56 protein-coding genes (1 of these 56 running past the window's edge) are annotated in these 56,379 nt (G+C 63.0%); 22 read left to right on the top strand and 34 right to left on the bottom strand.

Annotated features, from left to right (window positions below):
• Positions 1-55 carry the start of a YdbL family probable chaperone protein gene (locus IFO71_RS03600; protein ID WP_225444336.1) on the bottom strand. It extends 542 nt beyond the left edge of the window, so the window shows 55 of its 597 coding nt (coding positions 1-55); the start codon lies at positions 53-55; its stop codon lies beyond the left edge, outside the window.
• A gap of 145 nt (positions 56-200) precedes the next feature.
• Here IFO71_RS03600 and IFO71_RS03595 point away from each other — a divergent pair, with 145 nt between their 5' ends.
• Positions 201-365, top strand: a complete 165-nt coding sequence (locus IFO71_RS03595) for a hypothetical protein (RefSeq protein ID WP_192028157.1) — start codon at positions 201-203, stop codon at positions 363-365.
• A gap of 112 nt (positions 366-477) precedes the next feature.
• Here the strand turns inward: IFO71_RS03595 and IFO71_RS03590 are convergent, their stop codons facing one another.
• A complete protein-coding gene (locus tag IFO71_RS03590) occupies positions 478-2,520 on the bottom strand; it encodes an intermembrane phospholipid transport YdbH family protein (RefSeq protein ID WP_192028156.1) in 2,043 nt (680 codons plus the stop codon).
• Positions 2,521-2,781: 261 nt separating this feature from the next.
• Between IFO71_RS03590 and IFO71_RS03585 the strand changes: the two genes are divergently transcribed.
• Positions 2,782-3,471: a response regulator gene (locus tag IFO71_RS03585; protein WP_332309303.1), complete on the top strand. Its 690-nt coding sequence runs from the start codon at positions 2,782-2,784 to the stop codon at positions 3,469-3,471.
• 1 nt (position 3,472) lies between these two features.
• Here IFO71_RS03585 and recO read toward each other — a convergent pair whose 3' ends face one another.
• The 11 genes from recO to rpoE all read right to left on the bottom strand — a co-directional run bounded on the left by recO (position 3,473) and on the right by rpoE (position 13,103).
• Positions 3,473-4,177 carry a DNA repair protein RecO gene (gene recO / locus IFO71_RS03580; RefSeq protein WP_192028154.1) on the bottom strand — a complete coding sequence of 235 codons (705 nt, stop codon included), beginning with the start codon at positions 4,175-4,177 and terminating at the stop codon, positions 3,473-3,475.
• Between the two features lie 67 nt (positions 4,178-4,244).
• On the bottom strand, positions 4,245-5,186 hold the full coding sequence (gene era, locus IFO71_RS03575) for a GTPase Era (protein ID WP_332309302.1): 942 nt from the start codon (positions 5,184-5,186) through the stop codon (positions 4,245-4,247).
• Entirely contained in the window at positions 5,183-5,842 is a 660-nt protein-coding gene (gene rnc, locus IFO71_RS03570; RefSeq protein ID WP_192028153.1) for a ribonuclease III, read from the bottom strand. Before rnc ends, era begins: the two co-directional genes overlap by 4 nt.
• Before the next feature lie 16 nt (positions 5,843-5,858).
• A complete protein-coding gene (locus IFO71_RS03565; RefSeq protein ID WP_192028152.1) occupies positions 5,859-6,227 on the bottom strand; it encodes a DUF4845 domain-containing protein in 369 nt (122 codons plus the stop codon).
• A 39-nt stretch (positions 6,228-6,266) separates the two neighbouring features.
• Positions 6,267-7,118 (bottom strand): signal peptidase I, encoded by an 852-nt coding sequence (gene lepB / locus IFO71_RS03560; protein ID WP_192028151.1) that lies wholly within the window; start codon positions 7,116-7,118, stop codon positions 6,267-6,269.
• Between the two features lie 60 nt (positions 7,119-7,178).
• A complete protein-coding gene (gene lepA, locus IFO71_RS03555) occupies positions 7,179-8,969 on the bottom strand; it encodes a translation elongation factor 4 (RefSeq protein WP_192028150.1) in 1,791 nt (596 codons plus the stop codon).
• Positions 8,970-9,120: 151 nt separating this feature from the next.
• Positions 9,121-10,527 (bottom strand): DegQ family serine endoprotease, encoded by a 1,407-nt coding sequence (locus tag IFO71_RS03550; RefSeq protein ID WP_332309301.1) that lies wholly within the window; start codon positions 10,525-10,527, stop codon positions 9,121-9,123.
• A 39-nt stretch (positions 10,528-10,566) separates the two neighbouring features.
• Positions 10,567-11,016, bottom strand: a complete 450-nt coding sequence (locus IFO71_RS03545) for a SoxR reducing system RseC family protein (protein ID WP_192028149.1) — start codon at positions 11,014-11,016, stop codon at positions 10,567-10,569.
• Positions 11,006-11,887 carry a MucB/RseB C-terminal domain-containing protein gene (locus IFO71_RS03540; RefSeq protein WP_192028148.1) on the bottom strand — a complete coding sequence of 294 codons (882 nt, stop codon included), beginning with the start codon at positions 11,885-11,887 and terminating at the stop codon, positions 11,006-11,008. The genes IFO71_RS03545 and IFO71_RS03540 overlap by 11 nt, the downstream gene beginning before the upstream one ends.
• A gap of 8 nt (positions 11,888-11,895) precedes the next feature.
• Positions 11,896-12,513, bottom strand: a complete 618-nt coding sequence (locus IFO71_RS03535) for a sigma-E factor negative regulatory protein (RefSeq protein ID WP_192028147.1) — start codon at positions 12,511-12,513, stop codon at positions 11,896-11,898.
• Positions 12,510-13,103, bottom strand: coding sequence for an RNA polymerase sigma factor RpoE (gene rpoE, locus IFO71_RS03530; protein ID WP_192028146.1), 594 nt, complete (start codon positions 13,101-13,103; stop codon positions 12,510-12,512). Before rpoE ends, IFO71_RS03535 begins: the two co-directional genes overlap by 4 nt.
• 165 nt (positions 13,104-13,268) lie before the next feature.
• Here rpoE and IFO71_RS03525 point away from each other — a divergent pair, with 165 nt between their 5' ends.
• The 3 genes from IFO71_RS03525 (at position 13,269) to IFO71_RS03515 (ending at position 17,992) form a co-directional block, all read left to right on the top strand.
• A complete protein-coding gene (locus IFO71_RS03525; protein ID WP_192028145.1) occupies positions 13,269-15,320 on the top strand; it encodes a 3-hydroxyacyl-CoA dehydrogenase NAD-binding domain-containing protein in 2,052 nt (683 codons plus the stop codon).
• A gap of 305 nt (positions 15,321-15,625) precedes the next feature.
• The gene (proB, locus tag IFO71_RS03520; RefSeq protein ID WP_192028144.1) at positions 15,626-16,732 is read left to right on the top strand and encodes a glutamate 5-kinase; all 1,107 of its coding nucleotides are present in this window, start codon (positions 15,626-15,628) and stop codon (positions 16,730-16,732) included.
• A gap of 15 nt (positions 16,733-16,747) precedes the next feature.
• Complete coding sequence (locus IFO71_RS03515) at positions 16,748-17,992, top strand: glutamate-5-semialdehyde dehydrogenase (RefSeq protein WP_192028143.1); 1,245 nt, start codon at positions 16,748-16,750, stop codon at positions 17,990-17,992.
• A gap of 101 nt (positions 17,993-18,093) precedes the next feature.
• Here IFO71_RS03515 and IFO71_RS03510 read toward each other — a convergent pair whose 3' ends face one another.
• Positions 18,094-18,573, bottom strand: a complete 480-nt coding sequence (locus IFO71_RS03510; RefSeq protein ID WP_192028142.1) for a glutathione peroxidase — start codon at positions 18,571-18,573, stop codon at positions 18,094-18,096.
• Positions 18,574-18,727: 154 nt separating this feature from the next.
• On the opposite strand from IFO71_RS03510, the gene IFO71_RS03505 reads away from it, so the two are divergent.
• From IFO71_RS03505 to IFO71_RS03480, 6 genes are all read left to right on the top strand, one after another.
• Positions 18,728-19,981 (top strand): polyhydroxyalkanoate depolymerase, encoded by a 1,254-nt coding sequence (locus IFO71_RS03505; RefSeq protein WP_192028141.1) that lies wholly within the window; start codon positions 18,728-18,730, stop codon positions 19,979-19,981.
• 33 nt (positions 19,982-20,014) lie between these two features.
• Positions 20,015-20,647: a methyltransferase domain-containing protein gene (locus tag IFO71_RS03500; RefSeq protein WP_192028140.1), complete on the top strand. Its 633-nt coding sequence runs from the start codon at positions 20,015-20,017 to the stop codon at positions 20,645-20,647.
• Positions 20,644-21,651: a serine/threonine protein kinase gene (locus IFO71_RS03495; RefSeq protein ID WP_192028139.1), complete on the top strand. Its 1,008-nt coding sequence runs from the start codon at positions 20,644-20,646 to the stop codon at positions 21,649-21,651. The genes IFO71_RS03500 and IFO71_RS03495 overlap by 4 nt, the downstream gene beginning before the upstream one ends.
• 458 nt (positions 21,652-22,109) lie before the next feature.
• On the top strand, positions 22,110-23,153 hold the full coding sequence (locus IFO71_RS03490; protein ID WP_225444334.1) for a peptidylprolyl isomerase: 1,044 nt from the start codon (positions 22,110-22,112) through the stop codon (positions 23,151-23,153).
• A 52-nt stretch (positions 23,154-23,205) separates the two neighbouring features.
• The gene (locus IFO71_RS03485) at positions 23,206-23,706 is read left to right on the top strand and encodes a hypothetical protein (RefSeq protein ID WP_192028138.1); all 501 of its coding nucleotides are present in this window, start codon (positions 23,206-23,208) and stop codon (positions 23,704-23,706) included.
• A gap of 17 nt (positions 23,707-23,723) precedes the next feature.
• Complete coding sequence (locus IFO71_RS03480; RefSeq protein ID WP_192028173.1) at positions 23,724-24,296, top strand: Maf family protein; 573 nt, start codon at positions 23,724-23,726, stop codon at positions 24,294-24,296.
• A 442-nt stretch (positions 24,297-24,738) separates the two neighbouring features.
• Here IFO71_RS03480 and IFO71_RS03475 read toward each other — a convergent pair whose 3' ends face one another.
• Positions 24,739-26,550 (bottom strand): ArnT family glycosyltransferase, encoded by a 1,812-nt coding sequence (locus tag IFO71_RS03475; protein WP_192028137.1) that lies wholly within the window; start codon positions 26,548-26,550, stop codon positions 24,739-24,741.
• 115 nt (positions 26,551-26,665) lie between these two features.
• Here IFO71_RS03475 and IFO71_RS03470 point away from each other — a divergent pair, with 115 nt between their 5' ends.
• From IFO71_RS03470 to IFO71_RS03460, 3 genes are read left to right on the top strand one after another with little or no spacing between them, the layout of a single operon-like run.
• Positions 26,666-27,592 carry an AAA family ATPase gene (locus tag IFO71_RS03470; RefSeq protein WP_192028136.1) on the top strand — a complete coding sequence of 309 codons (927 nt, stop codon included), beginning with the start codon at positions 26,666-26,668 and terminating at the stop codon, positions 27,590-27,592.
• Entirely contained in the window at positions 27,589-28,578 is a 990-nt protein-coding gene (locus tag IFO71_RS22445) for a DUF58 domain-containing protein (protein WP_192028135.1), read from the top strand. The genes IFO71_RS03470 and IFO71_RS22445 overlap by 4 nt, the downstream gene beginning before the upstream one ends.
• Positions 28,575-30,578 (top strand): transglutaminase TgpA family protein, encoded by a 2,004-nt coding sequence (locus tag IFO71_RS03460; protein WP_192028134.1) that lies wholly within the window; start codon positions 28,575-28,577, stop codon positions 30,576-30,578. The genes IFO71_RS22445 and IFO71_RS03460 overlap by 4 nt, the downstream gene beginning before the upstream one ends.
• A gap of 28 nt (positions 30,579-30,606) precedes the next feature.
• On the opposite strand, the gene folE2 is transcribed toward IFO71_RS03460, so the two are convergent.
• The 6 genes from folE2 to efp all read right to left on the bottom strand — a co-directional run bounded on the left by folE2 (position 30,607) and on the right by efp (position 35,938).
• A complete protein-coding gene (gene folE2 / locus IFO71_RS03455; RefSeq protein ID WP_192028172.1) occupies positions 30,607-31,554 on the bottom strand; it encodes a GTP cyclohydrolase FolE2 in 948 nt (315 codons plus the stop codon).
• Between the two features lie 176 nt (positions 31,555-31,730).
• Entirely contained in the window at positions 31,731-32,543 is an 813-nt protein-coding gene (locus IFO71_RS03450; protein ID WP_192028133.1) for a hypothetical protein, read from the bottom strand.
• Between the two features lie 5 nt (positions 32,544-32,548).
• A complete protein-coding gene (gene gph / locus IFO71_RS03445; RefSeq protein WP_192028132.1) occupies positions 32,549-33,238 on the bottom strand; it encodes a phosphoglycolate phosphatase in 690 nt (229 codons plus the stop codon).
• 14 nt (positions 33,239-33,252) lie between these two features.
• Positions 33,253-34,008, bottom strand: a complete 756-nt coding sequence (ubiG, locus tag IFO71_RS03440) for a bifunctional 2-polyprenyl-6-hydroxyphenol methylase/3-demethylubiquinol 3-O-methyltransferase UbiG (protein ID WP_192028131.1) — start codon at positions 34,006-34,008, stop codon at positions 33,253-33,255.
• Positions 33,960-35,315 carry a TRZ/ATZ family hydrolase gene (locus IFO71_RS03435; protein WP_192028130.1) on the bottom strand — a complete coding sequence of 452 codons (1,356 nt, stop codon included), beginning with the start codon at positions 35,313-35,315 and terminating at the stop codon, positions 33,960-33,962. The genes ubiG and IFO71_RS03435 overlap by 49 nt, the downstream gene beginning before the upstream one ends.
• Positions 35,316-35,371: 56 nt before the next feature.
• Positions 35,372-35,938 (bottom strand): elongation factor P, encoded by a 567-nt coding sequence (gene efp / locus IFO71_RS03430; protein ID WP_192028129.1) that lies wholly within the window; start codon positions 35,936-35,938, stop codon positions 35,372-35,374.
• A 99-nt stretch (positions 35,939-36,037) separates the two neighbouring features.
• Between efp and epmB the strand changes: the two genes are divergently transcribed.
• The 6 genes from epmB (at position 36,038) to IFO71_RS03405 (ending at position 42,583) form a co-directional block, all read left to right on the top strand.
• Positions 36,038-37,039, top strand: a complete 1,002-nt coding sequence (epmB, locus tag IFO71_RS03425) for an EF-P beta-lysylation protein EpmB (protein ID WP_192028128.1) — start codon at positions 36,038-36,040, stop codon at positions 37,037-37,039.
• Between the two features lie 192 nt (positions 37,040-37,231).
• Complete coding sequence (locus tag IFO71_RS03420) at positions 37,232-39,307, top strand: EAL domain-containing response regulator (protein WP_192028127.1); 2,076 nt, start codon at positions 37,232-37,234, stop codon at positions 39,305-39,307.
• A gap of 46 nt (positions 39,308-39,353) precedes the next feature.
• A complete protein-coding gene (gene cysZ, locus IFO71_RS21730) occupies positions 39,354-40,061 on the top strand; it encodes a sulfate transporter CysZ (protein WP_225444333.1) in 708 nt (235 codons plus the stop codon).
• Positions 40,058-40,999 (top strand): tRNA glutamyl-Q(34) synthetase GluQRS, encoded by a 942-nt coding sequence (gene gluQRS / locus IFO71_RS03415; protein WP_332309298.1) that lies wholly within the window; start codon positions 40,058-40,060, stop codon positions 40,997-40,999. Before cysZ ends, gluQRS begins: the two co-directional genes overlap by 4 nt.
• 129 nt (positions 41,000-41,128) lie before the next feature.
• Positions 41,129-41,872: an acetoacetyl-CoA reductase gene (gene phbB, locus IFO71_RS03410; protein WP_192028125.1), complete on the top strand. Its 744-nt coding sequence runs from the start codon at positions 41,129-41,131 to the stop codon at positions 41,870-41,872.
• Between the two features lie 141 nt (positions 41,873-42,013).
• Positions 42,014-42,583 (top strand): Smr/MutS family protein, encoded by a 570-nt coding sequence (locus IFO71_RS03405; RefSeq protein WP_192028124.1) that lies wholly within the window; start codon positions 42,014-42,016, stop codon positions 42,581-42,583.
• A 35-nt stretch (positions 42,584-42,618) separates the two neighbouring features.
• Here the strand turns inward: IFO71_RS03405 and IFO71_RS03400 are convergent, their stop codons facing one another.
• The 8 genes from IFO71_RS03400 to pyrG form a co-directional block, all read right to left on the bottom strand.
• On the bottom strand, positions 42,619-42,840 hold the full coding sequence (locus IFO71_RS03400; protein ID WP_192028123.1) for a hypothetical protein: 222 nt from the start codon (positions 42,838-42,840) through the stop codon (positions 42,619-42,621).
• A gap of 80 nt (positions 42,841-42,920) precedes the next feature.
• The gene (gene truD / locus IFO71_RS03395) at positions 42,921-43,952 is read right to left on the bottom strand and encodes a tRNA pseudouridine(13) synthase TruD (protein ID WP_192028122.1); all 1,032 of its coding nucleotides are present in this window, start codon (positions 43,950-43,952) and stop codon (positions 42,921-42,923) included.
• Between the two features lie 3 nt (positions 43,953-43,955).
• Positions 43,956-44,432 carry a 2-C-methyl-D-erythritol 2,4-cyclodiphosphate synthase gene (ispF, locus tag IFO71_RS03390; RefSeq protein WP_192028121.1) on the bottom strand — a complete coding sequence of 159 codons (477 nt, stop codon included), beginning with the start codon at positions 44,430-44,432 and terminating at the stop codon, positions 43,956-43,958.
• Positions 44,433-44,457: 25 nt separating this feature from the next.
• A complete protein-coding gene (ispD, locus tag IFO71_RS03385) occupies positions 44,458-45,156 on the bottom strand; it encodes a 2-C-methyl-D-erythritol 4-phosphate cytidylyltransferase (protein WP_225444332.1) in 699 nt (232 codons plus the stop codon).
• Complete coding sequence (gene ftsB, locus IFO71_RS03380) at positions 45,153-45,470, bottom strand: cell division protein FtsB (protein ID WP_192028170.1); 318 nt, start codon at positions 45,468-45,470, stop codon at positions 45,153-45,155. Before ftsB ends, ispD begins: the two co-directional genes overlap by 4 nt.
• Positions 45,471-45,485: 15 nt before the next feature.
• Positions 45,486-46,766 carry a phosphopyruvate hydratase gene (gene eno, locus IFO71_RS03375; protein WP_192028120.1) on the bottom strand — a complete coding sequence of 427 codons (1,281 nt, stop codon included), beginning with the start codon at positions 46,764-46,766 and terminating at the stop codon, positions 45,486-45,488.
• A gap of 94 nt (positions 46,767-46,860) precedes the next feature.
• Complete coding sequence (gene kdsA / locus IFO71_RS03370; protein WP_192028119.1) at positions 46,861-47,691, bottom strand: 3-deoxy-8-phosphooctulonate synthase; 831 nt, start codon at positions 47,689-47,691, stop codon at positions 46,861-46,863.
• Positions 47,692-47,779: 88 nt separating this feature from the next.
• Positions 47,780-49,435: a CTP synthase gene (pyrG, locus tag IFO71_RS03365; protein WP_192028118.1), complete on the bottom strand. Its 1,656-nt coding sequence runs from the start codon at positions 49,433-49,435 to the stop codon at positions 47,780-47,782.
• 165 nt (positions 49,436-49,600) lie between these two features.
• Here pyrG and parE point away from each other — a divergent pair, with 165 nt between their 5' ends.
• On the top strand, positions 49,601-51,490 hold the full coding sequence (parE, locus tag IFO71_RS03360; protein ID WP_192028117.1) for a DNA topoisomerase IV subunit B: 1,890 nt from the start codon (positions 49,601-49,603) through the stop codon (positions 51,488-51,490).
• 159 nt (positions 51,491-51,649) lie between these two features.
• Here parE and hutG read toward each other — a convergent pair whose 3' ends face one another.
• The 5 genes from hutG to flgA form a co-directional block, all read right to left on the bottom strand.
• Positions 51,650-52,432 (bottom strand): N-formylglutamate deformylase, encoded by a 783-nt coding sequence (gene hutG / locus IFO71_RS03355; protein WP_192028116.1) that lies wholly within the window; start codon positions 52,430-52,432, stop codon positions 51,650-51,652.
• A 27-nt stretch (positions 52,433-52,459) separates the two neighbouring features.
• Positions 52,460-53,713 carry an NAD(P)/FAD-dependent oxidoreductase gene (locus IFO71_RS03350; protein WP_192028115.1) on the bottom strand — a complete coding sequence of 418 codons (1,254 nt, stop codon included), beginning with the start codon at positions 53,711-53,713 and terminating at the stop codon, positions 52,460-52,462.
• Positions 53,714-53,831: 118 nt separating this feature from the next.
• A complete protein-coding gene (locus tag IFO71_RS03345) occupies positions 53,832-54,167 on the bottom strand; it encodes a flagellar protein FlgN (protein WP_192028114.1) in 336 nt (111 codons plus the stop codon).
• 16 nt (positions 54,168-54,183) lie between these two features.
• Positions 54,184-54,474, bottom strand: coding sequence for a flagellar biosynthesis anti-sigma factor FlgM (gene flgM, locus IFO71_RS03340; protein ID WP_192028113.1), 291 nt, complete (start codon positions 54,472-54,474; stop codon positions 54,184-54,186).
• Positions 54,475-54,593: 119 nt separating this feature from the next.
• Positions 54,594-55,241: a flagellar basal body P-ring formation chaperone FlgA gene (gene flgA, locus IFO71_RS03335; protein WP_192028112.1), complete on the bottom strand. Its 648-nt coding sequence runs from the start codon at positions 55,239-55,241 to the stop codon at positions 54,594-54,596.
• 95 nt (positions 55,242-55,336) lie between these two features.
• On the opposite strand from flgA, the gene IFO71_RS03330 reads away from it, so the two are divergent.
• Entirely contained in the window at positions 55,337-56,284 is a 948-nt protein-coding gene (locus tag IFO71_RS03330) for a chemotaxis protein CheV (protein ID WP_192028111.1), read from the top strand.
• Positions 56,285-56,379 lie beyond the last annotated feature (95 nt).

The following is a 56,379-nucleotide window of genomic DNA, read 5'->3' as shown; positions in this document are numbered from 1 at the left end:
CCGACACGACCACCAGCAGGCCCAGCACTCCCACAACCAATAGTTTGCGCAACATCCTGATCTCCCTGATTGGCCGACTGACCCTCAGCTGCGAGACTATCAGACGCGCAGCCACCTGAACGAGTGATTATTTGACTGGCCAATTGATGTTTCGATTGGCCGGCTGAATAATGCAGCCCATCGGCTTGGAGGGTAACGTCATGGCCCGCAAGCAGCAGCAGAAGCGCGCATTACGGGTGCTGTATCGCGATTGTGCGGGCATCGACATCGGTGCCAGCGTTCATTGGGTGGCGATTGATCCGGCGCTCGATGCCCAGCCGACCCGGTCGTTTGGGGTCAACACGATCAGATGGCGGATTGGCTAGTCGAGCGTGGCGTGCGTCAGGCCGCAGGGCGTTCTGACGGCTGCTAGGACTTGAAGCCGAACAGGATGTTCAAACTTGAAGTTGCCGAATCAATAAAGACCCGCGCCAGGACTCAGCCAGCCTCGCCAATGACAACCCCGCGTTCAACCGCTCGTTGCAGGCGCTTTAGCAGGACCGGCCAGTCGACCCGGCGCTGAAAACCCTTGACCGTGATCCTCGGCAGTCCGGCACCCTCGACCACCACATACCCATTGCCATCGTCCTCCACGCCGCCCATTTCACAGACATCGTTGACCAGTCGGCAACTCAGGCCCAACTGCTTGTAGGCAAAGCTCTCGAATACTTTCAGCACCTGCTGTTGCAGTCCAGCGATGATGCCGCCGCCGACCGACGACAGATCCTGCACCGCACGCTGACTGATGCGCCTCCTGCCCTTGTAGTCGGGGTCGCTGAACAGACGCGCATCGAAGGCTACCGGCGCCCAATCCAGCATGCGCAGGCCGCGAATGCTGCCGTCCAGCCGCCCACTGATCTCGCCAAAGCCAAATGCAGAGGTCAATGGGCCAAGATCAAGATCATTGAGTTCGATGTCGGCGGCAAAGGCCGGCGCCACGCCAAACGGTCGCTCCATTGCCAGATGGCCCAAGCGCACCTGACCATTGAACACACCAACTTGAATGTCGCCATCGATCGACAGCTGGTCCTGGCCGTAGCGTGCGACCGGCAGGTCGGCTGACAGCGTACCGGGTAAGGCCGGCCAGCCAAACTGGGTGCTCAGTGGCCCCAGACTCACTGACTGCAGCACCAGCCCCAGCTCAATGTCGCGTTGCAGCGGATCGAGTCGGAACGGAAACAGGCTGACCCGCCCGCCATGCAAACTCATTTGCAGCGGCGCCTGCAAGCGCCAGTCACCGTCGTCAGTCAGCAGTTGCACCCGACCGGGCCCCAGAGCCAGGCCCCAGGTCGAAAGTGCCTGCCATTGCAGTTCGCTGGTCAGACCCGGCTCTCGCGAATGCCAGTGCAGCTCGCCCTGCAACTTGTCGAGTTCGACCGGCGGCTGGGTGGCCGCCAGGCTGACCTGATCAAAGCGCGCGCTGAACGCCAGCGGCGAATCGCCGACGCCGCTGGCCGATAGCTCCACAGCCCCGGCAAGCGCTGTGTCACGCCAACCGAGGGTAGCCAGTGGAGACTCCAGATAGCGCGTCAGGGCAGACGCCAGATCGGGCGACGACAGACTGAGCTGCCAGGGCCAGTGGGTCCAGGCCTCGGTGTCAGTGCTTTGCAAGCTGAGTTGCAGACGGTGACCAAATGGGTCGCCGGCGCCGAGCTGCCATTTCCAGACGCCGCCTGGGTGCGGTTGCGCCGCAAGTCTGACACGGCTGCCGGGTTCGAACGCGGTGTACAGGGAGTTCCAAAGGCCCTCGCCTGCGGCGATTTCAGCCTCGAATTGCATCGATTTCACGGCTTCGAGACCGTGCCATTGGACGCTGCCCTGCAGCGTGACGTCGGCCAGGGCCACGCTGCCGGCTTCGGCATCAAGACTGAGCCGGTTGACCGATAGCTCGCCGCTGCCGACCTGCTCCTGCCAACGCCAGCGCAGCGCTCCATCGACCGAGCCTGTCAGCGACTGCAAGCTGGGCCACCACTCAGCCATGATCGGACGCAGCAGGTCCACCGCGATGCTGCGCCATTGCAGCTCGACACTTTCTTTCTCCACACCAAGCCGCAGCTGACGGACACCCTCCTTCCACTGCAGCCTGGGCGATTCGCTGTGACGGTACTCAAGCTGTCCCAGGCGGCGTCCTTTCCAGGTCAGCGGACCGCTGCAGCCAGGCTGATTCGCTGCGCTGGAGTTCGTGTCGAGCATGCATCGCCAGGCGAAGCCGCCGATGGATTCATCGTCGCGGTACAAGGCGTCGGCCTTCAGGCGAAATTCGGCCCGCGACTCAGGCGGTGAAAGCCGCCACTCGACTTGCAGGCCATCGATCCGCCAGGACTGATACTGCCAGCGGTCGACTGATAGGCGCAGGCCAGCTGAGGCCTGCGTGGCCTCCACGGACGCTGCAGCCTGCACGACGGCGTCGGCACTGAGGGCGCCATCGGCTGATCCAACCAGCAGAGCACAGACGGCCGCGAATCGAAACCCGTATGTCATCAAGCTGGTTCTCATGACACGAGGATACTCGCCGGAGCTGAATCAAGCTGCTGAGACTCATTTCAGCAGCGCCAACAACGGCTCGCTCGGCACGCAAGCACGCACGTGCTTGATTTCCGACAAAGGTGGCTTGGCTATGCCGTGGCCGCTTGCGCTGAAAATCTCCAGAGCCTGCCGCGGACTTGATCCGGGGAGGGAGGTACTTCAGCAGCCGGCAGAAGTGTGCCATGGTGACATCCCGCTTCCATCCGCGAGTGCAGGGTGCCGGAACACCATCTTCTCATCGTTGAAGACGAGCCGGTGAGCGCTCAGTTCATGCGCGAGGCATTGAGCGGACTGGCGGTTTGTCAGGTCTGCCCCTCGATGGCGGCTGCTCTGGCAGCGACCGCCACAAGGCCGTTCTGCGCCGCCATCGTCGACTGCCAATTGGCCGACGGCGCGGCATTGAGCCGCCTACCGCAGCTGCTGGCCCAGCTGGGTGACACTGCAGCGCTGTGGATGACCAGCGCCGAATGGCATGAAGACAAGCAGCGCGCCTATCTGGCAGCGGGCGCAACTGCCTGTTGGCGCAAACCGATTTCCGCCCGAGAACTGCGCGCACAGGTATCCAGCTGGCTCAAGAATGACCGCATGGCGCCTTCGCTGTGGAATGATCAGACCGCGATGAAACGCCTCGGCGCCGACCTCAAGCAGGTCGAAGCCTTGCGCCGGATGATGCAGAACGAACTGCCGACCCAGCTGGCAAGGATCAGAACGGCGCGCGACTGCGGAGACACCGCCTGCATCCGGGAGGAGTTGCATCGCTTGCGCGCCGCCTGCGGCTTCTGCGGCGCCGACGCGCTTGCCGCCAGCATCGCCCGTTGGTCCAGTGATCCGCAACCGGCGTCCCTGGACGCCGTGCTCAGCGCCGCGCAAAGCCTGCTGCAGATCGACCAACCGGCCAAACAGTGACTCAGGCGTGTTGCTTCAAGCCCGCCAGCAGGCCCCAGCTGTTCAGCGGCCGCCCGCCGAGTTGAGCCTCGATCAAGCCCCGCATCAACTGCCGCAGAGCCTGCGCATCCGGCACCGACAGCGGCGCCCCGCTCTGCAATGCGAGCAGCGCCGCACCGCGCAGACTGCCTTTGCCCGGCGTCTCGCAGGGTATCGCTCCGCGTTCCGGGTCGAACATGTAGCACTGCTCGGGGTGCAAGGGCTGATTAGACACATCAACATCGACCGGCGGCATCGATCCTCCGCAACTCAGCAGCGCGTACTCTGCCGCCCGAATGACCGGCGCGATGGCGAGACCCTGCTCGAGTTCACCCAACGACCGCGCATAACACAGGAACAGCGCGTCCTGCGATTCTCCCCGAGGCAACAGCCGAACAAACAGTTCGTTGAGATAGAAAGCGGCCAGCAAGGCATCGCCGTTTAACCTGATGGCCGGGCCAGCGGCTTCAGCACTTTGCAGTTGAGCAAGTTCACCGCGTCCAGTCAGCCGGATTTGCAAAGGCTGCAAGGGCTGCAGCACAGCGCGTCGTGCCGCTGCGCGCGCTCCGCGAACGCCGCGCGCCACGCAGCCCACGCGCCCCAGCCCCAACACCAGCAACTCAATCAGCAGTGAAGTTTCCCGATACGGGCGCGCGTGCAGCACGTAGGCGGGGTACTCTTCTTCCATGGCGCCGCGCACGACCTCTTAACAGACTGTTGAGAAACGGGCTGCGGCCGACCCGGCCGGCGAACAGTCAATCGACGTAGCCAAACTTCTTCAGGCTGGCCTCGTCGTCGCTCCAGTTCTCACGCACCTTGCACCAGATCTGCAGAAAGATCTTGCGGCCGAACAGCTTCTCCATGGCGATACGCGCCGCGCGGCCGATCGAGCGTGCCTGCGCGCCGCCTGCACCAACCACGATCGCTTTCTGGCCATCGCGCTCCACCCACACCACAGCGGAGATCCGTAGCATTCCCACTTCGTCGGAGAAGTGCTCGATCTCCACGGTCGTTGAGTATGGCAGTTCATCACCCAGCTGGCGCATCAGCTGCTCGCGGACCAGCTCTGCGGCCAGAAAACGCTGACTGCGATCGGTCACTTCATCGGCTTCGTACAGCGCCTCGCCCTGAGGGAGGTGCTTCAGCAAGCTTGTTTGCAGCGCACTCAGTCCGCTGCGTTTGGTGGCCGACATAGGCACGATTTCGACGAAGCCGTGCTTGTCGGCGAGCTCCTTCAGGTGCGGCAGCAAGTCGGCCTTCTGCTTGAATTGATCCACTTTGTTGACCGCCAGAATGCAAGGCAAGCCCGATTCACGAACCAGATTCAGGGCGCGCTGATCTTCCTCGCGCCAGCGGCCCGCCTCGACCACCAGCAAGGCAAGGTCAACGCCCAACAGGGCGCCGCTGGCGGCTCGATTCATGTAGCGGTTGATGGCTCGTTTGCCGCCCGCGTGCAAGCCTGGCGTATCGGCAAACAGGATCTGCCCCTGCTCGCTGGTGGCAATGCCCAGAATACGATGTCGGGTAGTTTGCGGCCGACGCGACACGATGCTGACTCGAAAGCCGACCAAGGCATTGACGATGCTGGACTTGCCAACATTGGGCCGACCGATCACCGCCACCGTTCCGACCTTGAACTCGGCGTTTCCGACCTTGCCGGAGGCTGGTTGTCCTGTGCCACCTTGATTCGAGTTCACTCACTTTCCCCTAATTCCTGTAGCACCTTGGCGGCAGCTTCCTGCTCAGCTGCGCGCCGACTGCCTCCGCAGCCTTCCGCCTGAATATCCAGGGCCGCGACCTGACATGAGGCGGTAAATATCCGTTCGTGTTCTTCACCGGCAACGGCCACGACCTGGTAGTCAGGCAGGGCATGTTGACGCCCCTGCAACCATTCCTGCAGCCGCGTCTTGGCATCCTTTACCTGCTTGGGCGACAGCGTTTCCAGGTTAGGCTGCAACCAGCGAATCACCTCGTCGCGCATGGCCGCAAAGCCGCCATCGAGATAAATCGCTGCAGCCAGTGCTTCAACCGCATCGGCCAGAATCGACTCTCGGCGATAGCCACCGCTCTTCAGCTCACCCGGCCCCAGGGTCAGATGTGGACCCAGATCCAGAGCACGGGCCACTTCGGCCAACGATGACTCGCGTACCAACTGCGATCTCAGCCGGGTCAACACGCCTTCATCGGCATTCGGGTAACGCTGCATCAGCGCTTCCGACACCACGGCGCCGATCAGGGCATCACCAAAGAACTCCAAACGCTCATTGTTGCGCCGCCCTGCGCTGCGGTGCCGCAGGGCCTGCTCCAGGACTTCCGGGCGTTGGAACCGATAGCCCAGGGCAATTCGAGACATGCTCGGTGTTAAGCGATCAACCGCTGAGGTCGACGGTGTACTCAAACTTGCCCACGATATCGAGGTTGTACATCAACGGCGTACGCACTTCGTACTTGACGCTCATCTTGGCGCCTTTCTTGGTGTCGATGGTGATGTGATCCGGCTTGACGCTACTTACGTAGGAGATACTAAAGTGGCGGTACAGCTTGTCCAGCACCTGGCCCTTCGGAGCGGTGGCCATTTTCGGCTCCTTGGCCACCGCGTCCATGCCGTCCTTGACGCTGGAGAACTCCGAATACATGGGGAAGATCTTCATGCCACAGTAGGCAAAGAACCCTAGCACCGCCAAGACGATGACCATGCTGAGGAGAGTGATTCCTTGCTGCGAGCGCTTGAGCTTCATAGTGGTCCCCTATGGGTTTTGGGAGCGGTCAGATGGACCTCAGTGTATGACGGTTCCAACCCGGGTGAAATCCATCCGCATCTCATCCAGGTCCAGGTTCATCCAGATCAACGAGGCCTTGCCGACCAGATTGCGGTCCGGAACAAAGCCCCAGAAGCGGCTGTCTTCGCTGTTGTCGCGGTTATCACCCATCACGAAGTAGTGCCCTTCCGGCACCACCCATTCGTTTTCGCCGCGCGAATCGAATCTCAAGGGGTCGACCAGCAGCAGGTGTTCGGTGGCATCCAGTTGTTCGGAGTAGATTTCGTGCCCAGTGCTTCCCCGCCCGCTGCCGACGCCGACGTAGCGGCCCTGCTCGGCGACTTGCACCGGCTTACCGTTGACGAAGATTCGCTTGCCACGGTAAGCGATCGAGTCACCCGGCAGACCGACGATGCGCTTGATGTAGTCCTGTGCCGGCACCGGCCGCCAGGCATGACCGCAGGGCGAACCGCTGCGCTCCTTCTGCTCCGGACAGGTATAGCCCGGGTAGCGGAACACCACCACATCGCCACGCTCGGGTGAACCGAGGTCAAGGAATTCGTAGTCCAGCACCGGCAGCTTGAGGCCATAGCTGAACTTGTTGACCGCAATGAAATCACCGATCAGCAGGGTCGGCATCATCGAGCTGGAGGGAATGCGAAACGGCTCGAATAGAAACGAGCGGATCAGCAGCACGATGAAGATCACCGGAAAGAACGAGCGGGCATACTCGACGATCACCGGCTCGGCGACTTCGGCGCCGGCCGCGATTTCGGCGCGCCGCTTGGCGAAGAACATGGCGTCCGCCAGCCAGATCAGGCCGGTAAGAGCGGCCAAGGCCGTCAGCAGGGTGGCGAAATCCAATCGCATTTGGGGTTCCTTGGCGGTCGATCCAATCGGGGAGCGGCACCTGCCGCCATGAAAAAAGGTCTACTTGTCCACTTGCAGTACGGCCAAGAACGCCTCCTGTGGGATCTCCACCGAGCCCACCTGCTTCATGCGCTTCTTGCCCTCTTTCTGTTTTTCCAACAACTTGCGCTTGCGACTGACGTCACCGCCATAGCATTTGGCCAGCACGTTCTTGCGCAAGGCCTTGACGGTTGAGCGAGAAATGATCTGCGAGCCGATGGCTGCCTGGATCGCCACGTCGAACATCTGTCGCGGAATCAGCTCGCGCATCTTGTCGCAGATGTCGCGGCCACGACGGTCGGCCTGCGAGCGATGGGTGATGATCGACAATGCATCGACTCGATCACCATTGATCAGGGTATCCACCCGTACGAACGGGCCGGGTTGAAAGCGCTCGAAGTGATAGTCGAGCGATGCATAGCCGCGACTCACCGATTTCAGCTTATCGAAGAAATCGAGCACTACTTCGGCCATGGGCAGCTCATAGCTGATCTGCACCTGGCTGCCCATGTACTGAATGCCTCGCTGCGAGCCGCGCTTTTCTTCGCACAGCTTGATCACGTTTCCGACGTAATCCGGCGGTGTCAGCACGTTGGCGATGATGATCGGCTCGCGAACTTCATCAACCTTGTTGGAAGGCGGCAGCTTGGCCGGATTGTCCAGCGAGATTACCTCACCCTCGGTGGTCACCACCTCATAGACCACGGTCGGCGCGGTGGTCACCAGGTCGAGGTCGTACTCGCGCTCCAGGCGCTCCTGCACGATCTCCATATGCAGCATGCCGAGAAACCCGCAGCGGAATCCAAAACCCATGGCTTCCGAACTCTCCGGCTCAAACCTCAGCGCAGCATCGTTCAAGCGCAGCTTTTCCAGCGCCTCGCGCAAATCCGGGTAATCCTCGGCCGCCACCGGAAACAGACCGGCGAACACGCGCGGCTTCATTTCCTGGAATCCGGGTAGCGGCTTGGACGCCGGTTGCTGGGCCGAGGTCAGGGTATCGCCCACCGGCGCGCCATGGACATCCTTGATCGAAGCGGTCATCCAGCCGACGTCGCCCGGTCCCAAGCGCTCACGACGGGTGCGCTTGGGAGTGAATACGCCGACCTGGTCAACCATGTGGACTCGACCGGTCGACATCACCAGCAGCTTGTCATCCGGCTTGATCTCACCCTGCATGACGCGCACCAGGCTGACCACGCCAAGATAGTTGTCAAACCAGGAATCGATGATCAGGGCCTGCAGGCGATCGGTGTCGCGCGGTTTCGGCGGCGGAATACGGTGCACGATGGCTTCCAGCACATCCCGCACATTGAGCCCGGTCTTGGCGCTGATCGGTATGGCGTCAGCGGCGTCGATGCCGATCACCGCTTCGATTTCCGCCTTGGCACGCTCAATGTCAGCCGTAGGCAGGTCAATCTTGTTCAGCACCGGCACCACTTCCAGGCCCTGCTCCACCGCGGTGTAGCAATTGGCCACCGATTGCGCTTCGACGCCTTGAGCGGCATCGACCACCAACAGGGCGCCTTCACAGGCGGCCAGAGAGCGGCTGACCTCGTAGCTGAAATCGACATGGCCCGGCGTGTCGATGAAGTTGAGCTGATAGGTCTTGCCATCCAGAGCGGTGTACGGCAACGACACCGACTGCGCCTTGATGGTGATGCCACGCTCGCGCTCGATCGGATTGCTATCCAGCACCTGGGCTTCCATCTCGCGATCGGCCAGGCCCCCGCAGATCTGAATGATGCGGTCAGCCAGGGTCGACTTGCCGTGATCGACGTGGGCGATGATGGAGAAGTTGCGGATAAGTTCCATGGAGCGGGAGGGGCCTAGAGACGCAAACCCGCAATTATCGCACAGGACAACACAGCAGACGCCAATCCAGACCGACCCGAAGGCGCAGCAAGGCTCCGCGGACGGCCCTGCGCGCCCGCCAAATCAGGCGGGCGCGAGTCGGAGGCTGCGATCACTCTTGGTCGGCTGCCGGCGAAATGGTGACGAACTGGGTCTGCTCACCACGGCGAACCAGCAACAGGATGGGCCGACCAGACTCGGTCGACTCCACTGCTTCCTCAAATGCTCGCGGCGAGGCCACGGCGGTGCGACCGACCATCAGAATGATGTCGCCCGGACGCAGCCCGGCCCGCAGAGCCTGCTCGCCGGTGACCTGCGCCACCACCACACCCTGCCCGGCTTCCAGCTGCAAGGCTTCGCGCTGCTCGTCGCTCAAGGCCTCGACTCGCAGCCCCAGGGCGCCGCTATCGGCGGCACTATCGCCGATGGACGCCAGCTGATCGCGCGGTAGCTCGGTGATAACGACCTGGAAATCCTGCCGCTTGCCGCCACGTACAACGGTGACCGTCGCCTTGCTGCCCGGCTTGGTGGCGCCCACCAAAGGCGGGAGGTCGGCGGCGCTGGACAGCTCCTGGCCGTTGAAAGCGACGATCACGTCGCCCAGCTCGATGCCCGCCTTCTTGGCGGCACTGTCGTCGCTGAAGCCATTCACCAGGGCGCCGCCGGTTCGCTCCAGCCCCAGGGACTTGGCCTTGTCGCGATCGACCTCCTGGATATTGACCCCCAACAGGCCACGCGACACATAGCCCTTCTCCTTCAGCTGCTCGGTGGCATTCATCGCCACCTCGATGGGAATCGCGAAGCTCACCCCCATGAAGCCGCCGGTGTTGGAAAAGATCTGCGAATTGATACCGACCACGCGACCATCGGTATCCAGCAGGGGTCCGCCGGAGTTGCCGCGATTGATCGCCACATCAGTCTGAATGAACGGAACGTATTGTTGAGAGCGGTCAAAGCTGGCCCGCCCCACCGCACTGACAATACCGGCAGTGACGGAATGATCAAAACCGAACGGCGAACCGATCGCCACCACCCATTGGCCGGGCTTGAGTTTCTTCGAGCTACCGATCTGGACGGCCGGGAAGTTTCTACCCTCCAGCTTCAGCAAGGCCACGTCACTGGCAGCGTCGCTGCCCACCAAGGTCGCCTTGAGCTCACGCCGATCAGCCATGCGCACGTAGATCTCGCTCGCCCCATCGATCACGTGATGATTGGTCAGCACATAGCCGTCGGCGCTGATCACAAAGCCGGTGCCCATCGATACACGCTCGCGCGGAACCGCCGGTGCGGCTGGCGCACCCGGCTGACCAAAGAAACGACGGAAGATTTCCGGCACCTCTTCGTCCGGCAGGCCCTGGCGCGATCTGGCGCTGCCGGTTTGAGTGGCAGAAATATTGACCACGGCCGGCGAATTCGCTTCAACCAGCGCAGTGAAGTCGGGCAAGCTCGCCATTGCACTGCCTGAACAGAACACGAGCAGGACAATCAACACATTGAGTTTCGACAATCGGCTCAACACAGCATCGGTCTCCTCAACGGAAATCTGGATAGAGAATGCTCACTCGGCACCAATGCGCACACGCAGACCACGACGCATGGCACGACCGCAATGCCGCTTGGAAACCTGCATGGCGAGCAGAGTTCCCACGGCAGCGGAAGCGAATACCGCTTCGTTCAGCCATGTATGGGCACGACCAAGCAACACAAGTGCCATGATCGCCCCGACCACCAGTCCCAGACAGGGCATGCCATAGGCCCACCAGGCTTCATGCCGCAGTGCCCTCTCATCGAGTACCAAGGTGACGGTCTGCTCAGGCCGAAGTGGGCCGCTCACCAACTGGCGCGGCACCTCCACCAACTCGCCTGAAGCAGAATCTTCGACACGGATCAGCCGGGTCAGATCGCAACGTCCGGCGCAGCCGGTGCATTGGCTGCAGCGCCCCTGCAGCCTGAGCCACAGCACATCAGGCTCTGACTTGAAGACGATGGCTTCACGCTCAACCGGCACGGTCGAGCACGACTTCCTGAGCAAACCGCTCCACTGTCGCGGGAGGAACTTCACCCACGACGACAACCTGACGACCAGCCGCAATGCGCCCGAACACACTGAGCAGACCGCGTCGTTGCAGACCGGATAGTGGCGCGCGATCTGCGCGAACCTGCTCGACAAACACCGAGACCCGTGCCAGACCGTCGCAATACACCCAATGCTCGCCGCCCGGCTGTGACTGCGCTGAGACCAAGGCAAAACCCGCCGGCACGCTGTGAAGTCGGGCTCGATCAGGCGCTTCGATATCGGCCTGAACAAGCGGCTTCACTGCAACACTGGCCGATGCCGGTTCACGAACGTTGAACTGCGCGAACATCCACTGCTCAACCAATTGCCCATCGGCACCGTAGACGGCAGAACGAAGCGGAATACCACTGTCGCGATCGATCCACAATCGACGGCTGTAGCGCATGGCGTCACGGGCCAGCAAGTCGACCACCTGAACCGTACGGCCGGCAACCCGATCCTCAGGCAACGTTCGAGTCTGGTAAGCCGTCCGCAGTGACGCGCCGGCCTCGCCGACCCGCAGCCCGGTGCGGGCAAACAGCAATCCATCAGGCAGCGGCACGCCCTCGGCTGGCGCCGGGCCCACCACACCTACTGGCAACGCGGGCCCAGTCAAGCGCTGCAGCTGCGCACCCTGTTCGTCGTGACGCACGCTGAGTGCATCAAGTTGCCCGTCACGCTGATAGACCACCACCCCGTCAAAGGCGACCTTCTCGACCGCTGCCTGTATGCCCTCGACCCACTCTACAGCCGACTGCGCCCAGGCCGGACTCAGCCAGCACAGCGCAATCAATAGCCAGAACCGGCTTCGCCACGTCTGCATCGAGCGAGTCACTGACTACGGGTATCCACTACCACCTGTTGCGCTGCCGGTCGATACGGGCTGACCAGAGGCAGGTACGGCGCAAAGGTGGCATCCGAAGGCTGTGCCAGCACAGCGTTGTGCCGCAGCACCCAGCCCTCCACCAATGGATCGACCCGCACCGAAGGCGGCATGGCAATCGACTCAACCGCTGACACTGATTGTGTTACCGGTGACAGCTGCGGACGCAGGTCGCTCTCGGTCAACACGGAAGGGGCTACTTGCGAGCCCACCTGCCCGGCCATTGCACCCGGCTGTTGCGGGGCGTCAAGCGGCACTACCATCAAGGCCATCAGCGCCACTGACGCCGCGATCGCACCGCCAGCCGCCCAGCGCAGCAAGGTCGGACCAAGTTGACGCTTCGGCGTCGCATCGTTGGCGATGGCAGCAGCAACTGCAGCAGCGAGGTCACTGCCGGGTAACGCCGAGCGACGTCGATTCATGACATCGCCGATCAGATGCCAACGCGACCACTCGGATCGCAGCTCCTGGTCATTCGACAGACGACTGCACAGAAAGCGGGCGGCATCGCGTTCCAGCTCGCCGTCCTTCAGTGCAGACAATTGAATTCTGATCTCTTCGTTCATGGACGTACCCGTTCTTTGTCCAACAAGGGTCGGAGCTTCTGGTCGATCGCATCGCGAGCACGAAAGATGCGTGAGCGCACGGTGCCAATCGGACAGGCCATGGTTTCAGCGATTTCCTCGTAGCTCAGACCGTCGACCTCACGCAAGGTAATCGCCATGCGCAACTCGTCCGGCAGTGCTTCGACAACGTCAGCCACGGTTTGTTCAATTTCTCTGCGAAGAAGTTCGCGTTCCGGCGTATCGGTATCCCGCAGTCGGGTACCGGCGTCATATTGCACCGCGTCCACCGCATCGACATCGTCGGTGGGTGGGCGCCGACCCTGTGATACCAGCCAGTTCTTTGCTGTGTTGACGGCAATCTTGTACAGCCAGGTGTAGAACTGAGCGTCGCCGCGAAAATTACCCAGCGCCCGATAGGCGCGAATAAAGGTGTCTTGGGCCACGTCCTGGGCCTCGGCCCAATCGTGCACGTAGCGCGAAATCACGCTGATAATGCGGTGCTGATACCGCGTTACCAACAGATCGAACGCTCGCTTGTCCCCTTGCTGGACCCTGAGCACCAGGGCCTGATCAAGCTCGTTATCGCCCATCCGGGCCCGTGCTCCCTGTTTGGTGAAGGCCGTTCCTGGCCGAATCGGATCGACCTGAACGAATAGGAAAAGTTCCGGCCGGGTCATAATCGAACGTTGACCCTGGCCCGCAGCGCCCCCGATCATACGACCCATACTGGGCCGTAGGTCCGCCCCACTCTGGAGATGCTCATGTTCGAAGGACTTCGATTCCGTCACTGGACCCACGAATTGCGCGACGACCGGATCCTGATCCTTACCCTGGACCGGGCCGAGAGCGGGGTCAATTCGCTGGCCCAGGATGTGCTGGGCGAGCTGGAGCAGATCATCGAACGCATCGCCATCGAAAAGCCCAAGGGCGTGGTGATTCGCTCTGGCAAGAACGCGGGCTTTATCGCTGGCGCCGATATCAAGGAGTTCGTCGAATACGACGCCCGCGGCGTAGTGCTGGATGCGATCCAGAACGGCCAGCAGGTGTTTCAGAAGCTGGCCGAGCTGCCGGTGAATACGGTGGCCGCCATCCATGGCCACTGCATGGGCGGTGGCACCGAACTGGCCCTGGCCTGCAAGGCTCGCGTGGCCAGCTCGGACGACAGCACCCGCATCGGCCTGCCGGAAGTGAAGCTGGGCATCTACCCCGGCTGGGGTGGCAGCGTGCGTCTGCCGGCCCTGATCGGCGCCCCGGCGGCGATGGACATGATGTTGACCGGCCGCTCGCTGTCGGCCAGCGCCGCCAAGGGCATGGGGGTGGTCGACAAGGTCGCCGAGCCGGCCCTGCTGCTCGATTCCGCCATCGAACTGGCCAAACGCGGGGTGCAGCGGCCGATCAAGCAGCGCGCCACTGCCTGGGCAACCAACCTATGGCCGGTGCGCCTGGCCCTGGCGCCGATGCTGGCCAAGCAGGTCGCCCGCAAGGCGCGCAAGGAGCACTACCCCGCCCCCTACGCCCTGATCAACACCTGGAAATCCAGCGGCGGGCCGATCCAGAAACGACTGCGGGCCGAAGCCAAGAGCGTGGCCAAACTGGCGCAAACGCCGACCGCTCGCAATCTGATCCGGGTGTTCTTCTTGCAGGACCGCTTGAAGAACCTCGGCGGCAAGGACCACGGCATCAAGCACGTCCACGTGGTTGGCGCTGGCGTAATGGGCGGCGATATCGCCGCCTGGTGCGCGCTGCGCGGTTTCGATGTGACCTTGCAAGACCGCGAGATGAAATACATCACACCGGCTTTGGAGCGCGCCAACGGCCTGTTCAGCAAGAAGCTGAAAAAGGCCGACAAGCAGGCCGCCGCCAAAAAGCGCCTGAATGCCGATGTCGAGGGCAAGGGCGCGGCCAAGGCCGATCTGGTGATCGAGGCGATCTTCGAGAACCTCGATGCCAAGAAGGCGCTGTACGCCAAGGTCGAACCCGAGTTGCCAGAAAACGGCATCCTCACCACCAACACTTCCAGCATCCCGCTGGACGACCTGCGTGCAGAATTGAAGCAACCCGGCCATTTCGCCGGCCTGCACTATTTTAATCCGGTGGCGATGATGCCCCTGGTCGAGATCATCCGCCACGACAAGATGGATGCCGAAGCCGAGCGCCGACTGGCCGCGTTCTGCCGCGCCATCGACAAGCTACCGGTGCCGGTAGCCGGCACGCCCGGCTTCCTGGTCAATCGCATCCTCATGCCCTACCTGCTGGAAGCCATGACCGCCTATGCCGAAGGCATTCCAGGCCCGGCGATCGACAAGGCTGCCCTGGCCTTCGGCATGCCGATGGGGCCGATCGAACTCGCCGACACGGTGGGCCTGGACGTCGCCGCCTCGGTCGGCAAGATCCTGGCCGACTTCCTCGGCCTGCCGATTCCGCAGGGCCTGGAAGGCAAGCTGGAAAGTGGCAAGCGCGGCCGCAAGGACGGCGAAGGTTTCTACGTCTGGGAAGAAGGCAAGGCGAAGAAGCCCGAACTGCCTGAGGGCTATACCGCACCGGAAGACCTGCAGGACCGCTTGGTGCTGGCCATGCTCAATGAGGCAGTGGCCTGTCTGCACGAAGGCGTGGTGGCCGATGCCGACCTGCTCGACGCTGGCGTCATCTTCGGAACCGGCTTCGCCCCGTTTCGTGGCGGCCCGATCCAGCACATCAAGACGGTTGGCGCCGACAAGCTCAAGGCGCGTCTGGAGCAACTGGCGAAACGCCATGGCCCACGCTTTGCGCCCAGGCCGGGTTGGGATGCCTTGGCGGAGGCGAACTGAACTTCGCGGTCCGCGACTGGCGAAGCGCGGAATACCGTCCCGTCGCCAGACGGGATCCATCCTGATTCTCAAGACTCGCTGAAGATCAAACTGGACCCCGGCTTGCGCCGGGGTGACCAGCGATTGCAGTCGCCACGGGGCGGTCCGCGCTGAAGCGTGAACGCGCCCATACGGCCAGTGGGCAGAACCGTGGAGCGCCGCGCGCGGTCGCGGCGCGCCGATCGGCATTACGTCAGTTCCCATCATCCATTGCACACAATGCTGCACTGCGGCAGAGTGAGCTTTCCCCTTGCTTCGAGGCTGATATGCGCATCCCGCACTGGCGACGTTTGGTGCTGAAGATCGGCAGCAACCTGATTGCGCCGGGTGGGCAGGCTTTGTCGACCCGTCATGTGCTGGAGATCGCCCGCTTCGTGCAGCATGCGCGCACGCAGGAGCGCGAGGTGATTCTGGTTTCCTCCGGTGCGGTGGCGGCCGGTCGCGCCAGCTTGCATGGGCGCAGCGATATGCCGCCGCCCAACGTCGCCGGCAAGCAAGCCTTGGCAGCGGTCGGGCAGGCAGAGTTGATGCGCTTCTGGCAGCGCTTCTTCGATTTTCCGGTCGCCCAGCTACTGCTGACCCGCGACGATTTCGCCAATCGACGACGTTTTCTCAATGCGCGCAACACCTTGCGCTCACTGCGCGCAGTCGGCGCACTTCCCGTGATCAATGAGAACGATTCGGTGGCGGTGGATGAATTACGTGTGGGCGACAACGACACCTTGGCCGCCCACGCCGCCACCCTCACTGAGTCGGAACTGATGGTGTTGGCCACCGATATCGATGGCGTGTACGACGCCGATCCACGCAGCCATCCCAACGCGCGCAAGCTGGATGAAATCGACCAGGTGACCGAAGAATTGCTGGCCATGGCCGGCGATGCGGGAAGTTCAGTGGGAACCGGCGGCATGCGTTCAAAACTGATCGCCGCCAGGCGCGCCGCCGAGGCCGGTATTGGCACCTTGATCATCGATGGCCGCGATCACCGCACCCTGGAAGCGCTGCTCGACAACGAATGCCGTGGCAGCTGGATTCATCCGGCGCAGCAACGCCGTGCGGCACGCAAGCATTGGATGCTGCATTCGCTGCCCACCTCGGGCCAGATCGAGATCGACGCTGGCGCCGCCGAGGCGCTGAAGGGTCGCGGGGCCTCATTGCTGGCCAGCGGCGTGATTGGCATCCAGGGCCAATTCGAAGTCGGCGATGCGGTGGAGATTCAGCATCAGGGCAAGGCCTTGGCCAAGGGCATTGTTCAGTACCGGCATGCCGAACTGGCACGCATCCGCGGACGGCATAGCCGGGATATCGCTGAGATTCTCGGCGACTGCCCCAGCGAATCGGTGATCCACCGCGATGATCTGGTGTTGATGTGACGGAGATGAACCACTGTGAGTGAACTGCGTCAACAAATCGAACGCGCCCGCGCCGGGCTGCCGGCCTTGCTGGAACTCGATGCGGGAGCACGCAGCACCCTGATCAGTCGCATGGGCGAGTCCCTAGTGCGCGATCAGGCCGAGATATTGCGTGCCAATCAAGCCGACCTTCAGCGCGCCGAAGCGGCAGGACTGAGCGCCGCCATGGTCGACCGACTGCGCCTCGATGAGGATCGCCTACACGGGCTGGCGATCGCCCTGCGCCTGGTCGCTGAACTGCCCGATCCGCTGCGCGATGATGCCGAGCTGCGCATCCGTGAAGACGGCTTGCGCCTGCGTCAGGTGCGCGCGCCGCTGGGCGTGATTGCGATGATCTACGAGTCGCGTCCGAATGTAACTGCCGATGCCGCCGCGCTGTGCTTGCGCGCTGGCAATGCCTGCGTGCTGCGCGGTGGCAAGGAGGCGCGCGAGAGCAATCTGGCCATCGCGGCCAGCCTGCAGTCGGTGCTACGCGATGCCGGACTGCCGAGTGAATTGATCAGCGTGCTGGATGACCCCGACCGCAGCCTTCTTAACGAACTGTTGCGCCTGGACGATCTGATCGACCTGGTGATCCCGCGCGGAGGCGAGGCATTGATCCGTTTCGTTGCCGAACACAGCCGGATTCCGGTGATCAAGCATTACAAGGGCGTCTGCCATCTGTATGTCGATGCCGAGGCCGATCTCGATCAGGCGCTCAGCTTGCTGGTGGATGGCAAGGCACAACGTCCTGGGGTCTGCAATGCGCTCGAATGCTTGCTGGTAGATCGCGCCATCGCCGCGGATTTTCTGCCCCGCGTCGGCCAACGGATGGCGGAACTGGAAGTGAAGATCCGGGCCAGCGCAGATGCCCTGCCCTGGCTGCCGCAGGCCGAGCCTAATGACGAATGGGGCGTGGAGTATCTGGATCGGGTGCTGGCGATCAGGCTGGTCGATGGCCTCAACGCAGCACTTGATCATATCGCCCACTACGGCTCTCACCACACCGAAGTGATCTGCACCCGCAATGCTGACAAGGCAGCACGCTTCGTGCGCCAGGTCGACGCCTCAGCGGTGGCGGTGAATGCCTCGAGCCGCTTCAACGACGGCGGTGAACTTGGCCTTGGCGCCGAAATTGGCATCTCGACCACCAAACTGCATGCCTATGGGCCGATGGGGCTGGATTCCCTGACCTGCCGAAAATGGGTGATCGAGGGTCAGGGGCATATCCGCCACCGCTGATGCCAGGCAGCGATCGGGCATGGCCGCAGCACTTGTTCTTGGCAACATCGATTCACAGCGGTGCGCCCAAGGCACACCCCATAGTTAAGAATTCTGAGACCTCAAAGCACCGCAGCCAGATCCTTTTCGATGCTTTCCGGGGTATCGGTCGGCGCATAGCGGCGCACCACCTTGCCGTTCTTGTCGATCAGGAACTTGGTGAAGTTCCACTTGATCACTTCGGTGCCGAGGATGCCCTTGGCCTGTTTCTTCAGGTGTTTGAACAGGGGGTGGGCCTTGTCACCGTTGACCTCGATCTTGGAGAACATCGGAAAGCTGACGTCGTAGGACAGTGAGCAGAAGTTCTTGATTTCCTCTTCATCACCCGGCTCCTGATGGCCGAACTGATCGCAGGGAAACCCAAGTATCACCAGCCCTTTCGACTCGTAATCGCGATGCAGTTTCTCCAAGCCCTTGTATTGCGGGGTGAAGCCACATTTGGAGGCTGTGTTCACCACCAGCATCGCCTTGCCTTTGTAGTCGGCCAACGAAGTCTCTTTGCCGTCTATGTCCTTGGCTTTGAAGTCGTATACGGTGGTCATTGGGCCTCCGGAGCGAAAGGAATGGCTCATTATGCGGCTCCAGCAGGCGCAGGGCTACGCCAAATCGATTGATGGCAAATCGTGACAAATAACACGGCGTGTACATCGAATCATGGCATGATGCAGCGCAACACGATCGAGCAGGACCCTGCCGATGCTTTACAAGTTTCACGAAATGTCGCGCGCCTGGATGAGTCCCTGGGTACACGGGGCCGACGCCATGGCCCGCGTGCTGGGATCAAAAGGCAGCTGGCTGGCGCAATTGCCGGGCGCCGACCGAATGGCTGCTGCCTACGAGTTGTTCTACCGCATCGGCAAAGACTACGAGAAACCCGAATTTGGTATCCGCAGCGTGCTGGCCCACGGCCACGAGCTGCCGGTCGTGGAGCTGGAAGCGGCGAAGAAGCCGTTCTGCCGTTTGCTGCGCTTCAAGCGCTACAGCGACGATGAGCGAGTGATTCGTGATCTGCGCGACGACCCCAAAGTATTGATCGTTGCGCCGCTGTCCGGTCACCACGCGACCCTGCTGCGCGATACCGCACGCACCATGCTGGCCGACCACAAGGTCTGGATCACCGACTGGATCGACGCCCGCATGGTGCCGGTGGCTGAGGGTGCTTTCCACCTCGACGACTACATCGCCTATATTCAGGACTTCATTCGCCAGATCGGTGCCGAGGATCTGCATATCGTCTCGGTCTGCCAGCCCACTGTACCGGTGCTGGCCGCTGTTTCTCTGCTGGCGGCTCGCGGCGAGAAGACGCCACTCAGCGTCACCCTGATGGGCGGTCCGATCGATAGCCGACAAAGTCCGACCGCAGTGAATAATCTCGCCACCACCAAGCCGCTCAGCTGGTTTCAGCGCAATGTCATCCACCCGGTGCCAAATAACTATCCGGGCGCCGGACGCCTGGTGTATCCGGGTTTTCTGCAGCACACCGGCTTTGTGGCAATGAATCCCGGACGCCACGCGCGTTCACACTGGGATTTCTATATCGACCTCACCCGCGGCGATCTAGAAGACGCCGAAGCCCATCGCCGCTTCTACGACGAATACAACGCCGTGCTGGACATGGCTGCTGAGTATTACCTCGACACCATCCGCATCGTGTTTCAGCAGCACCTGCTGCCACGTGGACGCTGGGAAGTTGCCGGCGAAAGGGTTCAGCCGGAGGCGATTCAGCACACCGCCCTGCTCACCATCGAGGGTGAGTTGGACGATATTTCCGGCCTGGGCCAAACCCGCGCGGCGCATGATCTGTGCCGCGGCATTGCCCCCCAGCGCAAGCAGCACATCACGGTGGACGGCGCAGGCCACTATGGCATCTTCAGCGGTCGCCGCTGGCGCGATGTGGTATACCCGCAGGTGGCTGAATTTATTCGCCGCGCCGCGCACAATCCGCACTGAAGACGTGCCGAGCACGTCGCGGATCCAGGGCCAATGAGGCAAGCTCGATTGAGTCGCAAAACCGACTCAGGCAAATGTTATGACCGCGCCTACTTCGACCGCTGGTATCGAGGCGCCGAGGCCCGTGAGCGGCGCCTGATCACCGAACGCAAGGCCGCCCTGGCGGTGTCGATGGCCGAGTTCCTGCTCGGCCAACCGGTGCGACGGGTGTTGGATGTGTGCTGCGGAGAAGCGGGCTGGCGAGCGCCGCTGCTGAAGCTGCGCCCGACGCTGCAGTATCAAGGGCTGGACAGCAGCGAGTACGCCGTGCGCCGCTTCGGACGCTCACGCGACATCGGTCTGGCCCGATTCGCGCAGTTGGCCGAACTCCGCTTCTCGCACAGCGTTGACCTGCTGATCTGCAGCGATGCCCTGCACTACATCGCGACTGCGGAATTGAAGCGCGGATTGTCCGGTTTCGCTGAGCTCTGTCATGGTCTGGTATTCGCCGACATGTTCTGCGCCGGCGACGGCGCGGAAGGCGATGATATCGGCTTCATCGCCCGGCGCCCGGCGCAGTATCGACGCTGGTTCGCTGACGCCGGCCTTCGCCAGATTGGCCCACATTGCTACGCCACGCCGGCCCTGCTGCCCAGGCTGGATGGCTTGGAAGCCCCGCCGGAATGACTGCCGATGCCCGCGGCGGACTGCCCTTTGCCGAGCTTACCCACGCTGAGGTGCTCGATCGTCTGGCGGAACTTGATGTTCATGGCGATGGCGGCCTGCTGGCGCTGAACAGCTATGAAAACCGCGTGTTTCGTCTGCGCTCGCTATCGCCAAACCGCGCACTGGTGGCCAAGTTCTACCGCCCCGCCCGCTGGAGTGACGAAGCGATCCTCGAGGAACATGCGTTCAGCGCCGAACTTGCAGCGGCCGAGGTGCCGGTAGTCGGGCCACTGTCGATCGCCGGCCGCTCCCTGCACCACCTTGGACCTTACCGGGTGGCCGTGTTTCCCTCCGTCGGCGGTCGCGCCCCCGATCTGGAGCGCCGCGAAGTGCTGATCAGCATCGGGCGCCAATTGGCCAGACTGCACAATGTCGGCGCTCAGCAGACCTTCCGGCATCGGCCACACCTGGATATTGAAGCCTACGGTGATCAACCGCTGGATGCGCTGCTGGACTCTGAACTGATACCGGAGTCGCTGAAGGATTCGTTGGCCGACATCGGCGATCGATTGCTCGATCAGGTCGAAACGCGATGGCAATGGGCCGACCCGGCTCTGATTCGCCTGCATGGTGATTGCCACGCCGGCAACGTGCTGGCGATCGACGAGGTGATCCACCTGCTGGACCTGGATGACTGCCTGACAGGTCCCGCGGTACAGGATCTGTGGATGCTGGTCGCCGGCGAGCATTCGACCGACGCCCAGCCGTGGCAATGGCTGCTGCGCGGCTATCGCGAGTTCCGTGAGTTCGATGAGCGCGAACTGCTGCTGACTGAAGCCTTGCGGGCGCAACGCCTGTTGCACTTTCATGCCTGGGTCTGCCAACGCTGGATCGACCCAGCCTTCCCGCTGGCCTTTCCGTGGTTCGCCGAGCGACCGCATTGGGAGCGCTTTCTGCAACAGCTACGCGAGCAGCTCGCCCTGCTGCAAGAGCCCATGCACCCGTTCTCGAATCAACGCATCTGAGCACAAGCGCGCCTCTCGATGGGCAACTGCCGAGCCGACGAAGCCCAGCCCGCCGGCGGCTGAGCTGCGGCCAAGATTGCCAAGGCCTTATCTCGCCGGAGCCATCGCTGTACGGCGCGCCTCATTGCTGGGCTTGGTCGGCACAGGCCCTCCCTACGCTAACCCGGATATTTCATGAGGTCGCGCCGAAAGATCCGGCAATTCCAAGCGGGGCGAGAGTTTCGACCGATGGTGTTGAGATAACAGAGTGTTCGCGATCTTTCGGCGCTGGCACGGCCCTCACCGGTCCTTTGCGCCGATTGCCGCGTTGCTTCTCGCCCAAGTGGGCCCACCACTTGGGCTCGTCGCGCCTTGCACTCGACGCAAAGTCCTCGGTGATCATCCGCGCCCCCTCATGAAATATCCGGGCTAACGCTGCGCTTCGTCGCATAATCTCTCGTTCCTGCCCCCGAGGGACGATGATGATTTCGACCAGTCTGGCCTTGCTTCTCGCCGTGCAAGCTGCCGCCTACCCAGGAACCTCGCTTCGCGAGACCCCTGGGCAGGAGAAGACCGGCTCCCTAACCCCACCCCAGCCCTCCCCGAACATCGGGGAGGGAGTTCCGGGGCACCAGCGGGCGCGCGAAGATCAGTGCGCATCGGTCTCTCCCGAGGCCAAACCCGAGCCGCCCCTGACCACGGCCGCAGTTCTCGAATCCGCGCCCGATGCCGACTGGCACACCATCGCGGACGATCGCCTTCTGGTGATGGACGTCAACGGCGGCCGGGTACTGATCGAACTCGCCGAGGCTTTCGCGCCGCAGCACGTGAAGAACATTCAGCAGCTGGCCAGGCAGCACTACTGGGACGGGCTGGCCATCGTTCGAGCACAGGAAAACTATGTCGTGCAATGGGGCGACCCGGAAGAGGATGAAGCAAAGCGTCGCTCGCTGGGTGAGGCCAAGACCAAACTACCGGCTGAGTTCGATCGAGAACGCCAGGCACTCCCGTGGCAGGCCATTCCCGACCCCGACGCCTATGCAGCCGAGACTGGTTTCAGCCTCGGCTTTCCGGTGGGACGTGACAGTCAACGGGCCTGGTTGCTGCATTGCTACGGCATGGTAGGCGCCGGCCGCGGGAATGAAGCCGATAGCAGCAAAGGATCGGAACTCTATGTGGTGAGCGGACACAGCCCACGGCACCTGGACCGCAACATCACCCTGGTCGGCCGGGTTATCGAGGGCATGTCGGTGTTGACCACCCTATCCCGCGGCACCGGTCCGCTGGGCTTCTACGAGAAACCCGAGCAGCGGGTGAGTATCGAGCGCATTCGTCTGGCCAGCGAGATCGACACCGCCGATCGACCACGCCGACAGCGCCTCAGCACCGAATCTGCCTCGTTCGCCAAGCTTATCGAGGCCCGACGCTTCCGCCACGAAGACTGGTTCGTCAACAAGGTGGGCCGCATCGAAGTCTGCAACGTGCCTCTGCCGGTTCGGCGCAGCCCGGAGTCGGGCGACTGAGTTTGCCCGCGGTAAGCGGCTGCGGCAGACTGGAGCGCGTGAGGAACGAACCATGAGCGAATACACCAACCTTCTTCTGCTGATCGTCGCACTGCTGTTGGCCCTGTGTATTGGCTTTGGCGTCGGACTGTGGCAACAACGGCGCCGCCACAGCGCGCTGATCGCCCTGCTCGACGGCGCCGACAACCTGGAGAGCGTTCTGCACGAAGCGCGTACGCGAATGGCCAAGATGCGCGATGTCGTAGGCCGGGTGGCACCGGATATCGGTGCGGTGGCGCAGGCCTCTCTGGAGGCCGATGGACCGGTGCAGCAGGGTCTGCGCAATCTTCTTGAACATCGACTTTGGATTGCCAAGCATGCTCCCACCGCCAGCTATCCACAGTTGCGCCAGGCGGTCACTGCCCTGCGCCGCTCGCATGAGCAGATTGCCGCTGGTCTTCGCAAGCTGGAAAGCGCCGGCGCCGAACTGGCCGAAGCGGCACGTGCGGTGGAAGAGCAGGAAGCACGCGAGCCGGCAGCCCTGCGTCGAACGGCAGCCGGCGACAACGATTGAGCGTGACTCCTGAGCGGATGCAGCTAATTCTGGCCTCGACTTCGCGCTATCGTCGGGAGCTGCTGGAGCGGCTGCGCCTGCCATTTTCATGCATACCGCCGGAGGTGGATGAAGCGCGCCTGCCCGGCGAGTCGATTTCGGCGATGACGCTGCGTCTGGCCCAAGCCAAGGCCGAGGCGGTCGCCGACATGCAGCCGCAGTCCTGGGTAATCGGCTCCGATCAGTCCGCCAGCCTTGACGATCAGGCGCTCGGCAAACCGGGCACGATGGAACGCGCAGTTGAGCAGCTTCTGGGCTGCTCCGGGCGAGAGGTTCACTTCTTTACCGCTCTGGTCGTGGCTCGCCACGGTGAGTCAGGATTCACCCATCTCGACACCACCGTGGTGCGCTTTCGACAGCTCTCGCGTACCGAGGTGGAACGCTATGTTCAGGCCGAACAACCGCTCGACTGCGCTGGCAGCTTCAAGTGCGAGGGGCTTGGCATCAGCCTGTTCGAAGCCATCGACACTCAGGACCCGACGGCCCTGACTGGACTGCCTCTTATCGCGCTGTCGCGCCTGCTACGTACGGCGGGGTTTCAGCTACCGTAGCAGGCCGCTGAAATGAGTCTATTTCGTGAGGTCGCGCCGAAAGACACCGCGAGCCCAGGCACAGCAACGTTCTCGGGCAGTTCTCACTGGATGACAACGTGTTCGCGGTCTTTCGTCGCTGGCACGGCCCTCGGTCGGCCGCTGCGCGGCAACGGCTGCTACGCAGCCTGCGCCTTCCTCGCTCCCAGAGCAGGGCCATCCATGGCCCTTCCCGCGTGCGCTACGCTCGGTCGGCCGCTGCGCGGCAACGCGGGGCATTCGCCCCGAGGTCCTTGGCACCAGTCCCGCGTAGCTGCGACAGAAGCCGAACAACAACGCGGCAATCGCGTCCCGATCTCGTCCAAGTGGGCCTTGCACTCGGCGCGAAGTCCTCGGCGATCATCCACGCCCCCTCATGAAATAGCCGGGCTAAGCAGCCTGCTAGCCCGGCAAGTCTGGTCGATTATTCGCGCTTGATGCGCACTGGCCATTCGGCCACTACGATCCATCCAAGAGCTGGATCTCGAGCCTGCAACTGCACCCAGTGTGCCCCGGCGGGAAGTCCGGCCAATGACACTTCGAAGCCGAGGTGCGGATGATTCGGGTCGTCGAGCCCAGGCAGGATCTCGCTGAGGCTGGGAAGCGGCTGGCCGTATTGCAGTGGCAATTCTTGTTCACCTGCCTGGGCTCGCAGTGCTTCAATGCCCCGCCAATCGCGAATCGCCCAGCCTATCAACGACGCCGTGGCTCCGAGCTTGGCGTTCCACTGCGGCAGACCGACATAGGCCAGCGGCGGCGGCAGGCAGTTGTGCTCGGAGGCCGCTTCGGCCTCGACCTGCCACAGCAGGTAGCGCTTGCTGCCATGATCGACCCAGCGATCGCCGACCTGACGAGCAGCAGGGAACTCCTGACACAGACGCCGATAGTGCTCCGGCCGCTGGCGCAGGCGAGTGGCACTGAGCTCGCTGACCAGCAACAGATCATGTCCGACTCGCTCCGCTGCCAGCGTCAGCTGGTCACGCTTGAGCGCAGCAAGAACGGTTCGCCGTCCATGTTTGGCGTTAAGAGGATGATCCAGACTGAATACCCTGCGATCGGGCAGCGCGAACTGCAGTTGCGCGGCCAACATGAACTGATCGGCCACAATCAAGGTATCCGGCGGCATGCCCTGCAAATGCTGGCCGACTTCCTGCACGATGCCTTCTGCGCCGGAGAAATTGCTGGGATACAGCTGCCAGCGCACCAGATGTTCCGGCGCTCGGGCAACCCACTGCAGATACGACACTGCCAGCAGCAGAAAGAGTCCAGCCAAGCACAAGGCCGGCGCCCGCCAGCGTCGCCAGACGGTGACTGACTCAGACCAACGCGTGGCCAGCGGCACGATCAAGGCCAGATAGCCAGGCAGCGGCCAATGCATGCGGCTACGTTCAGCGTCGGCAAACGCGCCCAGCAGCCAGTAAACGAGCAGCAGCAACAGCCCAAGCGCGGCGTACATGCGCACGGCCGTCAGTTGCGATCGCAAACCCAGCAGGCCAGCCAGAACCAGCACCACATAGAGAATCGGCGAGGTAATCAGCGCCTGGGCCAGCGGATCGAGCAGATGCTCGATCTGAAACGACCAAGGATGGCGCTCACTGAACTGAAAGCTAAGTCCAGCGGCCTGACTTTGCCATTGCTGCCAGAGCAGAGGCGCTAGCCCGATGACACTGGCGAGCACTGCCGAGAACAGCAACCGCGGCCGCGTCAGTAGCGCGCGACCATCACGACTTACAAGCAACCACAACGCGGCGGCAAGCAACGGCACCAGAAAGCGGTAGTGACTCAGAAACCCCAGCGCCAATCCAGCCGCCAGCCACAGCTCGGCAGCAGCGGCCTGACGCAGAGCGCGCTGCAACCCATACAGGCACAGCAACAGAGCCAGATTGAGCGGCACATCGGGCAGCGCCAGCAGGCCATTGGCAGCAAACAGCGGCAACAGGGCACCGAGCCAGCCAGCCCAGACGGCCGCTTGCTTCCCAGCCACCTCGCGGGCGCTGGCGACCAACACGCCCCAGGACACCAGGGCCAGCAGCAGGAAGGGCAGACGCACGGCCCAGGTGTGGTGACCAAGCAGAGCCGTGGAACCCGCGATCAACCAGGCGGTCGCTGCCGGCACGTCATCGTAGGCCGGCGCCAGCTGGGTCGACTCCCACCAATAGAACGCCTCGTCACCGAACAATGGCAAGTCGACCGCCAACCAGAACTTCAGCAGGCTGATTGCAGTCAGTGTCAGCAACGGCCAACGCCAGGAGATCTCTGCCGGGTCGGCTTTCGTGGGAAGCTCACCCACAGCTGGGTACACTCGCTGCTGGGCTCATTCGGACGCACTCATGCAAAAAGAACAGGCGACGATGCTAACCGACACACGCCGCGATTCCCTCAGTCGCGCCATCGAACAGGTCAATGGTCTGGTCCTGGGCAAGTCACGCGAGATCGAGCTCGCCTTTGCCTGCTTGATGGCCGGTGGTCATTTGCTGATCGAAGATCTGCCGGGACTTGGCAAGACGACGCTGGCGCGATCGATGGCCGCCTCACTGGGGCTGGGCTTTCAGCGCATGCAGTTCACTGCTGATCTGCTGCCCTCCGACATCCTCGGCGTGTCGATCTACGAACAGGATTCGCGCAGCTTTCGTTTCCATCCAGGCCCGGTGTTCACCCAGTTGCTGCTGGCCGACGAGATCAACCGCGCCCCGCCGCGCACGCAGAGTGCCTTGCTGGAGGCGATGGCCGAACATCAAGTCACCATCGACGGCACTTGCCATACCCTGCCCTCGCCTTTCTTCGTCATTGCCACGCAGAATCCGGTCGATCTCGCCGGCACCTTCCCGTTGCCTGACTCGCAGCTCGATCGCTTCCTGATGCGAATCACCCTGGGCTATCCCGGAGCCGAGGCGGAGCGCGCCATGCTGAGCGGCAGCAGTCGACAGGAATTGATTGCCCGCACCATGCCGGCACTGGGCGCCGACGACGTGCTGGCCTTGCGCCGAGCGGTGAACGAAGTGCACGCCAGCGAGTTGCTGATCGGACATGTGCAGGCGCTGTTGTCGGAAAGCCGTCGCCATGCCGGCGTTCGGGTTGGCCTATCGCCGCGTGCCGGTCTGGCACTGTTGCAGGTGGCGCGGGCCCTGGGTCTGCTGCGCGGCCAAGCAGAGGTGACGCCAGCCTTGATCGAGGCGGTATTCGTCGAGGTCGCCGCCCACCGACTGGTGGTTGATCCCGACGGTCCAACGCCCGACATTGTGGCCCGGCGCATTCTGGAATCCGTGGCGGTGCCGTGAGCATTGCCCGGCGCTGGCAGGCACTGAGCGAGCGGCTGGTTCAGTGGGCCGAGCAACGCTTGCCAGCGCTGACTCGCTGGCGTCGCGAAGAGAGCTTGCCGATCACCATTGATCGTCATCGCATCTATGTGTTGCCCACCGCGTTTGGCCTTGCCTGCATGACCTTGATGGCAGTGCTGGTGATGGGCGCGCTCAACTACGACAACAACCCAGCCCTCTTGCTGGGCTTCGTACTGACCTCAGCGGGTCATTCAGCCCTGCTACTGGGCTTCCTGGCTCTGCGCGATGTGCGCCTGCTGGCAGTGGACGCAGTTCCGGTCCATGCCGGCGAACCTCTGCTGCTGCGCTTTCAGTTCGAAGCCGGCAGTGCGCGTCGGCGACTCGGTTTGCGCGTCGACCGCGGTGAACAGGTCTGCTTCTTCAGCATGCTCGACCAGGGCCGCAGCGAGGCATTGCTGCGCGTGCCGACCCAGCGTCGTGGCTGGATTCGCGTGGGTCGAATCAAGCTATCGGTGCGACGACCGCTGGGTCTTTTTGTCGCCTGGAGCTGGCTGCATCCGAGCTACAGAGCCCTGGTCTATCCAGCCATCGAAGCGCATGGCCCACCGCTTCCGCACAGCAGTCAGGCCGGTACCGCGCAGCCCCGGCGCAGCCCGCAGGAAGAGATCCGCGGATTGCGCGATTATCGCGTCGGCGACCCGATGCGCACCGTGGCCTGGAAGCGCAGCGCGCAGACCGGACGTCTGCTGGTACGCGAATTCGAAAGCCCTACTGGACGCGACACTCTGCTCGACTGGCAGACACTGAGCGGGCTGGACGACGAAGCCAGAATTCGTCGACTCACCCGCTGGCTGATCGAGGCCGAACGGCTGGGACTGCGATCAGAGTTGCGTGTGCCGGGCGCCACCATCGGGCCGGACAGCGGCAATCTGCACTTGCATCGCTGCCTGAGCCGGCTGGCCCTGATGCCTGGGGCTGAACAATGAGATCGCTCGCCATCGATCGCGTGACTTCGATCTGGTGCGCAGCGGCAGCGACCATGGCGGTGATCCCGTTCGCCTTGCTTGCGCCACCCACCGCTCAGGCCCTGATCGCCGGCATTTTCGCTCTGGCCGTCGCCAGCGTGGCTCTGCAACGCCCTATTCCGAGGCTGCTGCGGCTGCTGCTGACCGGAATCGCCCTGGCGGCCATCGTCTGGGCCTTTGAGCTCGGCTTCGGGGTGAGAAACATCGGTCGAGACGCCGCCAGCGCGCTGCTGACCACGATGCTGGGCATGAAGCTGATGGAGTTGAATGCCCTGCGCGATGGCCGCGCCGCGGCGGTGTTCTCCGTCTTCGCCATCATGGCCGCGTTTCTTCAGGACCAGGGGCCCGCCACCCTGACGCTGGCGGTGATCGCAGCCATCGTCTGTCTGGCCGCCATGGCCCGGCTGGCCGAAGCCGAGTCGCCGCAGAGTTCGGAGTCAGCGACACCCGCCGAGAACCCGCGCCAGGTGATCTTGCGCGTTCGTTCTGCGGGCATACTGGCGGCGGTCTCGATTCCACTCGCCTTGGTAGGCTTCTTCCTGTTCCCGCGCCTGGCCCAGCCGATCTGGGGCATGCCGGCCAACTCCGCCGAGGCGCGGGCTGGCCTGTCGGAGGACATGAGCCCGGGCGACATCGCCCAGCTTTATGTCGATGAAACACCCGTCATGCGGGTGACCTTCAACGGCGAGATACCGCCGCCGAACCTGCGCTACTTTCGCGGACCGGTGTTGAGTAATTTTGATGGTCGTCGTTGGACCCGCGGTTATATCGCCAACGACAGCCCTGGGGCACTGCGCGAGCTCGATGGCTGGGTGGAATACGAAGTTGAGCAGGAGCCGACCGAGCGGTCCTACCTGTTTGCTCTCGACATGCTCGGCCGCGCCCCCACCGGTGCGCGCTTCGACTGGGGCCGGGCCCTGCGAACTCGGCAGCCGATGTCGCGATTGGTGCGACACAACTTCCGCTCGGCCAGCAGCTATGTCTTCGAGCCCGAGATGAAGCGCACCCTGAACTCTGCCTCGCAACGATTGCCGACAGGCTTCAATCCACGCGCGCTCGAGATTGCCCAGCGCTGGGCCGCGGCAGGTGATGCTGATTCGGTCATTGCCAGCGCACTGCAATGGTTCAACGCCGAGTTCACCTACACCCTGGAGCCCGATTTGCTCGGCCGCGACAGCGTGGACGACTTTCTATTCGAAACCAAGCGCGGCTACTGCGAGCACTTTTCCTCGGCGTTTGTCGTCTTGATGCGTGCTGCCGGCATTCCCGCTCGCGTGGTCACGGGCTACCAGGGCGGATTCGTCAATCCGCTGGGCAATTATCTGGTCATCCGCAATTCCGACGCGCATGCCTGGGCCGAGGTCTGGCTGGAGGGACGCGGCTGGGTGCGCGTTGACCCGACCAGCGCAGTCGCGCCCGAGCGCATCGAACAAGGCAGTCAGGCTCTGGCTCCGGAGTCCATGCTGTCGGACTACTTGCAGCCCTTGAGCAATGCCGCCGACTGGTTGCGGCGCAACTGGAATGATCTGGTGCTCGGCTATAACGCCAACCGACAGCGTCAACTGTTGCGTCCGTTCGGCATTGATCAGGCCGATTGGCAGCAACTGGCATTTGCCCTTATTGCGGCTTCCTCGATTGCCATCGGACTGACCTTGTGGGTGCTGTTGCGCAAACCACCAGACCGGCGCCCAGCAGTGATGGTCGCCTGGCATCGTCTGCTGGATAAGCTGGCCCGACGCGGCTACGCAAAACCCGCCCATCGAGATCCGGCCGAATGGGTGCAGGCAACGTTTGTCTCTGAGCAGCCGATCGCCATGCAGCTGCGCGACCTGGCCGGGCAATATGAAACGTGGTGTTATGCGAGAGCACCGAACATCGATGAGGCGGCCTTGATTGCCGCGCTGAATTCGTTTGATCTTCGACCATTGCCCAAGCGTCGCGCGCCGGTGGCAGCAGCATGAGCGCCGGGCACTTGCCCGCCAGAGGCGATCAGCTCAAGGCCGAATAACCGCCGTCGACACCCTTGCTGGCCACGGCCACAGCATTGTGCGGATGCAGGCTTTCGTAGTGGGTTGCGCGAAGCCAGAAATCGGCAATGCGCTCATCCTGATTCAGTGCCGATTGCATGCGTCGCGCTGCATCCTCACAGAACATCAGGTTCTGACCATTGAGTCGCGCAAAGGCCTGCTCGTCTTCCCGTTTGACCGCCGTTTGCACCGGCGTCTGCAAGCAGGCCTCCAGACGATCGATCAGATCAACAATGGGAAAGCCCTGGAAAGAAGGCAGCAGCTTAACCTTCACTTCCGCTGTCGATCGCTGACTGTGCGGGGTTGCGCAGATACCCTGTTCACTGCCCAGCCAGGCCAGCATGGCGGCGGAATCGATCGGCTTCTGGAGATCGAAGTCCTGACTGAAACGCTCCTGGATCAGCTGCCGCGCCAATGCCGCCGAGCACGGACAGGTGCTGGAGTAGACCACCTCGGTCGCCAGCTCAAGCGAATAGTGCCCGCGGTCCATCACACCTACCAGTTCCACCGGATAGGCCCGCCAGCCGCTGTTGTCGCTGACCAATGCCGGACGACGCAGCATCAGCTCGAACCTCACCCGCAGCATGGCCCGATCCGAAAGCTCTGCGTGCGACTCGAGAAACTCCTTCAGGATGCGCCGCACCGAACAGCTACTCAGCGGTTCGGCCGACAGCATGCGATCGACGTGCAAATAGAGCCGCGACATGTGGATCCCGCGCACATCGGGCCGGACCAGATTGACAAAGGCATTGACGCGAGCAACGCCGACCTTGGCCTGCCCTTCGATAGCAAGTTGCACCGGCGCTTCGATCTCGCCCATGCCCACCCAGTCGAGCGCACCGGCCACGGCGGGCCGGGCTTCGTTGGCGATATCCGGCATTGCCCGGACGGTGTTGTCATTCGATCGCATAGCCAAGGCCAGCTCCTTCATTTGTCGACCATTTCAGCAATTCCCGCGCTTGGCGCGGTGAGCCGTCGCAGCAGTGGTCGGCCGCTGCGTCAGCGTGGGCAAAGACTAGCTTCAGCCCTGTGAAGACCTGATCGGCTGGACGCCCGGCAAATGCCAGTGCAGCCCCAGGCGGCCGCCTAGGATGCGGCCCGCCGACTCGCTTGCCAAGTGTCCCAGAGCCGCTGCCAAGGGGAAAAGCGCTGTTCGGGCAACACTCCGTTCCGGCACAGGTGCTGCAGATGCCGCCGCAATTGGCGTGCTTGCAGTTGACGCAGGGCCCCGCCGACGCCGTTCTTGAGCTCCAGGCCGGGCGCCAGCGCGGCGCTCAGGCGCTGCCAGCGTGGTCTAGAATCCCGGCCGAACAGCTGTTCAGCTCCCGCTTGCTGCGCGCCCTCCAGCCACAGGCTTAGCGGCACGGTAGCCGACTCGCCGCGCAAACGCAGGTCGAGCAGCAGGCGCCGCCCAGCCAGCAAGGGAGCCAGCCAGCGCGCATCGACCGAGTGACCCAAGACCGCCGCCTCGATCGCCTGCAAATGCCGAGCGAAGTCGCGCCAACTGCCGAGCCAGGCCTCAACACTGACCGGCGCCTCAGTCTCGGCACCAAGCCGGGTGGCAGCAGCCAACCACGCATTCCATGGCAAGGCGGCCCAGGAGGCGGCATCGACCTTGAGCTGGGCCAGCAAGCTCTTAGCTAGCGGATGCCGCGCCGAATCGCCAGCGGCAAGGTCCTGTACAAACCAGCGCAGTTTGACCTCGGCCACTGCCGGCTCGCCGGCAGCAAACATGGTCTGTTCGAACTCGTGCAAGAAGCTATGCCAGCAAAGCTCGCGGGTACGCGCAGCGGGGGCCAGGAAGATCGGCAGCAAGGCGCATTCCGGCTCGTGCTGCTGCCACTTGTCGACATAGCTTTGCAGGCCGCCGGGCAGCGCCGCATCGGCCAGGGGCGTCACTGTCGTCAACCCAAGGAAGCAGCAACAGGCGGTTCTGAGCGCATCAGCTGCAGCACAGCGAGCAAGTCCAGTGGGGCGTTGATCAGTCGATCAGCGCCCCAGCTGTCTATCGGGTCACCTGGCGGCAGATAGCCCCAACGGACCCCGACGACCGGCATTCCCGCTGCCCGCGCCGCTTCTACGTCACGGCGATCATCGCCGACGTAAATCGCCTCGTGCGGTGCGACTTCCAGCTGACGGCAGGCCTCCAGCAAAGGCAATGGATGCGGTTTGCGCTCCGGCAGCGAATCACCGCCGATCAAGACGCCGCTGCGCTCGCTCAACCCCAATGCCGCCACCACCGGGCCGGCCAGGGCGATCGGCTTGTTGGTGACGATGCCCCAGCGCAGACCCGCCTGTTCAATGGCCGACAACAGCTCGGCGATGCCATCGAACAGACGTGTCTGGTCAGCCACGTGCTCGGCGTAGTTCTGCAAGAACTCGGGCAACATGATCTCTCGTTGTGCTGCACTGCGGTCCGGGAAAGCGATGTCCAGCATCGCACGACCGCCACGCGACACCCAGGGCCGAAACTCCGAGAGCGGCAGCGCCGCCTGCCCCTGCGCTTCACGCATACGGTTGGCCGCGCCGCAAAGATCGGCCGCGGTGTCCGCCAGCGTACCATCCAGATCGAACAACACAGCACGTGGTTTCATCGAAAGACCAAAGCTCACAGCGGTCGCTCCGCCCAGGCCAGATAGTTGACCCCGGTTCCAGGCCCGACAAACGCCTTGCCGAGCAGCGGTACGTAGTGCAACCCGGCTACGTCCTTCAGCTGCAGACCGGCATCACGCAGCCCTGCAGCCAGTTCGCTAGGCTTGATGAAGCTCTTGTATTGATGGGTACCGCGCGGCAACAGGCGCAACAGATATTCCGCGCCGACAATGGCGCCAGCGAACGCCAAGGGCGTGCGGTTCAAGGTCGACAGGAACAGCTGGCCACCTGGTTTCAACAGGGCCGCCATCGCGCTGATCACCGAGGCCGGATCAGGCACGTGCTCGAGCATCTCCATGCAGGTGATCACATCGAACGAGGCCGGCTCGGCGGCCGCCAGCTGTTCCGCAGAGCACAGTCGGTAGTCGACCGCACGCCCGGACTCGAGCAGATGCAGACGGGCGATTTCGATCAGCTCTTCGGCCAGGTCAATCGCCACCACCTCGGCACCCGCGCCGTTCAGCGCCTCTGACAACAGCCCACCGCCGCAGCCGACGTCGAGCACGCGCTTGCCGCGCAGCGCCGTGCGATCACTGACAAAACCGAGCCGCGCCGGGTTGAGCTCATGCAAGGGACGTGACTCCCCGTGAGGATCCCACCAGCGCGCGGCCAGACGATCGAACTTGGCGATCTCGCTGGCGCTGGCATTGGTCGCCACGCCACTCACACCGTGGCTCCACGTATCGGCAGCGCGGCAATGCGCGCCTGCCATTCGCCCGACTTGGCCTTCAGCGCCTGAACATCGAAGTCCACCAACTGACCATCGTTCAGCTTGCGCTGACCGGCAATCCAGACATCCTGAACCTGCGAGCGACCGGTTGAGTAGACGATCTGCGAAATCGCTTCGAAACACGGAAACGACTCGACGGTGTCCTGCCGAATGCAGATCAGGTCGGCCTGTTTGCCGACCTCGATGCTGCCGATCTCCTGTTCCCGAGCGAGCGCCGTCGCCGCGCCCAAGGTGGCCATGCGCAGAGCATCGGGCGCGTTCAAGGCCGCCGCGTCGCGCGCTACCGCCTTGGCCAACAGGGCCGCGGTGCGCAACTCGCCAATCATGTCGAGGTCATTGTTGCTGGCACAGCCATCGGTACCCAGGGCCAGATTGACCCCGGCCCGCCGCAGCGCTTCGGTCGGACAGAAGCCGGAGGCAAGCTTCAAGTTGGACTCAGGGCAATGCGCCACCGAAACGCCGCGTTCAGCGCAGAGGGCGATTTCTGCCTCGGTCAGCTGGGTCATGTGCACCGCAATCAGCTGCCGGTTGACCAGGCCCAGCCGATCCAGACGCGCCAGCGGTCGCATGCCGTGATCGCGCAGCGAATCGATCACCTCCTGTTCGGTCTCGTGCACATGACAGTGCACGGGTACATCGAGTTGATCGGCCAGCATTCGAATGCGCTCGAAGCTGGCGTCAGCCACCGTGTATGGCGCATGTGGAGCGAAACAGGTGCGGATCAGGGCGTCGCCGCGGAAGTTGTCGTGCACCTCCAACGCCTTGTCGAAATACTGCTCGCGATCCTTGGCCCAGGCGGTGGGAAACTCGATGATCGGCAGCCCGACCGTGGCACGAAAACCAAACTTGGCGTAAGTGGCGGCCTGCACGTCGGGAAAGAAGTAGTTCTCGTTGCAACAGGTGGTTCCGCCGCGCAGCATCTCGGCGATCGCCAGGGTCACACCGTCTTCGACGAATTCGGGCCCGATGACAGCGGCCTCGATGGGCCAGATGTGCTGGTTCAGCCAGGTATGCAAGGGCAGGTCATCGGCCACCCCGCGCATCAGCGTCATCGGATTGTGCGTGTGGGCATTGATCAGCCCTGGCAGCAGAATCGCCTCGGGTCGCAACACCCGGGGCGCCTGGGGAAATCGTTGCGCCAGCTCGGCACGCGAACCGATCGCCAGGATGCGATCGCCGGCCAAGGCCACCGCGTGGTCCCGCCAGACAGTGGCGTGCGGCTCCACCGGCACCACCCAGCCGGCCTCGATCACCAAGCTGCATTCCGTTGCTGCGCCCTGATTTGCCATGCCTTGTGCTCCGCGATTTCCCGGCCCACCGAAGCGGGGCCGGGTTTGCAGCTGAATTACTTGACGCGCGAGACGTACTCACCCGTGCGGGTGTCGACGCGAATCACTTCTTCCTGTGCCACGAACAGCGGCACGCGCACCACGGCGCCGGTTTCCAGCTTGGCCGGCTTGCCGCCGCCGCCAGAGGTATCGCCGCGCACGCCCGGGTCGGTCTCAACGATCTGCAGTTCGACGAAGTTGGGCGGCGTAATGGCCAAGGGCGAGCCATTGAACAGGGTGACCACGCACATTTCCTCGCCTTTCAGCCACTGGGCGGCTTCGCCCATGGCGTTCTTGTCGGCGGTGTGCTGTTCGAACGAATCGGGCTGCATGAAGTGCCAAAACTCGCCGTCGGTGTAGAGATACTGCATGTCGGTATCCACCACGTCGGCCGCTTCTACTGAGTCGGTCGACTTCATGGTCAGCTCGACCACCCGACCGGTGCGGATGTTGCGATACTTCACGCGGGTGAAGGCCTGGCCCTTGCCGGGCTTGATGTAATCGGTGTCGACGATCACGCAGGGATAGCCGTCAACCAGGATCTTCATCCCGTTCTTCACGTCATTCATGCCATAGCTGGCCATGTTGTCACTCCTAGATGCCGAGCCGTGCACGCGCCGCACAGCTAGAATTGCGGGAATTTGAAACCAGGTTAGGCCGGTCGCGCGCCCGTAAAACCCTCAATGATACCGTCTGCCACCCCGCTCGCCCAGCCAGCCGACTGGCGCCAGCTCTACCGTGAATCGGCAATTTCGGCCGCCGACCTGCTGCATTCCCTGGCGCTGGACGCCGATGCGCTGCAGTTGGCCCCGGCCGATGCCCAGTTTCCGCTGCGGGCGCCAGCCCCATTCCGCGCCCGAATGCGGATCGGAGATGCCGCCGACCCACTGCTGCGGCAGGTACTGCCATTGATCGACGAGACCCGGCGCGTGCCCGGCTTCGAATTCGATGCGGTGGGCGATCTCGGCAGCCGAGGCGCCAGCGGGGTCTTGCACAAGTACCACGGCCGAGTGCTGCTGATCGCCACTGGCAGCTGTGCCATTCACTGCCGATATTGTTTTCGCCGACACTTTCCCTACAGCGAGGAACTGGCCGCCAAGCAGAGTTGGGCTGCCGCGCTCGACTATCTGCGGCAACATCCGGACGTCAGTGAAGTCATATTGAGCGGCGGTGATCCGCTGGCATTGAGCACGAGCAAGCTGCGCGAACTGACTGACGGACTCATCGCACTGGGCACGATCCGCCGCCTGCGCATCCACAGTCGCTTGCCGGTGGTTATCCCGCAGCGGGTCGACGCCGATCTGCTCGATTGGCTGGCAGGTTTGCCCTGGCCGATCACCTTGGTACTGCACAGCAACCACGCTCAGGAGATCGATGATCAGGTCGCGGATGTCTGTGCCCGCCTGCGCGCGGCGGGCACCCATCTGCTCAACCAGGCGGTACTGCTGCGCGGCGTCAACGACAGCATCCGTGCCCAGCTGCAGCTGTCCGAGGCGCTGTGGGCATCGGGCGTGCTGCCGTATTATCTGCACCTGCTCGACCGCACCCACGGCAGCGCACATTTCGAGGTCGGCGAGTCCGATGCCAGGGCGATCTACGCCGAGATGCGGCGTCAGCTGCCCGGCTATCTGGTGCCGCGCCTGGCCAGGGAAATTGCCGGCGAGCCGCACAAGACCTGGCTTTGATGGCAACACCCGGCCCCGCCCGCCCGACGCTGGCCCCGGCCGTCGTGTGTCCGCAGCTCGCCTGCCCCGGAATGCCTGCCCCAGCGCTTTCTGCCGCACCACGCCAGTGAATGACCGCACACGTCGTCAGCAAGTCTTGGCGCTGACTCGCAATCATGTGAGACTGAACACAGTTCGATTGATCAGAAGCCCATGTCGGTCAGAGAGTCAGTGTTGCGTCTGTTGCTGGTGGAAGACCGCGTGGAGGACGCGGAACGTACTGCCAGCATTCTTAGAAACGGCGGAACCGCCGTCCGGCCCACGCGGGTCGAATCGGAAGAACAGTTCCAGGATTTGATCCGCAAGCAGCCGTTCGATCTGGTCGTGGCCGGCGTCGAGGCCAAGATCATCCCAATCGAACGGGTGGTGGAGATCGTCGAGAGCAGCGGCAAGGACGTACCGGTGATCGCGGTTCTGAGCGAACTCAGTGATCAGGGCGTTCAGGCAGCCTTCGCTTCCGGCGTGCCGCGAGTCGCGCCGCGCAACCACCCGGAGATTCTGCAGTTTGCCATTACCAATGCCTTTGCCGCGGTCGAAGCACGGCGTTCAGTGCGGCGATTGCAGGCGGCCCTGCGTGAAACCGAACGGCGCTGCGACGCACTGATCGACTCTTCGCGCGATCCGGTGGCCTATATCCACGAAGGCATGCACATCCGCGCCAATCAGGCCTACCTGGAGATGTTCGGCTTCGAGGAGTATGAGGATATCGAAGGCCTGTCCTTGCTCGACCTGGTGGCAACCGGTCATGCCGACAATTTCAAGCAGCTGCTCAAGCGAATCAGCAAGGGCGAGCAGCCGCCGAAGAACATGCAGCTTACTGCACAGCGCAGCGATGGCTCCACTTTCGAAGCCGAAATGGAGTTCACGCCGGCAAGTTATGAGTCGGAGCCCTGCCTGCAGATCATCTTCCGTCAGCGCACCATCGATGCCGATGTGGTACGCGAGCTCGACGAACTCAGGCAGCGCGACCAGGCCAGCGGGCTGTTCAACCGCACCTACTTCATGGCCGAGGCCGACCGACTGGTCGCCGAGGCAGCGGAAGGCGGCCAGGATCGCGCCTTGCTGCTGATCGAAATCGACAACTACGACGCCATCCTCTCCGACATTGGCATCGGCGCCACCGATGACTTGCTGCAGGCCATCACCAGCCGACTGCGCAAGGTGCTGGGGGATGAGCATGTGCTGTCCCGCTTCGGCGAAATGACCTTCGCCGCCTTGCTGCGCGACAGCAACCACGCCCTGACCGAAGAAACCGCAAACAACGTCTGCACAGCCTTCAGGGGCCAGATTCTGGACGTCGGATCGCGCTCGGTGTCGGCCACCGTGAGCGTGGGCGCGGTGCAGATCGGAGAGCGCATCGCCAGCACGCCTCAGGTGTTGGACAAGGCCGCGCAAGGCTTGGGCAATGCGGCAGCTCTGGGCGGCAATCGGGTCGAACTGTTCGACCCCGGGGCCCGGGACCGCGCCGAAGAACAACGCATCCTGGCGCGGGTCAAGGAAATCGAAGCCGCCCTGGAAGAGAACCGCTTCGTGCTGCACTACCAGCCAGTCATTTCGCTGCATGGCGATGAAGGTGAGTGCTACGAAGTATTCATCCGCATGAAGCTGCCAAACGGCGAACTGGTGCCGCCGATGTCCTTCCTGCCCGAGGCCGAAGAGCACGGGTTGATGGGCAAGATCGATCGCTGGGTGATCGGCCGCTCGCTGGCCATCATCAGCGAGCGCAAGAAGCAGGGCAAGGACACCTCGGTGATCGTCAACATCACCACTAGCAGTTTGCACGACGCCAAGCTACCGGAACTGATCGGCAATCAGATCAAGAAGCTCGAAATCGACGGCTCGCGGCTGATTCTGGAAGTGCCGGAAGCCAAGGTATTCACCAATCTCAAGCTGGCACAGGATTTCCAGCGCGCCATTGCCAGACACAATGTGCAGTTCTCGCTGGAGCAGTTCGGTTCCGGAGTGAATTCCTTCCAGCTGCTCAGCCACGTCGACGCGCAATACCTAAGAATCGACCGTTCATTCATGGTCGATCTGGCGAAGAACCAGGAGCACCAGAAGAAGGTCAAGGAGATCGCCGAGAAAGCACAAGCGCTAGGCAAGAAATCCGTTGCCGTGTTCGTCGAGGACGCCACCAGCATGACGGTACTGTACACCAGCGCAGTCAGTCTGGTTTCGGGCAACTTCCTGGCGCCGGCTGGCTCCGAAATGAACTACGAGTTTGGCTGAGAACATGGCTGATGAAGGCAGCGGTGCGCCACCGCTGAGCACACGAATGACCTCGGGACCGGGCGGCCTGATTCGCGGCTTCCGTTGGCTGACCAAGCCTGGGATGAAGCGCTTCGTAGTACTGCCGATCCTGGGCAATATGCTGATCTTCGCCCTCGCCTCGATGCTGCTTTTCTTCGCCCTGGAATTGGCGATGGACCGTTGGCTGCCCGAGGATGTCAGCTGGCTGCGCTACCTGTTGTTTCCGCTCGCCGCGGTGGCCATGCTGATTGCCAGCCTGTTCTCCTTCACCTTGCTGGCCAATCTATTGCTCGGCCCGTTCCTGGGCGCGCTGTCGGCCAAGGTGTGGCGTGAGCTGGGCCGGGAAATGCCGGAAGTGCCTTACGGTGGCATGTGGTCGGAGTTTCGCTTCGATCTCGGCATCGAGCTGCGCCGACTGGGCTATTCGCTACTGTGCTTGCTCGGCGTGTTCTTGCTTGGCTTCGTGCCCATCGTGCAGTTGATTGCAGCCCCGCTGGGCGTTCTGGTCGGGGCATGGCTACTGGCGTTTGAATTCGTTGCCCATCCGCTTGGCCCTTACCGACTGAGCCTGGCTGAGCAGCTGCGGTTTCTGCGCGAACATCGATGGATGGCGCTGGGTTTCGGATTGGCCACCATGGGCGCCTTGCTGGTGCCGCTGCTCAACTTGGCAGTGGTGCCGGCGGCCGCAGCCGGCATGACCATTCTCACCCACGAGCGCTTCCGACCGGCGTGAGTTCACCGAACTCTGGTTACGTTGGGCGCTTTGCGCCCTCGCCTACCGGCGCGCTTCATTTTGGCTCCCTGGTGGCCGCACTCGGCAGCTGGCTCGATGCTCGACAGCATGACGGCGAGTGGCTGCTGCGAGTGGAGGATCTCGACCCACCGCGCGAGGTGCCTGGCGCCGCACGGCAGCAGCTGGCCACATTGTCCGCATTTGGCCTGCATCCTGACCGCGAAGTCATCTGGCAGAGCCAGCGCAGCGAGCGCTACGCCGAGGTCCTGCAAGGTCTGGTCCAGCAAGACTTGGCCTTTGCCTGCAGTTGTAGCCGCAGCGATCTGGCCGACTTCGGCCAGGCTCACCGATGCTGTGTTCGTCCATTCGACCCCAACCATCATGCGATCAGGCTGCGTGTTGCCGACGTCACGCTGTCGATCGAGGATCGACTGCGCGGCGTGCTGCAGCAATGGCCGGGACGCGATAGCGGCGACTTTGTGCTGCGACGTGCCGACGGCCCTTTCGCCTACCAACTGGCTGTGGTGGTCGACGATGCCGACCAAGGAGTAAGCGATGTCGTCCGCGGCGCTGACCTGCTCGACTCCTGCGCACGGCAGGTCCTGCTGTATCAGTCCTTGGGCTGGACTCCACCGCGCTATATGCATTTGCCCTTGGTCGTCGATGCTCAAGGACGCAAGCTGAGCAAATCCAGCGCTGCCGTGCCGGTCGATGCCGATGACCCCGTACCCGCCCTGACTGCCGCCTGGCGTGTGCTGGGACAGGCGCCAGAGGCAGCGCCGCGAAACGGCTCGGCTAATGCCTGGCTGCGCGCTGTGCTACCCCATTTCGACTGGCGGCGCATCGGCCAGGGCGAGTTTCTTGACCGCAGCCTGACTGACCCGCCACCGAGCCACGAATCTGTTACGCAAAGCGAGGACAATGACCAGATTAACTAACTGATCGACCCTCGAGATCTGGCCTGCAGGTCAGCTTGCACGTGGATGCGAGCAACCGCAGCCTCCGCTATGTGTACACTGCGGGACGAGGGCGATACGTCTTCAACCACACATGTCGGAGGGAAACCCATGTCGCAATCACGAGTCGCACTGGTCACCGGTGGAACCGGTGGTATTGGAACGGCGATCTGCTGCCGTCTGGCCAGCCTTGGTCACCGCGTCGCCACCAACTACCGCAATGAGGAAAAGGCGCTTGCCTGGCAGGCGGAACTCAAGGCTAAAGGCTTCGATATCACGATCGTACCTGGCGACGTGGGCTCACCCGAATCAGCGGCGGCCATGGTCAGGGGCGTGGAAGAAGCGCTCGGACCAGTCGAGATTCTGGTCAACAACGCCGGCATTACCCGCGACACCACCTTCCACAAGATGAGCGCAATGCAGTGGCAGGAGGTCATCAATACCAACCTCAATTCCTGCTACAACGCCACCCACCCGGTGATCGAGGGCATGCGCAACCGCAAGTGGGGTCGAATCATTCAGATCAGCTCGATCAACGGCCAGAAGGGCCAGTACGGCCAAGCCAACTATGCCGCCTCCAAGGCCGGCATGCATGGCTTTACCATTTCGCTTGCCCAGGAAAGCGCCAAGTTCGGTATCACCGTCAACACCATTTCGCCTGGCTATGTCGCCACCGACATGGTGATGGCGGTACCGGAAGAGGTGCGCGCCAAGATCGCCGCACAAATCCCGGTGGGACGCCTCGGTACGCCGGACGAAATCGCCTATGCGGTGAGCTTCTTCCTGCCCGATGAAGCTGCCTGGATCACCGGCGCCAATCTGTCCATCAATGGCGGGCACTACATGGGCTGGTAAACCGCTTGGTCGCCGCCGCGGCCTGACGGCCCGCGGCGACGACCCCGGCCAGACAGACAGCGACGACTCTAACCTGTCGTTCAACTGGCCCTCTGCAAGGCCAGCCCTTGTATCCTCGCGCGAAGACACCATGATGGAGTCATGTCTCGCGATCTCGACCAATTCGACGACAACGACCCCGCCCTGTTGGCCGCGGCGGTGGGCGAAGTGCGCAAGGTCAAAACAGAGGCCGCTGCACCGCTTCGCCAGAAGCCGGTACCGCAGGCGCGGCAGTTTCACGCCGATGAGGCGCAGGCCTTACGCCAATCACAGCGCGGCGAAGCGACCGCGCTGGCCGGTGACAGTGGTGCTTATCGTCGTCCCGAAGTGCCGTTCAAGGTCTTGCGCCGACTGAAGCGAGGCCTGTATGCGGTGCAGGACGACATCGATCTGCATGGCATGACGGTGCCGGTAGCGGAATCCAGCCTGCGACGATTCCTGCGCCAGGCCCGCGATGAAGGCGCCCGTTGTGTGTTGGTGGTGCATGGAAAAGGACTGAAGAGCGCCGCCGGTCAGTCGGTCCTTCGACCCCTGGTCGAACGCATGCTCAGCCATCGCCGGGATGTCCTGGCATTTTGCAATGCACCCGCAGCCCGCGGCGGCAGCGGCGCTCTGCTGGTGCTGTTGGCACAACGCCGAGCCGGTGAGCAGGCCGGCGCTGCGGACGAGTAGCAGCTGCTGAAATACTCATTTCAGCAGCCTGTCAGTCAATCCGATTTTGCGGCGATGCGTCGGTCAGCGACTCGCGGGGGATTTACCCATTGCACATCCACGCCACGCCGCCTGGCTACCGCTTCGACCTTCGCCATGTAGGCGGTGTCGGCGGACATATCGACGTTTCGTGCCGAAAAGCGGCTGCCGTTGGTGGCGCAGCCTGAGGCCATTACCACGCTGGCCGCAAGGGCCAGCAAAGTCAGACGCGTTCTCATAGTCGCCTCCGATGTCGGGTTGTGGCGACGGCAAGGCCGCCGCCACTCAAAGACTACGCCCGTGCCACCTGAGGGATCTGCTAGGAAATTGCCGGTTTCGCCTCGGCAGTCAGGCCCAGTTCATGCAACACCGACGTCGCGTAGCTGCCAGCAGGCAGAAAGAAACGGAGCTGCACTCGACCCGGTTCAGGAAACTGCCAATGCAGATCGCGCACTGGCAGGCGCAATGCGCGACGCTCCTGACTCAGCCCGAAGCGCTCAAGGCCCGCCAGCAAGTCGTCATCGAGGCCATGCTGCCGATCAAACTCTGCCGCCTGTGCCTGCGTACGCAGCGCACCGCGGCCCCACAGGGCTGCGCTGGGATGAATATCCATCGCCTTCAGGCGCTGCTCCAGCTCCGCGTTCAACGGTTCGGGACCAAACGTGCTGCGGCTGCCATCCAGTGCAAACAGTTCGCCTTCGACAGCACGATTCCAGCACTCCGCCCGCACTCGTGCGGCCAGCACGTTGTTGAATCCGAGTGAGCGCACCGAGGAGAGCAAGATCGAAACCTTGTGCTTGGGCAGCTTGCGCCCGGCGAACACCGCCCTGGCCTGCTCCACGTTATCGCCCTCGCGGCCGAAACGCTGCTCGCCGAAGTAATTGGGTACGCCGCCGTCGGCAATTTGCCGCAGGCGCTGATCAATGGCTGCTGGATCACCCTGCACATCACGCAGTTCAAGCAAGAACCGGTTGCCTTTGAGCGCACCGGTCTGCAGCTTGCGGCGATGGCGAACGGCTTGCAGCACTCGATATTCGGGATGCTCCGGCCAGCTCACAGGTTCGGCAGCGCGTCCAAGGTGCGCACCCAACCACTGCCGCGTCAGCGCATGGCGATCCTTCAGCCCAGCCCAGCTCACCGCCCGTGCCGGCAAGCCCAAGTGCCGAGCCAATTGCTCCGCCACCCAGGCGGTGTTGGCGCCACGCTTCTCAACCCACAGCATCAGGTGCTCACCTTCACCCTCGGGCTCGAAGCCCAGCACCTCCTCGACCTGGAAGTCTTCCGGCTGTTGGCGAATTAGGCCGCTAAGCACCGACGGCCCGTACGCTCGCGGCAGTTTCTGGGTACTCATGCGCTACTCACGCGGTGCCAGACTGACCACAGCCTGTGCGGCAATGCCCTCTTTTCGTCCGGTGAAGCCAAGACGCTCGGACGTGGTCGCCTTGACCGCCACGGCCTCGACGGGTATGCGCAAGTCTTCCGACATCAGCTGGCGCATCCGATCGATATGCGGCGCAAGCTTGGGGGTCTCGCAGACCACCACCGAATCAACGTTGTTCACCCGCCAGCCGCGCTCCTGCAGGATGGCCTGCACGGCGCGCAGCATCATGCGACTGTCGGCATCCTTCCACTCCGGGTCGCCGGGAGGAAAGTGATGACCGATATCGCCCAGTGCCAATGCACCCAACAGGGCATCGCAGACTGCATGGATCAGCACATCGCCGTCCGAATGGGCCAGCACTCCGCGCTCGTGCTCGATGCGCACCCCGCCCAGCACCACATGGTCGCCTTCGCCGAAGGCGTGCACGTCGTAACCAATCCCCACTCTCATCGTTGCTCCCTTGCTCGTCGTCGCGCTAGCCATCGCGACCAGACAAGCGACCCAGCCAAAATTCGGCCACCGCCAGGTCGTCCTCGGTTGTGACCTTGAGATTGCAACTGCTGCCTTCGACCAACAACGGCAACAGGCCCAGACGCTCCACCGCCATCGCTTCGTCGGTGATTGCCAACCCCGAAGCCAAGGCGGTTTCCAGCGCCCGCTGCAACGTGGCGCGGCGAAACATCTGTGGTGTTTGCGCGCGCCACAGGGTGTCGCGTGGAACGGTTTGTTCAGACTCACCGCGCGCATTGCTGCGCTTGATGGTGTCACGCACCGGCTCAGCCAACAAGGCGCCCACTGCATGACTGCCGCCAAGTTCCAATAGCCTGACCAGATCGCCCGCAGGCAGGCAGGGGCGCGCAGCATCATGCACCAACACCCAGTCGCGTTCGCGGACGCTGTCGGGCAGCGCGCGCAGACCCGCCAGCACTGAGTCTGCGCGTTCTGCCCCGCCGATGCAGGTCTTGATCGGCTTGCCGTACATCTCGCGCCAGCCCGGCCAGTGCTGATCCTTGCGGGCCAGCACCACCTGCACGCCGGTAATGTCCGGGTGACGGCAGAGAAGTGTCAGCGTGTGGTGCAGCAGGCTACGGCCGAACACTTGAACATACTGTTTCGGCAGGTCACCACCGAAGCGCACGCCCTTGCCTGCGGCTGGCACAACGACCCAGGTCATGGTGTTGATTCCTTGCCAGTTGGCTGGGTGGCGCCTTCGGCATCGGGCACCACCCGATAAAACACCTCGCCCGGTTTGATCATGCCCAGCTCCAAGCGTGCGCGCTCTTCCACCGCCGCTTCGCCGGTCTTCAGATCTTCGACTTCGGCAGCAAGATCCGCGTTGCGTCGGCGCAGTTCAGCGTTCACTTGTTCCTGCTCGCGCAAAGCCTTGCGCAATTCCTCCACCTCGGCCCGCCCACCCTCGCCATGCCAAAGCTTGAACTGCAGCGCTGCGAGTAGCAGCGCCAGCCCGAGCAATGCCCAGCGGGCCATGGTGGCCGACTTCAATCAGCCCTGCCTCAACGCGCTGCGCCCCGCGTAGCGCGCCGAACTGCCCAGCGCTTCTTCGATCCGGAGTAGCTGGTTGTACTTGGCCACGCGATCGCTGCGGCACAGCGAACCGGTCTTGATCTGAGTCGCCGTGGTGGCGACCGAGATATCAGCAATCGTGGTGTCTTCGGTTTCGCCGGAACGATGCGACACCACGGCCGCATAGTTCGACTTCGCGGCCAGGGCGATCGCTTCCAGCGTCTCGCTCAAGGTGCCAATCTGGTTGACCTTGATCAGGATGGCATTGGCCACGCCCTGCTCGATACCTTCCTTGAAGATCTTCGGGTTGGTGACAAAGAGGTCATCACCGACCAACTGCACGCGCTTGCCAAGGCTGGCGGTCAACTGCTTCCAGCCATCCCAGTCGTCTTCGGCCATGCCGTCTTCGATAGTTACGATCGGGTAGCGATTGCACCAGTCACCGAGGAACTCAACGAACTGTTCGGAGCTCAGCCGCTTGCCTTCGCCGACCAGGTTGTACTTGCCGTTCTCGTAGAACTCCGAGCTGGCGACGTCGAGACCCAGTGCAATATCATCGCCGACCCGATAGCCGGCCTTGTTGATCGCTTCGAGTATGGTTTCAAGCGCTTCTTCGTTGGAACGAAGATCCGGTGCGAAACCGCCCTCGTCACCCACCGCGGTAGACAGGCCGCGGCCTTTCAATACCGACTTCAGGGCATGAAACACTTCGGTACCGGCCCGCAGTGCGTCGGAAAAACTGCCCAGACCCACCGGCAGAATCATGAATTCCTGCAGGTCGACATTGTTGTCGGCGTGCGCACCGCCATTGATGATGTTCATCATCGGCACCGGCAGGCTGACCTCGCGACCAGCGGCCAGATGCTTCCACAACGGCAACCCCTTCGACAACGCCACCGCGTGAGCATTGGCCATCGAAACGCCGAGCAGCGCATTGGCGCCGAGTCGGCCCTTGTTGTCGCTACCATCGAGTTCGATCAATTTGGCATCAAGCCCGGCCTGATCATCGGCACTGAAGCCATTCAGGGCCTTGGCGATGGTCTCATTGACATTCGCCACCGCCTTCTTGACCCCTTTGCCGAGGTAGCGGGTCTTGTCCCCATCACGCAGTTCCACCGCCTCTTTGGTACCGGTGGACGCACCCGAAGGTACCGCAGCCCGCCCCATATGCCCCGTGCTCAGGGTCACTTCCGCTTCCAAGGTGGGATTGCCTCGCGAATCAAGAATTTCGCGGGCGTGGATCTTGCTGATCGTGGTCATCGTCGCCAGTTACCTGTGTGGTCAACAAAAAGTAGGGCGGGTCGCGACCCGCGTAGAGAGACAGCGCCGCCAGGGCAGCCGCACAATCCCACCATCACTCCTGCTCCAGGAAGCCCAGTCGCTTAACAACTCGATCGAGCTCAAGCAAGGTTTCCAGAAGCGCTCGCATTCTCGGCAGCGGCCAGGCGTTCGGGCCATCGGAGAGGGCCTTGTCGGGATCAGGATGGGTTTCCATGAACAAGCCGGATACTCCGGCCGCCACCGCGGCGCGTGACAGCACCGGCACATGTTCGCGCTGACCACCCGACTTGCCGCCAGCGCCGCCGGGCAATTGCACCGAATGCGTCGCATCAAATACCACCGGGCAACCCGTTTCGCGCATCACCGCCAGGCCGCGCATGTCAGAGACCAGATTGTTATAGCCAAAACTCGCGCCACGCTCGCAGACCATGATCTGCTCGTTACCGGTGGCGCGGGCCTTGTCGGACACGTGCTTCATTTCCCAGGGACTGAGGAACTGTCCCTTCTTGATGTTCACCGGCCGTCCGGCACGCGCGACGTTCTGAATGAAGTCAGTCTGGCGACAGAGAAAGGCCGGCGTCTGCAGCACATCGACCACCGCCGCGACTTCGTCCAGCGGCGTGTACTCGTGCACGTCGGTAAGCACCGGCAGGTTCAGCTGTCGCTTGACCTCGGCCAGCACCTTCAGGCCCTGCTCCATGCCCGGGCCACGGAAACTGTTGGCTGAGGTGCGATTGGCCTTGTCGAAGCTGGACTTGAAGATGAAATTGATCCCGAGCTCCTGGGTGATCTCCTTCAAGGCACCCGCGGTGTCGAGCTGCAGCTGCAGCGATTCGATCACGCAGGGGCCGGCAATCAGAAAGAAAGGTTGATCCAGGCCAACTTCAAAACCGCAGAGTTTCATAGGGTTCTCGATTCCATGGTGGGCCACAGGCCCACCCTATTTGATAAGCGCCCGATGTAGGGTGGGCCTGTGGCCCACCGTCCAAGCCTTAAGCACTCGCTTCCTTCAACAGCTTGCCACCGGCCTTCTGCTCTCTCGCAGCTCGAATAAAGCCGATAAACAGCGGATGGCCATCGCGCGGGGTGGAGAGGAATTCCGGATGAGCCTGGCAGGCGACAAACCAGGGGTGTTCAGGCAATTCGACCATCTCGACCAGCAAGTCGTCCATCGACTTGGCCGACACCACCAGACCGGCATCTTCGAGCTGGGTGCGATAGCGGTTGTTGAATTCATAGCGATGACGATGGCGCTCGGCGATCACATCCTTGCCATACATGGCGCGGGCCTTGGTGCCGGGCTTGATGCGGCACTCCTGCAGGCCCAGTCGCATGGTGCCGCCGAGGTCGGACTCCTCGTTGCGCCGCTCCATTTCGCCTCCCGAAGTGCGCCATTCGGTGATCAGACCGATGACCGGATGCGGCGACTGCTTGTCGTTCTCAGTGCTGTTGGCACCGGCCAGCCCGGCCACATTGCGGGCAAAGTCGACCACGGCCGCCTGCATGCCATAGCAGATTCCGAAGTAAGGAACGTTGTGCTCGCGGGCATACCTGGCCGTGCTCACCTTGCCCTCGAAGCCGCGATCGCCGAAACCACCCGGCACCAGAATGCCGTGGACATCTTTGAGCAAGGCCAATCCATCGCGCTCGATCTGTTCGGATTCCAGCCACTTCAGCTTGACTCGGGTGCGCTGGCGCAGGCCTCCATGCTTCAACGCCTCGGCAATCGACTTGTAAGCGTCGGCATGGTCGACGTACTTGCCGACCACGGCCACCGTCACCTCATCGACCGGGTGCTCCATGGCATCGACCACCGCCTTCCACTCGGACAGATCGGCCGTTGGCGAAACCTTCAGATGCAGCAGGTCGACCACAATCTGATCGAGCTGTTGTTCGTGCAGCCACAGCGGAATCTTGTAGATATTGTCGAGATCGACCGCCGAAATGACGGCTTTCTCCGGCACATTGGTGAACAGGGCGATCTTGCGCCGTTCTGAGTCGGGCAGCCGCTGCTCGCTGCGGCAGAGCAGTACGTCGGGCTGGATACCGATCGAACGCAATTCCTTCACCGAGTGCTGGGTCGGCTTGGTCTTGAGCTCGCCGGCGGCGGCGATCCAGGGCACCAGGGTGAGGTGCATGAAGATCGCCTTGTGCTGGCCACGCTCGGTTCGAATCTGCCGGATTGCCTCCAGAAACGGCAGCGACTCGATGTCGCCCACGGTGCCGCCAATCTCGACCAGGCCGATGTCGAAGCCTTCGGTGGCCTCATCGATACAACGCTTGATCTCGTCAGTGATGTGAGGAATCACCTGCACCGTTGCGCCGAGATAGTCGCCGCGGCGTTCGCGACGAATGACGTTTTCGTAGATGCGCCCGGTGGTGATCGAGTGCTTGCGGGTCAGATGCACGCGCACGAAGCGCTCGTAGTGACCAAGGTCGAGATCGGTTTCGGCGCCGTCGTCGGTGACGTAGACCTCGCCATGCTGAAACGGGCTCATCGTGCCCGGATCGACATTGATGTAGGGGTCCAGCTTCATCATCGCCACGCGCATGCCGCGCGCTTCGAGGATGGCCGCCAGAGAGGCCGACGCGATGCCCTTGCCGAGGGAGGACACCACACCGCCGGTGACAAAAATTAGGGGAGTCATGAGATGGCTACCGCGGGAAAGCGGCATTTTACAGGTCGAAGCCTAATATTTCATGAGGATTTGATCGCCGCCGCCGCATTGTCGGCTTTCTTCCTGGCCGTCGCCTTGACCCCGACGCGCCGTCGCCCCATCCTGCCGCCCTTTCCCGTCGCACGACCGTCCCGCATGAGCAGTCGCTACAACGCCGCCGATATTGAAGTCCTGTCCGGCCTTGACCCGGTCAAACGCCGCCCTGGCATGTACACCGAAACCTCGCGTCCGAATCATCTGGCGCAGGAAGTGATCGACAACTCGGTGGACGAGGCCCTGGCCGGCCACGCCAAGACGGTTGAGGTCACCATCTTCGCCGACGGCAGCGCCGAGGTGCGCGACGATGGCCGCGGCATGCCGGTCGATATCCACCCCGAGGAAGGCATTCCGGGCGTCGAGTTGATCCTCACCCGGCTGCACGCCGGCGGCAAGTTCAGCGGCAAGAACTACACCTTCTCCGGTGGTCTGCATGGCGTCGGCGTCAGTGTGGTGAATGCGCTGTCATCCAAGCTCGAGGTGATCATTCGCCGCGAGGGCCAGGAATTCCGCCAGGAGTATCGCGATGGTTTCCCGGTGAGCACGCTGGAAGCGATCGGCACCGTAGCCAAGCGCACCACCGGCACCCGGGTGCGCTTCTGGCCCGACGGCAAGTACTTCGACAGCCCAAAATTTGCCTTGCGCCCGCTGCGCCATCTGCTGCGGGCCAAGGCCGTGCTCTGCCCCGGCCTGAAGGTGAAACTGTTTGATGAGGCCAGTGGCGAAACCAATGAGTGGTATTACGAGAACGGCCTGAAGGACTACCTGCTCGGCATGCTGGCCGATCGCGAATGCCTGCCGGCCGATCTGTTCATGGGGCGAATGAACAAGGACATCGAAGGCGTCGACTGGGCGGTGGCCTGGGTGCCAGATGGCGAGCTGATCCAGGAAAGTTATGTCAACCTGATTCCTACCGCGCAAGGCGGCACCCACGTCAACGGCCTGCGCTCGGGTCTCACCGACGCCCTGCGCGAGTTCTGCGACTTCCGCAACCTGCTGCCACGCGGGGTGAAGCTGGCGCCGGAAGACGTCTGGGATCGGATCAGCTTCGTGCTCAGCATGAAGATGACCGATCCGCAGTTCAGCGGCCAAACCAAGGAACGCCTCAGTTCGCGCCAGGCGGCAGCGTTCGTGGAAGGCGCGGCGCACGATGCGTTCTCGCTCTACCTCAATCAGCATCACGAACTCGGCATGCAGATTGCCCAGCTGGCCATCGAGCGTGCCCAGGCCCGGCTGAAGACCGAAAAGCAGATCGTCCGCAAGAAGATCACCCAGGGCCCTGCCCTGCCCGGCAAGCTGGCCGATTGCATTAGCCAGGATCTATCCCGCACCGAGCTGTTTCTGGTGGAAGGCGATTCCGCTGGCGGCAGCGCCAAGCAGGCCCGCGACAAGGATTTCCAGGCCATCCTGCCCTTGCGCGGCAAGATCCTGAACACCTGGGAAGTGGAATCGGGCTCGGTGCTGGGCTCACAGGAAGTCCATGATCTGGCCGTGGCGATCGGCTGTGACCCGGGCTCCGACGATATTTCCGGCCTGCGCTACGGCAAGATCATCGTGCTGGCCGATGCCGATTCCGACGGGCTGCATATCGCCACCCTGCTCTCGGCCTTGTTCCTCAAGCATTTTCCGGCCTTGGTCCGGCAGGGCAATGTGTTTGTCGCCATGCCGCCGCTGTTCCGCATCGATGTCGGCAAGCAGGTGTTCTACGCCCTGGACGAGGAAGAAAAGCGCCTGATGCTGGATAAGATCGAACGCGAGAAGATGAAAGGCCAGATCAATGTCACCCGCTTCAAGGGGCTGGGCGAAATGAACCCCTCGCAGCTGCGCGAATCAGCCATTCATCCCGACACACGACGTCTGGTGCAGCTGACGGTGGAACAACCGGCTGAGACTTCGGCCCTGATGGACATGCTACTGAGCAAGAAGCGCGCATCAGATCGCAAGAGCTGGCTGGAGACCAAGGGCGATCTGGCGACGCTGGAGACCTGATCCCACGCGACGATTCGCTCCCCGGCATGCCGGGGGGGCAATCAATGGTGGGCGCGGCCCACCCTACAGGCTTCGCGTTCGCGGGCCCTCAGGTCGCGACCAACCTTAGGGGGCGGCGGCCCACCGGGGACGTCCCGTCAATGCGCGGTGTAATCCACCTCACACAGCCGCAAGACAGGTCTCCAGCAACTGCCGCAACACCACCTGCAGTTTCCCTGCCTGGTCGGGCAAGTAGGCGGTGGAGTGTTCATCCATGTAGCTGCATTGCGAGAGCTCGAGCTGCACGGCTTCAACGCGGCGACTGGGTTGGGCGTAATGACGGGTGATGTAGCCGCCCTTGAAGCGACCATTGATCACCCAGGTGTAGTCGCCCTGACTGGCGCAGACGCCAGCCAGCTTCGACTGCAGCCACACTGAACAGCTTGCTCCATCGGCAGTGCCAAGATTCAGGTCAGGCAGCTGACCATCGAACAACCAGGGCACTCGCGAGAGGATCGAGTGCGCCTCCCACAACACCACGCCCCCGTGCAGCTGACGCAAGTGTTCCAGCTGCTGCGCCAAGGCCAGGTGGTAGGGTCGCCAGTACTGCTCTACCCGCTCGGCCACCTCGGCCTCATTGGGCTCCTGCCCATCGAGGTAGACCGGCTCGCCGGTGAACTGCCTTGTCGGACAAAGACCGGTGGTGTTCTGTCCCGGGTACAGGCTGACGTCGTCGGGTGGTCGATTGAGGTCGACCACATAGCGCGAGTAGTTCGGTATCAGCACCGAAGCACCCAGTTCACGAGCAAACGCATATAGACGCGACACATGCCAGTCAGTGTCGGGCACGGCGCGTGCCGAAGGCCGCATGCGTTTCAACAGCTCGGGCGGCAACATCACGCCATCGTGCGGCATGCTGACCAAGAGCGGCGCGCGGCCGCGGTGCAGAGTGAAGGTATCCATCGACCGAGTTTACCGATGGCTAGCCGCTCAGGCGAAGCGTTCGTAGCGATAGGGCCTGGGATCGATCGGCGGCGACTCGCCGCTGACCAGGGCGCAGACCAGATCGGCGGTGATCGCTGACATCCCCACGCCCATCATGCCGTGGCCGGTCGCCAGCAGCACCGCTGGCCAGCGCGGATGCGGGCCGATGATCGGCAGATCATCCCAGGTCATCGGACGCCAGCCAAACCACTCTTCGCGCCGCGCTGGGCCTTCCGGCTGTTGCAGATACTCCTGCGCGGCATGCACCAGGGCCTGCAAACGCTCGGGCCGGAGATCGCTGTCGTAGCCGGAAAACTCCATCGTGCTGCCCAACCGAAAACCACTGGCCCAGGCGGTCACGCAGACCGAACGCTCTTTCAGCACCAGCGGGCGCCGCGGCGCCATCTGCGGGCGGTCGTAGGTAATCGAATAGCCCTTGCCCGGCTGAATCGGCAAGTTCAACCCCAGTTGCCGGCCGAGCTCTGGCGACCAAGCGCCAGCGGCCAGCACCAGCCGGGAGGCCGAGTAGCGGCGACCATCGGCCAGACGCAGGTCGACCCGCTGCTCGCCAGGTTCGATGGCCTTGATCTCGGCGCCGCTGTGGATCTGGCCTCCAGCCTCCAGCAGGCGTTTGACCAGGGCGGCCAGGTAGCGATCAGGACGCAGCACGGCGTCGCCGGGAAAAAGGATGCCGCCGGCCACCCCAGCTCGCAGGGCCGGCTCTTCGCGCTCGGTGCGTGCAGCATCCCAGGCCTCGGCGACCACATCATGCGCGGCCAACACCTCGCAATCGGCGGCCAGCCGGTCAAACACCTGGCTCGAACGGCAGACGTAGAGATGCCCGCTGCGCTCAAATTCGCAATCCAGGCTTTCATCCTCGATCAGCTTCGCCAGACGTTCCGCCGAAGCACGCAACAGGATGGCACGTCCGGCCAGTGAACGCTGCCAATCGTCTCGGTTGCAGCGTCGGGCGAAACGCCACAGCCAGTACCAAAGAGCCGGATCAAAGCGCGGCCGGATCAGCAGTGGCGCATCGGCCTGGGTCATCCAGCGCAGGGCCTTCAGCACCATGCCGGGCGCGGCCAGAGGCGGTGCGTGACTGGGCGTGATGGTGCCGCAATTGCCATGCGAGGCACCGGCGCCGGGCTCGCTACGTTCGAACACGCTGACCGATCGTCCTTGCCGGACCAGGGCCAAGGCGGTGCAGATGCCGATCACACCGCCGCCGATCACCGCCACATCCGTATGTTGAGTGCTCATCGGCCAAGTGTAGGACACTTCAACCAAAACGCCCGTCGTGGAGACGGGCGTCGAGGGACGGATACGATGGGCTAGAGCAGAAACTTGCCGAAGCAATCCGCTGAGCTGCGGATTTCGATCAGACGCTGCCGAATGAGCGCCCGTGAGTGGCGTAGGCCACCTTGCCATCTGCGCTATAGCTGGCCTGATTGTCGCTGCGCCCAAGGTGTCGAAGCGCCCAACGCACCTCGCGCTGGCGTCGGGCCAACAAGACGCCGTTGGCACGATTGCGATCCATCAGTCGACGGATCTGATCATGCCATTGCGGTTCGGGCTGCAGCGCCTCAAGCTGGCGCAGAGCGGCGAGCTTGGCCTGATTGGCCTCCATCAGTGTTTCGGCGTCGCTGGTGATCAGCGCCGAGCGTTCGCTGTCCAGGGCCTTGTCCAAGGCGGTCAGTGCTTGTTCCGGACTCATCGGTTGCGACCCTCTGCTATTGCCCCAGTTGGCGTTCCAAAGCGATCAGACGAAGCGCAATCTCCTGCACATCGACGCGGTAACTACCGGACTCCAGGGCAGCACGCACCGAAGCCACGCGGGCCTGATCAATCGTCGGGGCATCTGCCAGCTGTTTGCGCAAAGCGGCCATTTCACCGCTCAGCTCCACGCTGTCCTCGGCGCCGGTCGACCCGCCGGCCGGCTTGACCGGCGCGGTGGTGCTATTGGCGCCGGTAACGCTGGCTCGCGACCCCAGACTGCTAATGCCATCGATTTTGGTGTTCATGGCTGGACTCTCTGTGCTGCATCTTGCGGCTCTGTCCGGTTTATCGACCGCTACCGGCAGAACTTTAGGAATTCCTCTACCGCTCGTCGGGCAGACCACGCATCTTGCCCAGCCAGCGTCTATCTGACCAGTACTTCTCCACTGGCCAGCACGCGTCCCTGAACCACCCGCCGCGAGCTGGCGTTCTCCACCGCCACGGACTCATCGACACCGGCCGCAGCAAGCGCCTTGCCATGCGCACGCACTTCAATCGTGCCGGCACGGGAAATCAGCACCACCGGATCACCACGCTTGATGATGCGCGGCGGCACCGCATCCGTGACCAGCAGCACGCTGCCGGCGACCAGGGCACGGCGCGCGGTTCGGCCGCTGATGTCGGTGCCCTCGGTGATGACACCGCCGGGCAAGCGCGACACATCGCGCAGCTCGACGCCGACATTGTCCATGCCAAGTACCTGGCCCGAGGCCAGTGGCTGCTTCACGACGTAGACCCTGGCCATGCGCTGGCTGCGCACCGGCACGAACAAACGCCAGCCCAAGCTGTCGCAGCGCACCTCGGCACTGGCCTGACCCACCACCGAGGCCTGCAGCGGTGCGGGACACTTCGGCAAGCGAAGTCCAGGCTCAACCGCGGCTTCAATGCGGCTACCGGGCCCGAGGTCGAAAGCCGACTCCGCGCTCAGGCGGATGTCCTCCACTGGATGGAAATCGGCGGCGACTCCCGCAGCGGTACTTAATGCGAGTATGCTCAGAATCAGACGATGCATGGCCGGGTCCGCGTGCGAATACAGCGGATGCGCTGCAAGACTCGTGCCTAGCAATCGATGCTCAAGTTTCTCGACCCAAGGCCGATGGACGCCACATGTCACGCGACCTGCTGAATCGGATCGATCAACGCACCCGCCTTGCGGGCCACAATCGACTTGCCCTGCTGTTGTTCCGGCTCGGAGGCCGACAACTTTTTGGCGTGAATGTGTTCAAGGTGCAGGAAGTGCTGCGCAAGCCGGAGCTGTTTGCCCTGCCCCACGCCCCCGTGCAGGTGCTGGGCAGCGCCGATATTCGCGGCCGTACGGTGCCGGTGATCGACCTCGGTCGCGCCATCCAGCACCCGGAGTCGAACGCTGAAGACGCCAACTACCTGGTGGTGACCGAATTCAATCGCTCGGTACAGGGCTTCCTGGTCAGCTCAGTTGAGCGCATCGTCAATATCGCCGTGGAAGAGGTGCTTCCGCCCCCCGAACACGGTCAGGGTGTGTCGCATCTGACAGCGGTCACCCGCTACCAGGGCGAACTGATCCAGATTCTGGATGTGGAACGCATCCTGGCTGAAGCGCGCCAGATTCGCGCGGCCGAAGTAGGGCCAACGCTACCCGGCGCCGGCGAATTCATCGGCTCAGGCCTCAAGGTGCTGGTAGTCGACGATTCCCGTGTCGCCCGCTCGCAGATCCAACGCACGCTGGAGGAGCTAGGCGTGGAGGCGGTGCTGCTGCCCGATGGCCGACAAGCGCTGGATCATTTGAAGTCCATCGTGCAATCCGGCGAGAACATACTCGATCGCTACGCCATGGTGATTTCCGACATCGAAATGCCATCGATGGACGGCTATACGCTGACGACGGAAATCCGTCGCGATGCCCGCCTCGCCGACCTCTATGTGCTGTTGCACACCTCCCTGTCAGGCATCTTCAATAACGCCATGGTCGAGCGCGTTGGCGCCGACGCCTTTGTCGCCAAGTTCAATCCCGCCGATCTCGCCGAGTACGTGCGGGTGCGCCTGGCTCAGGCGGTCGAGGAGAGAAACGCGGCCTGATGCCGTTGCATGGGGTGCGCCTTGGGCGCACCGAATTTCGTCCAGTCCCGCCGCATCGCCCACACCGGGCACTGCTGCCGCGTCTTCGCTTGCCG

The organism is Pseudomarimonas arenosa (assembly GCF_014841215.1).
GTDB lineage: Bacteria > Pseudomonadota > Gammaproteobacteria > Xanthomonadales > Xanthomonadaceae > Pseudomarimonas > Pseudomarimonas arenosa.
The sequence above is the reverse complement of the archived record's forward strand: the minus strand, read 5'-3'. Positions and strand labels throughout refer to the sequence as shown.

What these genes read in the sequence shown, in the direction of transcription:
- IFO71_RS03595 (WP_192028157.1), top strand. Translation starts at nt 201, where the DNA reads ATGGCCCGCAAGCAGCAGCAGAAGCGCGCATTACGGGTGCTGTATCGC.
- IFO71_RS03590 (WP_192028156.1), bottom strand. Translation starts at nt 2,520, where the DNA reads ATGACATACGGGTTTCGATTCGCGGCCGTCTGTGCTCTGCTGGTTGGA.
- recO (WP_192028154.1), bottom strand. Translation starts at nt 4,177, where the DNA reads ATGGAAGAAGAGTACCCCGCCTACGTGCTGCACGCGCGCCCGTATCGG.
- rnc (WP_192028153.1), bottom strand. Translation starts at nt 5,842, where the DNA reads ATGTCTCGAATTGCCCTGGGCTATCGGTTCCAACGCCCGGAAGTCCTG.
- IFO71_RS03565 (WP_192028152.1), bottom strand. Translation starts at nt 6,227, where the DNA reads ATGAAGCTCAAGCGCTCGCAGCAAGGAATCACTCTCCTCAGCATGGTC.
- lepB (WP_192028151.1), bottom strand. Translation starts at nt 7,118, where the DNA reads ATGCGATTGGATTTCGCCACCCTGCTGACGGCCTTGGCCGCTCTTACC.
- lepA (WP_192028150.1), bottom strand. Translation starts at nt 8,969, where the DNA reads ATGGAACTTATCCGCAACTTCTCCATCATCGCCCACGTCGATCACGGC.
- IFO71_RS03540 (WP_192028148.1), bottom strand. Translation starts at nt 11,887, where the DNA reads ATGCAGACGTGGCGAAGCCGGTTCTGGCTATTGATTGCGCTGTGCTGG.
- IFO71_RS03535 (WP_192028147.1), bottom strand. Translation starts at nt 12,513, where the DNA reads ATGAACGAAGAGATCAGAATTCAATTGTCTGCACTGAAGGACGGCGAG.
- rpoE (WP_192028146.1), bottom strand. Translation starts at nt 13,103, where the DNA reads ATGGGCGATAACGAGCTTGATCAGGCCCTGGTGCTCAGGGTCCAGCAA.
- IFO71_RS03525 (WP_192028145.1), top strand. Translation starts at nt 13,269, where the DNA reads ATGCTCATGTTCGAAGGACTTCGATTCCGTCACTGGACCCACGAATTG.
- proB (WP_192028144.1), top strand. Translation starts at nt 15,626, where the DNA reads ATGCGCATCCCGCACTGGCGACGTTTGGTGCTGAAGATCGGCAGCAAC.
- IFO71_RS03510 (WP_192028142.1), bottom strand. Translation starts at nt 18,573, where the DNA reads ATGACCACCGTATACGACTTCAAAGCCAAGGACATAGACGGCAAAGAG.
- IFO71_RS03505 (WP_192028141.1), top strand. Translation starts at nt 18,728, where the DNA reads ATGCTTTACAAGTTTCACGAAATGTCGCGCGCCTGGATGAGTCCCTGG.
- IFO71_RS03500 (WP_192028140.1), top strand. Translation starts at nt 20,015, where the DNA reads ATGAGGCAAGCTCGATTGAGTCGCAAAACCGACTCAGGCAAATGTTAT.
- IFO71_RS03495 (WP_192028139.1), top strand. Translation starts at nt 20,644, where the DNA reads ATGACTGCCGATGCCCGCGGCGGACTGCCCTTTGCCGAGCTTACCCAC.
- IFO71_RS03490 (WP_225444334.1), top strand. Translation starts at nt 22,110, where the DNA reads ATGATGATTTCGACCAGTCTGGCCTTGCTTCTCGCCGTGCAAGCTGCC.
- IFO71_RS03485 (WP_192028138.1), top strand. Translation starts at nt 23,206, where the DNA reads ATGAGCGAATACACCAACCTTCTTCTGCTGATCGTCGCACTGCTGTTG.
- IFO71_RS03480 (WP_192028173.1), top strand. Translation starts at nt 23,724, where the DNA reads ATGCAGCTAATTCTGGCCTCGACTTCGCGCTATCGTCGGGAGCTGCTG.
- IFO71_RS03470 (WP_192028136.1), top strand. Translation starts at nt 26,666, where the DNA reads ATGCTAACCGACACACGCCGCGATTCCCTCAGTCGCGCCATCGAACAG.
- IFO71_RS03460 (WP_192028134.1), top strand. Translation starts at nt 28,575, where the DNA reads ATGAGATCGCTCGCCATCGATCGCGTGACTTCGATCTGGTGCGCAGCG.
- folE2 (WP_192028172.1), bottom strand. Translation starts at nt 31,554, where the DNA reads ATGCGATCGAATGACAACACCGTCCGGGCAATGCCGGATATCGCCAAC.
- gph (WP_192028132.1), bottom strand. Translation starts at nt 33,238, where the DNA reads ATGAAACCACGTGCTGTGTTGTTCGATCTGGATGGTACGCTGGCGGAC.
- ubiG (WP_192028131.1), bottom strand. Translation starts at nt 34,008, where the DNA reads ATGGCAGGCGCGCATTGCCGCGCTGCCGATACGTGGAGCCACGGTGTG.
- IFO71_RS03435 (WP_192028130.1), bottom strand. Translation starts at nt 35,315, where the DNA reads ATGGCAAATCAGGGCGCAGCAACGGAATGCAGCTTGGTGATCGAGGCC.
- efp (WP_192028129.1), bottom strand. Translation starts at nt 35,938, where the DNA reads ATGGCCAGCTATGGCATGAATGACGTGAAGAACGGGATGAAGATCCTG.
- epmB (WP_192028128.1), top strand. Translation starts at nt 36,038, where the DNA reads ATGATACCGTCTGCCACCCCGCTCGCCCAGCCAGCCGACTGGCGCCAG.
- IFO71_RS03420 (WP_192028127.1), top strand. Translation starts at nt 37,232, where the DNA reads ATGTCGGTCAGAGAGTCAGTGTTGCGTCTGTTGCTGGTGGAAGACCGC.
- cysZ (WP_225444333.1), top strand. Translation starts at nt 39,354, where the DNA reads ATGACCTCGGGACCGGGCGGCCTGATTCGCGGCTTCCGTTGGCTGACC.
- phbB (WP_192028125.1), top strand. Translation starts at nt 41,129, where the DNA reads ATGTCGCAATCACGAGTCGCACTGGTCACCGGTGGAACCGGTGGTATT.
- IFO71_RS03405 (WP_192028124.1), top strand. Translation starts at nt 42,014, where the DNA reads ATGTCTCGCGATCTCGACCAATTCGACGACAACGACCCCGCCCTGTTG.
- IFO71_RS03400 (WP_192028123.1), bottom strand. Translation starts at nt 42,840, where the DNA reads ATGAGAACGCGTCTGACTTTGCTGGCCCTTGCGGCCAGCGTGGTAATG.
- truD (WP_192028122.1), bottom strand. Translation starts at nt 43,952, where the DNA reads ATGAGTACCCAGAAACTGCCGCGAGCGTACGGGCCGTCGGTGCTTAGC.
- ispF (WP_192028121.1), bottom strand. Translation starts at nt 44,432, where the DNA reads ATGAGAGTGGGGATTGGTTACGACGTGCACGCCTTCGGCGAAGGCGAC.
- ispD (WP_225444332.1), bottom strand. Translation starts at nt 45,156, where the DNA reads ATGACCTGGGTCGTTGTGCCAGCCGCAGGCAAGGGCGTGCGCTTCGGT.
- ftsB (WP_192028170.1), bottom strand. Translation starts at nt 45,470, where the DNA reads ATGGCCCGCTGGGCATTGCTCGGGCTGGCGCTGCTACTCGCAGCGCTG.
- eno (WP_192028120.1), bottom strand. Translation starts at nt 46,766, where the DNA reads ATGACCACGATCAGCAAGATCCACGCCCGCGAAATTCTTGATTCGCGA.
- kdsA (WP_192028119.1), bottom strand. Translation starts at nt 47,691, where the DNA reads ATGAAACTCTGCGGTTTTGAAGTTGGCCTGGATCAACCTTTCTTTCTG.
- pyrG (WP_192028118.1), bottom strand. Translation starts at nt 49,435, where the DNA reads ATGACTCCCCTAATTTTTGTCACCGGCGGTGTGGTGTCCTCCCTCGGC.
- parE (WP_192028117.1), top strand. Translation starts at nt 49,601, where the DNA reads ATGAGCAGTCGCTACAACGCCGCCGATATTGAAGTCCTGTCCGGCCTT.
- hutG (WP_192028116.1), bottom strand. Translation starts at nt 52,432, where the DNA reads ATGGATACCTTCACTCTGCACCGCGGCCGCGCGCCGCTCTTGGTCAGC.
- IFO71_RS03350 (WP_192028115.1), bottom strand. Translation starts at nt 53,713, where the DNA reads ATGAGCACTCAACATACGGATGTGGCGGTGATCGGCGGCGGTGTGATC.
- IFO71_RS03345 (WP_192028114.1), bottom strand. Translation starts at nt 54,167, where the DNA reads ATGAGTCCGGAACAAGCACTGACCGCCTTGGACAAGGCCCTGGACAGC.
- flgM (WP_192028113.1), bottom strand. Translation starts at nt 54,474, where the DNA reads ATGAACACCAAAATCGATGGCATTAGCAGTCTGGGGTCGCGAGCCAGC.
- flgA (WP_192028112.1), bottom strand. Translation starts at nt 55,241, where the DNA reads ATGCATCGTCTGATTCTGAGCATACTCGCATTAAGTACCGCTGCGGGA.
- IFO71_RS03330 (WP_192028111.1), top strand. Translation starts at nt 55,337, where the DNA reads ATGTCACGCGACCTGCTGAATCGGATCGATCAACGCACCCGCCTTGCG.